49 protein-coding genes (2 of these 49 running past the window's edge) are annotated in these 56610 nt (G+C 69.0%); 17 read left to right on the plus strand and 32 right to left on the minus strand.

Features of this window, described 5'->3' with window-relative positions; genetic code table 11:
* Positions 1 to 1175, minus strand: partial view of an MFS transporter gene (locus PSQ40_RS12230; RefSeq protein WP_273952041.1) — the 5' portion only. The gene continues 22 nt to the left of window position 1, outside the view; only the first 1175 of its 1197 coding nucleotides appear in the window; its start codon is at positions 1173 to 1175; its stop codon lies off the left edge, out of view.
* A 155-nt stretch (positions 1176 to 1330) separates the two neighbouring features.
* Between PSQ40_RS12230 and uvrA the strand changes: the two genes are divergently transcribed.
* From uvrA to PSQ40_RS12245, 3 genes are all read left to right on the plus strand, one after another.
* Positions 1331 to 4252 (plus strand): excinuclease ABC subunit UvrA, encoded by a 2922-nt coding sequence (gene uvrA / locus PSQ40_RS12235; RefSeq protein WP_273951795.1) that lies wholly within the window; start codon positions 1331 to 1333, stop codon positions 4250 to 4252.
* 77 nt (positions 4253 to 4329) lie between these two features.
* On the plus strand, positions 4330 to 4782 hold the full coding sequence (locus PSQ40_RS12240; RefSeq protein ID WP_273951796.1) for an acyl-CoA thioesterase: 453 nt from the start codon (positions 4330 to 4332) through the stop codon (positions 4780 to 4782).
* Complete coding sequence (locus PSQ40_RS12245; protein WP_273951797.1) at positions 4779 to 5720, plus strand: EamA family transporter; 942 nt, start codon at positions 4779 to 4781, stop codon at positions 5718 to 5720. Before PSQ40_RS12240 ends, PSQ40_RS12245 begins: the two co-directional genes overlap by 4 nt.
* 6 nt (positions 5721 to 5726) lie before the next feature.
* Here the strand turns inward: PSQ40_RS12245 and PSQ40_RS12250 are convergent, their stop codons facing one another.
* The 8 genes from PSQ40_RS12250 to PSQ40_RS12285 all read right to left on the minus strand — a co-directional run bounded on the left by PSQ40_RS12250 (position 5727) and on the right by PSQ40_RS12285 (position 12928).
* Positions 5727 to 6713, minus strand: coding sequence for a M14 family metallopeptidase (locus tag PSQ40_RS12250; RefSeq protein WP_273951798.1), 987 nt, complete (start codon positions 6711 to 6713; stop codon positions 5727 to 5729).
* A gap of 74 nt (positions 6714 to 6787) precedes the next feature.
* The gene (locus PSQ40_RS12255) at positions 6788 to 7777 is read right to left on the minus strand and encodes a Bug family tripartite tricarboxylate transporter substrate binding protein (protein WP_273951799.1); all 990 of its coding nucleotides are present in this window, start codon (positions 7775 to 7777) and stop codon (positions 6788 to 6790) included.
* Between the two features lie 269 nt (positions 7778 to 8046).
* Complete coding sequence (locus tag PSQ40_RS12260; protein ID WP_273952042.1) at positions 8047 to 8943, minus strand: LysR substrate-binding domain-containing protein; 897 nt, start codon at positions 8941 to 8943, stop codon at positions 8047 to 8049.
* A gap of 49 nt (positions 8944 to 8992) precedes the next feature.
* Complete coding sequence (gene pyrF, locus PSQ40_RS12265) at positions 8993 to 9817, minus strand: orotidine-5'-phosphate decarboxylase (protein WP_273951800.1); 825 nt, start codon at positions 9815 to 9817, stop codon at positions 8993 to 8995.
* Between the two features lie 87 nt (positions 9818 to 9904).
* Positions 9905 to 10774 carry a uracil-DNA glycosylase family protein gene (locus PSQ40_RS12270; protein ID WP_273951801.1) on the minus strand — a complete coding sequence of 290 codons (870 nt, stop codon included), beginning with the start codon at positions 10772 to 10774 and terminating at the stop codon, positions 9905 to 9907.
* The gene (rimI, locus tag PSQ40_RS12275) at positions 10771 to 11235 is read right to left on the minus strand and encodes a ribosomal protein S18-alanine N-acetyltransferase (RefSeq protein ID WP_273951802.1); all 465 of its coding nucleotides are present in this window, start codon (positions 11233 to 11235) and stop codon (positions 10771 to 10773) included. The genes PSQ40_RS12270 and rimI overlap by 4 nt, the downstream gene beginning before the upstream one ends.
* 2 nt (positions 11236 to 11237) lie before the next feature.
* Complete coding sequence (gene tsaB, locus PSQ40_RS12280) at positions 11238 to 11939, minus strand: tRNA (adenosine(37)-N6)-threonylcarbamoyltransferase complex dimerization subunit type 1 TsaB (protein ID WP_273951803.1); 702 nt, start codon at positions 11937 to 11939, stop codon at positions 11238 to 11240.
* Positions 11940 to 11944: 5 nt separating this feature from the next.
* Positions 11945 to 12928 (minus strand): DMT family transporter, encoded by a 984-nt coding sequence (locus PSQ40_RS12285; protein WP_273951804.1) that lies wholly within the window; start codon positions 12926 to 12928, stop codon positions 11945 to 11947.
* A 105-nt stretch (positions 12929 to 13033) separates the two neighbouring features.
* On the opposite strand from PSQ40_RS12285, the gene dacB reads away from it, so the two are divergent.
* From dacB to PSQ40_RS12305, 4 genes are all read left to right on the plus strand, one after another.
* Entirely contained in the window at positions 13034 to 14599 is a 1566-nt protein-coding gene (gene dacB / locus PSQ40_RS12290) for a D-alanyl-D-alanine carboxypeptidase/D-alanyl-D-alanine endopeptidase (protein ID WP_273951805.1), read from the plus strand.
* Positions 14600 to 14647: 48 nt separating this feature from the next.
* Positions 14648 to 14911, plus strand: coding sequence for a SemiSWEET transporter (locus tag PSQ40_RS12295; protein ID WP_273951806.1), 264 nt, complete (start codon positions 14648 to 14650; stop codon positions 14909 to 14911).
* A gap of 144 nt (positions 14912 to 15055) precedes the next feature.
* A complete protein-coding gene (locus PSQ40_RS12300) occupies positions 15056 to 16681 on the plus strand; it encodes an alpha/beta hydrolase family protein (RefSeq protein WP_273951807.1) in 1626 nt (541 codons plus the stop codon).
* Between the two features lie 22 nt (positions 16682 to 16703).
* Positions 16704 to 17423, plus strand: a complete 720-nt coding sequence (locus tag PSQ40_RS12305; protein ID WP_273951808.1) for an OmpW/AlkL family protein — start codon at positions 16704 to 16706, stop codon at positions 17421 to 17423.
* Between the two features lie 216 nt (positions 17424 to 17639).
* On the opposite strand, the gene PSQ40_RS12310 is transcribed toward PSQ40_RS12305, so the two are convergent.
* The 4 genes from PSQ40_RS12310 to purE are packed head-to-tail and all read right to left on the minus strand — an operon-like array spanning position 17640 to position 21308.
* On the minus strand, positions 17640 to 18578 hold the full coding sequence (locus tag PSQ40_RS12310) for an SGNH/GDSL hydrolase family protein (protein ID WP_273951809.1): 939 nt from the start codon (positions 18576 to 18578) through the stop codon (positions 17640 to 17642).
* Positions 18579 to 18631: 53 nt separating this feature from the next.
* The gene (locus PSQ40_RS12315; RefSeq protein WP_273951810.1) at positions 18632 to 19621 is read right to left on the minus strand and encodes an L-threonylcarbamoyladenylate synthase; all 990 of its coding nucleotides are present in this window, start codon (positions 19619 to 19621) and stop codon (positions 18632 to 18634) included.
* 17 nt (positions 19622 to 19638) lie between these two features.
* Positions 19639 to 20817: a 5-(carboxyamino)imidazole ribonucleotide synthase gene (locus PSQ40_RS12320; RefSeq protein WP_273951811.1), complete on the minus strand. Its 1179-nt coding sequence runs from the start codon at positions 20815 to 20817 to the stop codon at positions 19639 to 19641.
* Positions 20814 to 21308: a 5-(carboxyamino)imidazole ribonucleotide mutase gene (purE, locus tag PSQ40_RS12325; protein ID WP_273951812.1), complete on the minus strand. Its 495-nt coding sequence runs from the start codon at positions 21306 to 21308 to the stop codon at positions 20814 to 20816. Before purE ends, PSQ40_RS12320 begins: the two co-directional genes overlap by 4 nt.
* A gap of 107 nt (positions 21309 to 21415) precedes the next feature.
* On the opposite strand from purE, the gene trxA reads away from it, so the two are divergent.
* Positions 21416 to 22372: a thioredoxin gene (gene trxA / locus PSQ40_RS12330; protein WP_273951813.1), complete on the plus strand. Its 957-nt coding sequence runs from the start codon at positions 21416 to 21418 to the stop codon at positions 22370 to 22372.
* Positions 22373 to 22701: 329 nt separating this feature from the next.
* Here trxA and PSQ40_RS12335 read toward each other — a convergent pair whose 3' ends face one another.
* The 3 genes from PSQ40_RS12335 to pyk all read right to left on the minus strand — a co-directional run bounded on the left by PSQ40_RS12335 (position 22702) and on the right by pyk (position 26402).
* Positions 22702 to 23613 (minus strand): phosphoribosylaminoimidazolesuccinocarboxamide synthase, encoded by a 912-nt coding sequence (locus tag PSQ40_RS12335; RefSeq protein WP_273951815.1) that lies wholly within the window; start codon positions 23611 to 23613, stop codon positions 22702 to 22704.
* A 92-nt stretch (positions 23614 to 23705) separates the two neighbouring features.
* Positions 23706 to 24770: a class II fructose-bisphosphate aldolase gene (gene fba, locus PSQ40_RS12340; protein WP_273951816.1), complete on the minus strand. Its 1065-nt coding sequence runs from the start codon at positions 24768 to 24770 to the stop codon at positions 23706 to 23708.
* A gap of 195 nt (positions 24771 to 24965) precedes the next feature.
* Entirely contained in the window at positions 24966 to 26402 is a 1437-nt protein-coding gene (pyk, locus tag PSQ40_RS12345) for a pyruvate kinase (protein ID WP_273951817.1), read from the minus strand.
* Positions 26403 to 26643: 241 nt separating this feature from the next.
* Here pyk and PSQ40_RS12350 point away from each other — a divergent pair, with 241 nt between their 5' ends.
* A complete protein-coding gene (locus PSQ40_RS12350; RefSeq protein ID WP_273951818.1) occupies positions 26644 to 27756 on the plus strand; it encodes a fatty acid desaturase in 1113 nt (370 codons plus the stop codon).
* Between the two features lie 111 nt (positions 27757 to 27867).
* Here PSQ40_RS12350 and PSQ40_RS12355 read toward each other — a convergent pair whose 3' ends face one another.
* From PSQ40_RS12355 to def, 6 genes are all read right to left on the minus strand, one after another.
* Positions 27868 to 29061, minus strand: coding sequence for a phosphoglycerate kinase (locus tag PSQ40_RS12355; protein WP_273951819.1), 1194 nt, complete (start codon positions 29059 to 29061; stop codon positions 27868 to 27870).
* Positions 29062 to 29203: 142 nt separating this feature from the next.
* Entirely contained in the window at positions 29204 to 29539 is a 336-nt protein-coding gene (locus PSQ40_RS12360; RefSeq protein WP_273951820.1) for an AzlD domain-containing protein, read from the minus strand.
* Between the two features lie 25 nt (positions 29540 to 29564).
* Positions 29565 to 30302 carry an AzlC family ABC transporter permease gene (locus PSQ40_RS12365; protein WP_273951821.1) on the minus strand — a complete coding sequence of 246 codons (738 nt, stop codon included), beginning with the start codon at positions 30300 to 30302 and terminating at the stop codon, positions 29565 to 29567.
* Positions 30303 to 30315: 13 nt separating this feature from the next.
* Positions 30316 to 31293: a methionyl-tRNA formyltransferase gene (gene fmt, locus PSQ40_RS12370; RefSeq protein ID WP_273951822.1), complete on the minus strand. Its 978-nt coding sequence runs from the start codon at positions 31291 to 31293 to the stop codon at positions 30316 to 30318.
* A gap of 27 nt (positions 31294 to 31320) precedes the next feature.
* Positions 31321 to 31851, minus strand: coding sequence for a hypothetical protein (locus tag PSQ40_RS12375; protein ID WP_273951823.1), 531 nt, complete (start codon positions 31849 to 31851; stop codon positions 31321 to 31323).
* Positions 31848 to 32357 (minus strand): peptide deformylase, encoded by a 510-nt coding sequence (gene def, locus PSQ40_RS12380; protein WP_273951824.1) that lies wholly within the window; start codon positions 32355 to 32357, stop codon positions 31848 to 31850. The genes PSQ40_RS12375 and def overlap by 4 nt, the downstream gene beginning before the upstream one ends.
* Positions 32358 to 32526: 169 nt before the next feature.
* Between def and PSQ40_RS12385 the strand changes: the two genes are divergently transcribed.
* From PSQ40_RS12385 to PSQ40_RS12400, 4 genes are read left to right on the plus strand one after another with little or no spacing between them, the layout of a single operon-like run.
* A complete protein-coding gene (locus PSQ40_RS12385) occupies positions 32527 to 33813 on the plus strand; it encodes a LysM peptidoglycan-binding domain-containing protein (RefSeq protein WP_273951825.1) in 1287 nt (428 codons plus the stop codon).
* A gap of 42 nt (positions 33814 to 33855) precedes the next feature.
* On the plus strand, positions 33856 to 35022 hold the full coding sequence (dprA, locus tag PSQ40_RS12390) for a DNA-processing protein DprA (RefSeq protein ID WP_273951826.1): 1167 nt from the start codon (positions 33856 to 33858) through the stop codon (positions 35020 to 35022).
* Positions 35019 to 35216 carry a DprA-like winged helix domain-containing protein gene (locus tag PSQ40_RS21385; RefSeq protein ID WP_457851494.1) on the plus strand — a complete coding sequence of 66 codons (198 nt, stop codon included), beginning with the start codon at positions 35019 to 35021 and terminating at the stop codon, positions 35214 to 35216. The genes dprA and PSQ40_RS21385 overlap by 4 nt, the downstream gene beginning before the upstream one ends.
* Positions 35217 to 35255: 39 nt before the next feature.
* Positions 35256 to 35747, plus strand: coding sequence for a DUF494 family protein (locus PSQ40_RS12400; protein WP_337961829.1), 492 nt, complete (start codon positions 35256 to 35258; stop codon positions 35745 to 35747).
* 140 nt (positions 35748 to 35887) lie between these two features.
* On the opposite strand, the gene PSQ40_RS12405 is transcribed toward PSQ40_RS12400, so the two are convergent.
* The 5 genes from PSQ40_RS12405 to PSQ40_RS12425 form a co-directional block, all read right to left on the minus strand.
* Entirely contained in the window at positions 35888 to 38317 is a 2430-nt protein-coding gene (locus PSQ40_RS12405; RefSeq protein WP_273951829.1) for a DUF1631 family protein, read from the minus strand.
* 29 nt (positions 38318 to 38346) lie between these two features.
* Positions 38347 to 39300: a protein translocase subunit SecF gene (secF, locus tag PSQ40_RS12410; protein WP_273951830.1), complete on the minus strand. Its 954-nt coding sequence runs from the start codon at positions 39298 to 39300 to the stop codon at positions 38347 to 38349.
* Positions 39301 to 39374: 74 nt separating this feature from the next.
* Positions 39375 to 41258, minus strand: a complete 1884-nt coding sequence (gene secD, locus PSQ40_RS12415) for a protein translocase subunit SecD (RefSeq protein WP_273951831.1) — start codon at positions 41256 to 41258, stop codon at positions 39375 to 39377.
* Between the two features lie 126 nt (positions 41259 to 41384).
* A complete protein-coding gene (yajC, locus tag PSQ40_RS12420; protein ID WP_273951832.1) occupies positions 41385 to 41720 on the minus strand; it encodes a preprotein translocase subunit YajC in 336 nt (111 codons plus the stop codon).
* Positions 41721 to 42014: 294 nt separating this feature from the next.
* Positions 42015 to 45608, minus strand: coding sequence for an indolepyruvate ferredoxin oxidoreductase family protein (locus tag PSQ40_RS12425; RefSeq protein ID WP_273951834.1), 3594 nt, complete (start codon positions 45606 to 45608; stop codon positions 42015 to 42017).
* 306 nt (positions 45609 to 45914) lie between these two features.
* Here PSQ40_RS12425 and PSQ40_RS12430 point away from each other — a divergent pair, with 306 nt between their 5' ends.
* A complete protein-coding gene (locus PSQ40_RS12430; protein WP_273951835.1) occupies positions 45915 to 46415 on the plus strand; it encodes an Lrp/AsnC family transcriptional regulator in 501 nt (166 codons plus the stop codon).
* Between the two features lie 63 nt (positions 46416 to 46478).
* On the opposite strand, the gene mltA is transcribed toward PSQ40_RS12430, so the two are convergent.
* Positions 46479 to 47648 (minus strand): murein transglycosylase A, encoded by a 1170-nt coding sequence (gene mltA, locus PSQ40_RS12435; protein WP_273951837.1) that lies wholly within the window; start codon positions 47646 to 47648, stop codon positions 46479 to 46481.
* Position 47649: 1 nt separating this feature from the next.
* Here mltA and PSQ40_RS12440 point away from each other — a divergent pair, with 1 nt between their 5' ends.
* Together PSQ40_RS12440 and PSQ40_RS12445 are read left to right on the plus strand one after the other, a co-directional pair.
* Entirely contained in the window at positions 47650 to 47787 is a 138-nt protein-coding gene (locus PSQ40_RS12440; protein ID WP_273951838.1) for a hypothetical protein, read from the plus strand.
* Positions 47788 to 47876: 89 nt separating this feature from the next.
* A complete protein-coding gene (locus tag PSQ40_RS12445) occupies positions 47877 to 48518 on the plus strand; it encodes an OmpA family protein (RefSeq protein WP_273951839.1) in 642 nt (213 codons plus the stop codon).
* Between the two features lie 77 nt (positions 48519 to 48595).
* Here the strand turns inward: PSQ40_RS12445 and PSQ40_RS12450 are convergent, their stop codons facing one another.
* From PSQ40_RS12450 to PSQ40_RS12465, 4 genes are read right to left on the minus strand one after another with little or no spacing between them, the layout of a single operon-like run.
* A complete protein-coding gene (locus tag PSQ40_RS12450) occupies positions 48596 to 49225 on the minus strand; it encodes a response regulator transcription factor (protein ID WP_273951840.1) in 630 nt (209 codons plus the stop codon).
* Between the two features lie 37 nt (positions 49226 to 49262).
* Entirely contained in the window at positions 49263 to 51305 is a 2043-nt protein-coding gene (locus tag PSQ40_RS12455; protein WP_409338589.1) for a two-component system sensor histidine kinase NtrB, read from the minus strand.
* 2 nt (positions 51306 to 51307) lie between these two features.
* Positions 51308 to 52123 carry a carbon-nitrogen hydrolase family protein gene (locus tag PSQ40_RS12460; protein ID WP_273951841.1) on the minus strand — a complete coding sequence of 272 codons (816 nt, stop codon included), beginning with the start codon at positions 52121 to 52123 and terminating at the stop codon, positions 51308 to 51310.
* A complete protein-coding gene (locus tag PSQ40_RS12465) occupies positions 52120 to 56199 on the minus strand; it encodes a YhdP family protein (protein ID WP_273951842.1) in 4080 nt (1359 codons plus the stop codon). The genes PSQ40_RS12460 and PSQ40_RS12465 overlap by 4 nt, the downstream gene beginning before the upstream one ends.
* Before the next feature lie 130 nt (positions 56200 to 56329).
* Here PSQ40_RS12465 and glnE point away from each other — a divergent pair, with 130 nt between their 5' ends.
* Positions 56330 to 56610 carry the 5' end (the start) of a bifunctional [glutamate--ammonia ligase]-adenylyl-L-tyrosine phosphorylase/[glutamate--ammonia-ligase] adenylyltransferase gene (gene glnE / locus PSQ40_RS12470; RefSeq protein ID WP_273951843.1) on the plus strand. The gene runs 2431 nt beyond the window's last position, so only the first 281 of its 2712 coding nucleotides appear in the window; it begins with the start codon at positions 56330 to 56332; its stop codon lies beyond the right edge, outside the window.

Below are 56610 nucleotides of genomic sequence, written 5' to 3' on the forward strand. Positions count from 1 at the left end.
GCCAAGCCGGAGCGGCCCGGGGTGCTCATGGGCCAGGCCACCAGCAGCCACGCCAGCATGGCCAAAGCGCAGACCGTGAACAAGCCCGTCGGCCCCACCGAGCGCGCCAGCCACCCCCCCACGGCGCCGCCCACAAACAGCCCCAGCGATTGCAGGGTGTTGTAGACGCCCAGCGCGGTGCCGCGCAGGTGGGGCGGGGCGATGCGCGAGGCCAGGCTGGGCTGGCTGGCCTCCAGCACGTTGAAGGCGCAAAAGAAGCCAAACAGCAGCCCACCGAGCAGCCAGAGGCTGGGCTGGGCCCCGGCCACCAGGCCAAAACCGACCTGCACCAGGGCGATCAGGGCGATGGCGCCCAAGAACACGGCCTTCAGGTGCCCGCGGCGCTCCAAGGGGAACAGCACCCCGCCCATGACCCCAAAAGACGCCAGCACCGCAGGCAGGTACACCTGCCAGTGCTGTGCCTTGTCCAGGCCCGCGCCCACCAGCAGGGTCGGCACGGCCACCCACATCGACAACTGCACCGCGTGCAGCATGAAGACCCCAAAATCCAGCCGCAGCAGGGGTTTGAAGCGCAGCACCTCGAGCAGGCTGCCGCGCCGCGCGTCCGCCGGCAAGGGCGGCGCCGCCGGCACACGCCACAGCACCACGGCCACGCCGGCCAGGGCCAGGCCACCAATCAGCGCAAACAGGCCCGCCAGGCCCAGCCAGGCCGTCAGCAGGGGCGCCAGCACCAGCGACAGCGCGAACACCAGGCCAATGCTGGCCCCGATCACGGCCATCGCCTTGGTGCGCACCTCGTCGCGGGTCTGGTCGGCCAGCAGGGCGGTGACGGCGGCCGAAATGGCGCCCGCGCCCTGCACCGCGCGCGCCACGGTCAGGCCCAGCAGGGTGTCGGCGGTCGCCGCCAGCGCACTGCCCAGCGCAAACAGCAACAGGCCCGCCACGATCACCGGCTTGCGGCCGAGGCGGTCCGAGGCCATGCCGAACGGGATCTGCAACACCCCTTGGGTCAGACCGTAAATGCCCAGGGCCAGACCGACCAGGGCCGGGTCATCACCGCCGGGGTACTTGCGGGCCTCCAGCGCGAACACCGGGAGCACCAGGAACAGGCCCAGCATGCGCAGGGCAAAAATGAAGGCCAGCGACACGGTGGAGCGTCGCTCCAGCGCGGTCATGGCGGTAGAGGCGGTCATGAATGGGAAGAATCAATCTGGCGCCCAAGGCGCCGCACAGCAGAAAAACCGTATTGTCGGTGAAGCCTGCGCCCAGGCCCTGGCGCAAACCGCGCCGGCATCTCTATCATGGAGGGTTTTCCTCAGTTCGGAACCCCGTGAACCCCACCGCCCCTGACAGCGCTTCTTCCAACGGTCGCTACCTGGCCAGCCTGGTGCAGCAGCAGCGCATCAGCGTCCGCGGGGCCCGCACGCACAACCTGAAGAACATCGACCTCGACATCCCGCGCAACCAGCTGGTGGTGATCACCGGGCTGTCGGGCTCAGGCAAGTCCAGCCTGGCCTTCGACACCCTGTACGCCGAAGGCCAGCGCCGCTATGTGGAGAGCCTGTCGGCCTATGCGCGCCAGTTCCTGCAGCTGATGGACAAACCCGATGTGGACGTGATCGAGGGCCTGTCGCCCGCCATCAGCATCGAGCAAAAGGCCACCAGCCACAACCCGCGCTCCACCGTGGGCACGGTGACCGAGATCCACGACTACCTGCGCCTGCTGTTCGCCCGCGCCGGCACGCCGCACTGCCCCACCCACGGCCTGCCGCTGCAGGCCCAGACCGTCAGCCAGATGGTGGACACGGTGCTGGCCCTGCCCGCCGACACCAAGGTCATGGTGCTGGCCCCGGTGGCGCGCGATCGCAAGGGCGAGTTCCTGGAGCTGTTCGCCGACATGCAGGCGCAGGGCTATGTGCGCTTCCGCGTCGATGGGCAAGCCTTTGAGTTCGACCAGCTGCCAGCGCTGAAGAAGAACGAAAAGCACGACATCGACGTGGTGATCGACCGGCTCAAGGTGCGCCCCGACATGCAGCAGCGCCTGGCCGAGAGCTTCGAGGCCGCGCTGCGCCTGGCCGACGGCCGCGCCCTCGCGCTCGAGATGGAACCAGTGCCCGAGCGCCCCGCCGAGCTGCTGTTCAACGCGCGCTTTGCCTGCCCGGTGTGCAGCTACTCGCTCAGCGAGCTGGAGCCGCGGCTGTTCTCCTTCAACTCGCCGGTGGGCGCCTGCCCGTCTTGCGACGGGCTGGGCGTGACCGAGGTGTTCGACCCGCTGCGCGTGGCGAGCTTCCCCTCGCTGAGCCTGGCCAGCGGTGCCATCAAGGGCTGGGACCGGCGCAATGCCCATTACTTCTCGATGCTGGAGAGCCTGGCCAAGCACTACGGCTTTGACATCGAGAGCCCCTTCGAGTCGCTGCCCGAGGCGACCCGCCAGGCCATCCTGTACGGCTCGGGCAGCGAGGAGATCCGCTTCCAGTACAGCCTGGACGGCGCCGAAGGCCGCAAGGTGGCCAAGAAGCACCCCTTCGAGGGCATCATCCCCAACATGCAGCGGCGCTACCGCGAGACCGACTCGCCGATCGTGCGCGAAGAACTCGCGCGCTACCGCAGCACCCAGGCCTGCCCCGACTGCGGTGGTGCGCGCCTGCGCACCGAAGCGCGCCATGTGCGCCTGGGCGAAGGCCCCGAAGCCCGCGCCATCTACCAGATCAGCCACCTGACGCTGCGCGAGTCCTACGACTACTTTTTGCAGCTGCGCCTGCCCGGGGCCAAGGGCGAGATCGCCGACAAGGTGGTGCGCGAAATCGCCTCGCGGCTGAAGTTCCTCAACGACGTCGGCCTGAGCTACCTGAGCCTGGACCGCAGCGCCGAGACCCTGTCGGGCGGCGAATCGCAACGCATCCGGCTGGCCAGCCAGATCGGCTCGGGCCTGACCGGCGTGATGTACGTGCTCGACGAGCCCAGCATCGGCCTGCACCAGCGCGACAATGACCGCCTGATCGGCACGCTGGCGCACCTGCGCGACATCGGCAACAGCGTGCTGGTGGTCGAGCACGATGAGGACATGATGCGTGCGGCCGACCACGTCATCGACATGGGGCCGGGCGCGGGCATCCACGGTGGGCGGGTCATGGCCCAGGGCAGCTTCGAGGCCATCCGCGACAACCCGGCCTCGCTGACCGGCCAGTACCTGAGCGGCGCCAAGAAGATCGAGGTGCCGCGCCAGCGCCACACCCTCAAAGACCCCAAGCAGGTGATCCGCATCGAAGGGGCGCGGGGCAACAACCTGAAGCACGTGACGGTCGAGTTTCCGGTCGGTCTGATGACCTGCGTGACCGGGGTCTCGGGCTCGGGCAAGTCGACCCTGGTCAACGAAACCCTCTACACCGCGGCCGCGCAGCAAATCCACCGTGCGCACGCCGAACCGGCCGAACACGACGCCATCGAAGGGCTGGACCAGTTCGACAAGGTCATCAACGTCGACCAGTCGCCGATTGGCCGCACGCCGCGCAGCAACCCGGCCACCTACACCGGCCTGTTCACCCCCATCCGCGAGCTGATGGCCGAGGTGCCCACCGCACGCGAGCGCGGCTACGGCCCGGGGCGCTTCAGCTTCAACGTGGCCGGTGGCCGCTGCGAGGCCTGCCAGGGCGATGGCGTGGTCAAGGTCGAGATGCACTTCCTGCCCGACGTCTACGTGCCCTGCGACGTCTGCCAGGGCCAGCGCTACAACCGCGAGACCCTCGAGGTGCAGTACAAGGGCCGCAACATCGCCCAGGTGCTGGACATGACCGTGGAGGCCGCGGCCGAGTTCTTCAAGGCCGTGCCCACGCTGTCGCGCAAGCTGCAAACGCTGCTCGAAGTGGGCCTGTCCTACATCAAGCTGGGGCAGTCGGCCACCACCCTGTCGGGCGGTGAGGCGCAGCGCATCAAGCTGGCGCTGGAGCTGTCCAAACGCGACACCGGGCGCACGCTCTACATCCTGGACGAGCCCACCACCGGCCTGCACTTTGCCGACATCGACCTGCTGCTCAAGGTGATCCACCAGCTGCGCGATGCGGGCAACACCATCGTGGTGATCGAGCACAACCTGGACGTCATCAAGACCGCCGACTGGCTGATCGACATGGGCCCCGAAGGCGGCGCCGGCGGCGGCACCGTGGTGGGCTGTGGCACGCCCGAGGCGCTGGCGGCACTGCCGGGCAGCCACACCGGCCACTACCTGGCGCGCCTGCTGACGCCGCCGCACTGAGCGCGGGCCGCACGCGCGGCCAGCCAAAATCCGGCTGGTCGGGAATAATGCGGCTTTTCAGCTCTCAGCCCCTGTTCATGCACTCGATCGTTCTTCGTTTCCTTGCCGAGCCCAGCACCGTCAACTTCGGGGGCAAAGTCCACGGCGGCACCGTCATGAAGTGGATTGACGAAGCGGGCTACGCCTGCGCCACCAGCTGGTCCAAGCGCTACTGCGTGACGGTCTTTGTGGGCGGCATCCGCTTTCACCGCCCGATCATGATCGGCGACCTGGTCGAGGTGGAAGCCCGCCTGGCCTACACCGGCAAGACCAGCATGAACATCTCGGTCGAGGTGCGCAGCGGCGACATGAAGAGCGGCCAGATGGCCAAGACCACCGAATGCCTGATCGTGTTCGTGTCGGTGGACTCGCACGGCCAGCCGATCCCGGTGGACCACTTCACCCCCGAAACCCCCGGCGACATCGCCCTGGCCCAGCGCGCCCAGGCCCACATCGAGGCGGCCAAGGCCAACCCCCAGGCGCCCCATTGAGCGACGCTGCGCCACCCCTTCGCTTCAGCGGCACGGAACTGCTCTCGGCGCTGTGCGTGGTGGTGGTCTGGGGCCTGAACTTTGTGGCCATGAAGATCGGGCTGCGGGATTTCACCCCGTTCCAGCTCGGCGCGGCGCGCTACCTGGTGGCGGCCTTCCCGCTGGTGTTGCTGGTACCGCGCCCGCAACTGGCCTGGAAATGGCTGGTGCTCTATGGCCTGACCCAGGGGGTGGGGCAGTTCGGTTTCTTGTTCTTTGCGCTCCAGGTGGGCATGACCGCAGGCCTGGCCTCGGTGCTGCTGCAGACGCAGGTCTTCATCACCGCCGTGCTGGGCTTTTGGCTGCTGCATGAAAAAGCCGGCCGGGCGCTGCAGATCGGCCTGCTGCTGGCCTGCCTGGGCCTGCTGTGCTTCGGCCTCAACTACCTGGGCCCGGCCGAGGCCGCGGGACACACCACGTTCTGGGGCTTTGCGCTCAACCTGTGCGCAGCCGCCCTGTGGGCCAGCTCGAACATCGTGATCCGCAAGGCCCGCGAGGACAGCCCGGCCCTGGACCCCCTGGGCTTCGTGGTCTGGAGCTGCCTGGTGCCCATCCTGCCGTTTGCCGCCCTGTCGTGGCTGGTGGACCCGCCCGCGCTGCGCTGGCACTGGGTGCAGGCGCCGTGGCAGGCCTGGCTGTCGCTGGCCTACCTGGCCTGGATGGCCAGCGTGCTGGGCTACATGCTCTGGACCCGGCTGATGCAGCGCCACCCGGCGAACCGGGTCGCCCCCTTCAGCCTGGGCGTGCCCGTGGTGGGCCTGAGCGCGGGCTACGTGCTGCTGGGCGAGGTCATCACCGCCTGGCAGTGGGCTGGCATCACGCTGGTGGTGCTGGCACTGGCCTGTGTGCTGGGCGGCGAGCGCTGGCTCGCCTGGTGGCAGCGCCCGCGCGCGCCTTGAGCGGCCTCACAGGCGACGGCGGCGCGCGAAACGCACCACCGTCACGCCGGCCCGCGCCTGGCGCACCGACGGCATGACCAGCACGCAGTCGTCGTAAGGCGTGGTGACGGGCTCGCCGTCGTTGTCGCCGATCACGGTGCCCGCCTGGGCGATCACCTCCAGCCCCACAAAGGGCTGGGTGAAGGCAAAGCGCTCGCTGCGCGCCACCACCGGCCCCGTGACCTCCAGCGCCCACTGCTGGGCGGCGTCGGCCTGGCGCCAGCCTGGCAAGGCGGCGTCCAGGGTGGCGGCGTCGCACACGCCCGAGGCGGCCAGGAAGCGCAGGCTGGCGTCCTGGGCCACGCGGCGGCTGGCGGGGTCGCCATGGAAGCCGCACTCGATCAACAGCGAATGGGTGCCGTTGTCGGCCAGCTCGCCGAAGCGGCCGAAGTCGCGCATGCGCACGCCGTCCTGGTGGCCCGCATCGACCACGATGTGCTCGGGCGTGGCCAGGCGGCGCGCCAGGGCCAGGTTGCGCGGCTGCACCCCGGTCAGCAGCAGGGGCTGGCCGGGTTCGTGCATCGAGTGCAGGTCCAGCAACCAGTCGGCCTGCTCGACAAAGGGCCGCAGGGCGGCGGCGCGTTGGCGCTCCTGGCTGCCCCCGGCGGCCATGCGGTCCAGCAGCCATTGGCGGTTCAGGTCTTCGTCGACAAAGCGCGAGGCATCGGGCTGGGCCGGGTCAAACCGGTCGAAGGCGGCCAGGTTGCAAAAGGCCAGCGTCAGGCGGCCGCGCTGCGGGCGCAGCCCGGCTTGCAACAGGCCCAGCACGGCCCAGGCGCCACACAGTTCATTGCCATGCACCAGGGCGCTGACCAGGACCTGGCGACCCGGCTGCCCGCTGTCGAACTGCCAGACGCCCTCGACCCCCGTGTTGCCGGCACGCCAGGGGCCCAGCTCGGGGCGGGGCAGGTCAAAGGGCAGGGCTTGCACCTGGGCGCGGGAATAGGACGTCATGGCAGCGGGCATGGGTTGGGGCGTGGACAGGGTGTGGCTTGGGGAGCAATGGAAGAGACGGCTCAGGGGACGGCTCATTCCTCGATGCGGGCAAATTCAACAATGCGCTTGTACTTGGCGGTTTCCTCGGCCATGAACTTGCCCAGGTCGTGCTGGGGCGGCGCGATGGCCGAGCCGGTCTCCTCCAGCTTCTTGCGCAATTCCGGCGCTTGCAGCGACTCGGCCAGCGCCTTCTTGAGCTTGCTGACCACGGGCTCGGGCAAGCGGGCCGGGCCCAGCAGCGCGAACCAGGAGCTGATGTCGATGCCCTTGAGCGCGGGCGTCTCGGCCAGGGCCGGTACCTCGGGCGTGGCCTGGGAGCGGCGCCGCTCGGTGGTGCCCAGGGCGTTGAGCTTGCCGCTCTTGATCAGGGGCAGGCCGCTGGACAGCACGAACACGCCGAAGTCCACGTTGCTGCCCAGCAGGTCGGTGGTCAGCGGCGCCACGCCGCGGTAGGGGATGTGGGTCATGAACAGGCCGCCCTGGTCCTTCACCATCTCGCCCGCCAGGTGCAGGGCCGTGCCCACACCCGAGCTGCCGTAGGTGAACTTGCCCGGGTTGGCCTTGACCAGCTTGAGGAAGTCCGCCACGGACTTCACGCCCATCTTGGGGGACGCCACCAGCACCATGGGCTGCGAGGCGATCAGGCCCAGCGGGGTGAAGTCGCGCTGTTCGTACTTGACGCTGGTCGGCGCGACCAGGCGCTTGATGGCGATCTCGTTGTTGGCCGCCACCAGCAGGGTGTAGCCGTCGGCGCTGGCACTGGCGACCTTCTGGGCCCCGATCGCGCCCCCCGCACCGCCGAGGTTCTCGATCACCACCGCCGTGCCCAGGCGCTTGGCCAGTTCGGGCGCCAGGGTGCGCGCCATCAGGTCGGTGCTGCCCCCCGGCGGGTAGCCGACCACCAGGGTGATCGGCTTGTCGGGGTAGCTGTCGGCCTGCGCCAGGCCAGCCCCCAGGGCCAGGGCCCCGAACAGGGGCCAGAGGGCGCGGCGGCGCCAGGAGGGGGTCTGAGCAGGGGTCATGGGCGGCTCCAGTCGGTCAAGGACAAGGTGGGAGGATCGGACGCACGGGGCCCGATGCGCTGATTGTGCGGCAGCCCGCACGCCCAGGTGGTGCTGAATGCGCACCAGACGGTGCCGATTGCGCACACCATGCCCCACCGGGTGATGACAGCACCCGCGGCGCATGGGCCGGCGGTCGGCGCGGTGGGGGGGTGGGGGGGTGGCCCAGGCGGTGTGGCGGTCCCCGGGGTCGTCCCTGGGATCGTCCTTTGGCAACCCCGGCGGCGGTCTCAGTGCCGCGCCTCGGTGGCTTGCCAGACCTGCTCGGCCAGCGGCGAAAGGCGGCGCTTGGGGCGGTACAGGCGCACCTCGAAACGCACCGCCAGGCGGGCCGAGCCGACCCGGCACAGGGTGCCGTTCTGGCACGCCCCGGCCACCAGCGAGGCCGGCAGCCAGGCCACGCCCAGGCCTTGCAGCGCGTACTCGAGCAAGGCGTCGGCGGAGTCGCATTCGATCACCCGGCGCAAGGCGGGGGCCTGCGGGTGGTTGGCCAGGTGGTCCTGCACCAGGCGTCCCAGGGCCAGGCTGTCGGCGTAGGCCAGGTAGGGCCAGGCGGGCCCGCCGTGCTGTGGCAGCTGGGGCACGCCATGGGCGTCCGAGCGGCAGACCGGGATCAGCTCGTCGTGGGCCAGGGTCAGGTGGCTGTACTGGCGGGCCTGGATGGGCCAGGCCAGCAAGGGGTGGTGGTAGGTCAGCATGAAGTCGACCTCCCCGCGCTCGAGCATGCGCACCGTGTCGGCCAGGGAGCGGGTGCGGATCAGCACCTCGGCCTGCGCCAGCCAGGGCTGCAGTTGGCGCAGCCAGTCGGCCACCAAGGTGCGCGCCAGCGTGCGACCGGTGGCCAGGGTCAGGGTTTGCTGGGTGCGACCGGCGGCGCCCAGCAGGGATTCGTGGGCCTGGCTCAGGCTTTGCAGCAGGCCCCGCGCGTCCTGCAACAGGCTGTCACCCGCGGCGGTCAGGGCCACCGGGCCGGCGCCGCGCGTCACCAGCGGGGTGCCGGCCCAGTCTTCCAGCGCGCGGATGCGGCGCCCGAAGGCCGGGTGGGTGACATGCCGCAGCGCCGCCGCCTGCGTGAAGCTGCGGGTTTGCGCCAGCGCCACCAGGTCCTCCAGCCACTGCCATTGCAGCGGGGGACGGCGCGGCGGGGCAGCGCTCACGGCGGCGCTCGCTGCGGGCTCAGCCGCGGGCGGCCTGCAGCAGGTCGCGGGTGCGCAGGGCCTCGCGGCGCGCGGCTTCCTGGAAGTCGTCGCCCGACGACGCGTACAGGATGGCGCGCGAGGAGTTGACCACGATCGGTGCGCCCGGCTTCCAGCCCGCCCGCACGGTGGCAACGGCGTCGCCGCCCTGGGCCCCGACGCCGGGGATCAGCAGCGGCAGGGTCGGGGCCAGCGCACGCACGCGCTCGATCTCGGCCGGGTAGGTGGCGCCCACCACCAGGCCCAGCTGGCCGTTGAGGTTCCAGGGGCCTTGGGCCAGGCGGGCCACGTGTTCGTACAGCAGGGGCTGGCCGTCCACCGACGCGAGGCGCTGGTTCTGCAGGTCGTCACCGCCCGGGTTGGAGGTGCGGCACAGCAGGAAGGCACCTTTGCCTTCGTACTTGAGATAGGGCATCACCGAGTCGAAGCCCATGAAGGGCGACAGGGTGACCGCGTCGGCACCGTAGCGGTCGAACGCTTCTTTGGCGTACTGCTCGGCGGTGGAGCCGATGTCGCCGCGCTTGGCGTCCAGGATGATCGGCACCTGCGGGGCCACCCGGCGCATGTGCTCCATCAGCCGCTCCAGCTGGCCTTCGGCGCGGTGGGCCGCGAAGTAGGCGATCTGCGGCTTGAAGGCGATGGCCAGATCGGCGGTGGCGTCCACGATGCGGGCGCAGAAGTCGTAGATCTTGTTGGCGTCGCCCTTGAGGTGGGCCGGGAAGCGGGTGGGTTCGGGGTCCAGGCCCACACAGAGCATGGAGCCGTTTTGTTGCTCGGCGGCGCGGAGCATGTCGAGGAAGGTCATGGCCGCCATTTTAAGAGCCCGCTGGGAGAGCGCCGCCACGCCCCCTTCCGCCGGCCCCCGGGCGGCGCCGCGCCCAGCCCCTTGGGCTCAGGGCAAGGCCACGCCGGGCTGGCTCAGCGCGAGGCACAAATCGGCCCAGGCCCGGGCCTTGTCGGCCTGGGTGCGCAGCAGGTAAGACGCGTCGTAGGTGACGATGGCGGGCACACCGTGCAGGTCGTGCACCTGGCCGCGCAAGCGCCCCAGGGGCTCGTCGCGGCCCAGCGCCTCGCGCGCGGCGGTGCGGCCCATGAGCAGCACCAGGCCGGGGCGCTGGGCTTGCAGCAGTTCGTGCCAGGGCAGGGGCTCGGGGGTGTCGCCAGTGGGGCGGCGGCTCAGGCCCGCCAGCCAGGCGCGCGCCGGCTGGTGCAGGCGCATGGCGCGCAGCATGTTGTGCAGCAACTGCCCCGCCGGGCCTGCCCCGTCGGCCAAGGGGTCGTCGCCGGGCCACACGGCCTCGGTGACCAGCAAAAAGCCGCCCGGGGCCGCCGGTGCATTGAACAGGGCCTGGGCCGGGTGCAGCTGCCACAGGCTGGGGGTGGCGGTGGCGTCGGCGACGCCCTGCGCCGGGTCGTGGCGCAGCGGGGCCGCGGGGCTGGGCGCGGCGCGCACCACGGCCGGGGCCTGCGGCGCGTCGACGGGCGCCACCGCAGGGGCCGGGCGGGGCACCACGGGCGGGGCGGCGGGCGCGTGAGCCGCCTGGTGGGCCTGGTGGACCTGGTGGGTGTCATGGCTGGCGGGCCAATCCGCCGCCGGGGCTGGGCGTTGGGCGGCGGCCCGTTCAGGCGATGCGCTGGCCACACCCGTGTCGGCGCCGGCGGGCGCCAGCAACTCGCCGGCCAGTGGCGGTTCGGGCCACCAGAACGGGATGTGCATTTCGTCCAGCATGGCGCGCTGGCGCGCATCAAGGTTCAGGGTCATAGTTTGAAGCTCATCACCAAGGCGTCCTCGCGCCCGTCGAATGCCGGGTAATAGGCCTTGCGCACGCCCATGCGCTGGTAGCCGTGCTGTTCGTAAACCGATCGGGCGCGCGGGTTGGACAGGCGCACCTCGAGCCAGACCCACTGGGCGCCCTGGCCGCGCGACCAGGTGTCCAGCGCGTCCAGCATCACACGCGACCAGCCTTGGCGCTGGAACGCCGGGGCCACCGTGATGTTGAGCAGGTGCACCTCGTCGACGCCCTTCATGGCCACGAAATAGCCGATCAGCTGGTCCTCGCCGACCAGCACCTGCGCCTGGTAACCGGCCTTCACCGAGTCCAAAAAGTTGCCCCGCGACCAGGGGTGGGTGTAGGCCACCTGCTCGACGGCCATGACCTGGTCCAGCCAGGCCTCGGTCAGGGCTTCAAAACGGGCTTCGCGCACAGGCATGGCGGCATTCATGGTCAGGGGGTGGTCGTCTTGGCGGCCTTTTCGGCCTCGCGTTCGAGGGTGGTCTTGGCGACTTTATCGCGGATGTAAAGCGGCAAGGCCTCATCGGCCCGCACCGCGTGGCCGGCCCGCCACAGCGCTGGGGCCAGGCGCAGCAGGGCGCTGGCGGTGGGCAGCACGTTCAGCGCCGAATCGCCCCCCGCCACCCGGCCCGGGTAGGCCTGGGCCGCGGTGCCCGCCAGGACCCAGCCGGCGGGCAGTTGCAGCGACTCGGGCGCGCCCAGGCTGAAATCAGCCGGGGCCTGCCAGGCTGGATCGGCCCCGCCGGTCCACTCGAAGGCAGCGTGGTAGACCTCGTCCATGCGCGCGTCCAGCGCCGCCAGCACACGGGTGGCGCCATGCTGGTGGCGGGCCTCTTCGGCCACCGCCAGCAGGGTGCTGACCGGCAGCACCGGCAGGTTGGCCCCCAGGGCCAGGCCCTGGGCCACCGAGCACGCGGTGCGCAGGCCCGTGAAGGAACCCGGGCCGCTGCCAAACACGATCGCGTCGAGCTGGTCCAGGCGCAGATTGGCCTGCTGCAACAAGGCCAGCAGGGCCGGGATCAGGGTCGCCGACGACTGGGCCCCGCCCGGGGCCGACTCGGCCCAGACGGCCTCGCCGTGGCCCACGGCCAGCGACAGGCGTTCGGTGCTGGTGTCAAAAGCCAGGAATTTCATGGGGTTCATTTCACAGTCAAAGGGGAGGTCGGCGCCAGAGGCTGGGGCCGCGCGCGCACGCCGCAGGCGATGCCCAGGGTCACCAGCGACAGGCCGGCCATCAGGTTCCACAGCAGGGGTTCACCGAGCAAGGCCACCGCGCCCAGGGCCGACAGGCCGGGCACCAGGGCCGTGATCATGGTCGAACGCACCGGACCAAAGTGCTGGATCATGCGCGTGAACGTGATGCCCGAAATCACCACCGAGCCCCAGCCCTGGAACATGAACTGGAACACCAGCTCGCCCAGCGGCGCCTGCAGCAGGTGGCTGGGAATCCGTGCCAGGCTGGCCAGCACGGCGTACACCGGCACATAGGTCAGCAGCGCAAAGGCCGTGATCGCCATGGTGGCGCGCACCGCATCCACCCCCTCACGGCGCACCAGCACGCTGTAGGTGGCCCAGCAGCTGCTGGCGGCCATGAACAGCAAATCGCCCTTCCAGACCTCGCCACCGCCCTGGCCGCTGAGCGCGGCCCACAGGCTGGCGCCACCGACCATCAGGTCCCCCAGCACGATCAGGCCCAGGCCCAGCAGGCGTGCGCCCGCGAAGCGCTCACCCAACAAGACCACGCTGAGCAGGGCAGCCCACAGCGGCAGGCTGCCCGGCATCAGCACCGACCCATGGGCGGCCGGGGCAAAAAAGAAGCCGCCATAGGCCAACACTGCATAGGCCAGGCCGCCAAACACGCCCAGCAGGGCGGTCTGTCCCAGGCTCAACGGCGACAAACCACCCAGGCTGCCGGCAAAGCGGCCTTCGGCGCGCGCCTGGCGGGCCCGCCACAGCGCCCAAGGCATGAGCACGACCGCGGCACCGACGATGCGCAGGAAGGCGATGTCAAAGGGGCTGAGGGTGTGCTGCGCCGAGGCACGGGCGATGACGATGAAGGCGGTCCAGATCAGGACCGTGACGACGGCGGCGGCCAGGCCCACCGTGCGGGAAGAAAAGCGCATGGGGGGATTATCCTGAAATGCACCGGCCCCGTTCAGCCCCGGGCCATGCCCCAGGCCACGGCGGCTTCGTGCGACACTGCAACGCGCTGTCCACGTGCTGAGTCCATGCCTTCATTTCACGCCTTGTTCCACGCCTTGTTTCGCCCTTTGGCCGCGCGCCGCCTTGACCGCTCGGGCCCGCGGGGCCGCGGCCCCCGTGCCACGCCCAGCGCCCCTCGGCGCCCTGTCGCTTGGCCCCCTGTCGCGCACGCCCTGCTGGCCGGCGCCTTGCTGTGCAGCACGGGGCTGGCCGCCGCCCAGGCGGCGCTGCCGCCCGAGATCGACGCCGCGCTGACCCGCTCCCGCCTGCCGCGCGAGTCGGTCAGCCTGCTGGTCACCGAACTGGGCCCTGGCAAGCGCCCCCCGCGGCTGGCGCTGCGGGCCAACGCCCCCATGAACCCGGCCTCGGTCATGAAGCTGCTGACCACCCAGGCCGCACTCGACCTGCTGGGGCCGGCCTACAGCTGGACCACCCCGGTGTACCTGGACGGCAGCGTGCGCGACGGCACCCTGCAAGGCAGCCTGATCATCAAGGGCCAAGGCGACCCCAAGCTCGTGATGGAGCGCCTGTGGCTGCTGCTGCGGCGGGTGCAAGGGCTGGGCATCCGACAGATCAGCGGCGACATCATCCTCGACCGCAGCGCCTTTGAGCTGCCCCCCAGCAACCCGGCCGACTTCGACGGCGAACCGCTCAAGCCCTACAACGCGGCACCGGACGCGCTGCTCATCAACTACCGCTCGTTGGTGCTGACCCTGGTGCCCGACGCCAGCGCGGGCGTGGCCCATGTGCAGCTGGACCCGCCGCTGGCCGGCCTGTCGTGGACACCCAGCGTGCCCCTGATCGCTGGCGAGTGCGGCGACTGGCGCACCGGCCTCAAGGCCCAGGTGAGCGACCCCAACCGCATCAGCCTGATGGGGGGCTACCCCCTGAGCTGTGGCGAAAAAGCCTGGCCCCAGGCCTATGCCGACCCCACCAGTTACAGCGCGCGCGCCATCGCCGGCCTGTGGCAGGACGTGGGCGGGCGCCTCGGGGGACAGGTGCGCGAGGGCCGCGTGCCCGCCGGCCTGAAGCCGGCCTTCAGCCTGGCCTCGCCACCGCTGGCCGAGGTGATCCGCGACATCAACAAGTTCAGCAACAACGTCATGGCGCAGCAGCTCTTCCTGACGCTGAGCCTGCAGCAAAAGGGCGTCGGCACCCCCGACGGCGCGCGCGAGGTGATGGGCCAGTGGTGGCGCAGCCGCTTCGGCGACGCCGACGCGCCCCTGATCGACAACGGCTCGGGCCTGAGCCGCGACACCCGCGTCAGCGCCCAGGCCCTGGCCCGGGTGCTGCAAGCGGCCTGGGCGGGCGGCACCATGCCCGAGTTGCTGGCCTCGCTGCCCTTGAGTGGCGTCGACGGCACGATGCGGCGCTGGGGCCAGGGGCAGGGCAATGTGGTGGGGGCCGCCCACCTGAAAACCGGCAGCCTGCGCGATGTGACCGCCGTGGCCGGGGTGGTGCATGGCGCCAGCGGTCGCCGCTACGCCCTGGTGGCGCTGGCCAACCACCCCCAGGCCGGTGCGCTGCGCCCGGTCATCGAAGCCCTGATCGACTGGACCGCACGCGACCAGCACCTCAGCACCGCCCCCTGAGCCCGCGCCCCAACCTGGCCCCTGCGGCCCCACCGACCCGACTGCACCATGTCCCTGTTTGACCTGATTGGCTACCTCGCCGCCTGCCTGACCACCTGCAGCTTTGTGCCGCAAGCCTGGCTGACCTTCAAAACCCGCGATGTGCGCGGCATCTCGCTGGGCATGTACAGCGTGTTCACGGCCGGCGTGGCGCTGTGGCTGGTGTACGGGCTGGCCCTGGGCGCCTGGCCCATCGTGGCGGCCAATGCGGTCACCCTGGCGCTGGCCGCCAGCATCCTGACCATGAAACTGCGCTACCGCGAGCCTGATTGACGCGCGCGGTGCGGCGGCAAGCCGGCACCGCCCGAAAGCCACCGAGCTGGCCACTGGTACTTTCCCGCTGACCCTTCGACTGGGCCGGCTCTACCATGGATCCTACAAAAAAGAACGGTCGTTCTATTTTAACAGGAGACATCCATGCGCCCTCATTCCGGCCCTGCCGCGGTCCTCGCCCCGGTCCTTGCTGCTGTGCTGCTCGCCGCCTGCGGCGGCGGCTCTGACACCGGTGGCAACACCAGCACCGACAACAGCGGGGCCCGTGGCTCGCTGCAGTTCAACCCGCCGCTGCGGGTCACCGGCCTGACGGCGGCAGTGCTGCAAAGCCAGCTCAGTGCCAGCAGCAGCGGTCGCAGCCTGCTGGCCGTGGCCGGCACCCCCAAGTGCGGCGTGGACTTCCGCTACCTGCAATACGGCACCGTGGGCGGCGCTGGCGAGGCCACCAACGCGACGGGGGCCCTGATGGTGCCCACCGGCACCGACGCGGCCTGCTCGGGGGCGCGCCCGATCGTGCTGTACGCGCACGGCACCACCACCGACAAGGCCTACAACCTGGCCAACGTGCTCGACGCCACGGGCTCCGCCTACACCGAAAGCCTGCTGGTGGCGGCCACCTTTGCGGCGCAAGGCTTCATCGTGGTGGCCCCCAACTACGCGGGCTACGACACCTCCAAGCTCAGCTACCACCCCTACCTCAACGCCGATCAACAGTCCAAGGACATGATCGACGCGCTGACCGCCGCGCGCACCGCGCTGCCCAATGTGGGCAGCAGCGACTCGGGCAAGCTGTTCATCAGCGGCTATTCGCAAGGCGGCCATGTGGCCATGGCCACCCACCGGGCGCTGCAGGCCGCGGGCCAGACCGTCACCGCGTCGGCCCCGCTGTCCGGCCCTTACGCGCTTGCCGCGCTGGTGGACACGGTCTACTACGGCAATGTGAACCTGGGTTCGACGATCTTCACGCCGATGCTGACCACCAGCTTCCAGAAGGCCTACGGCAACCTCTACAGCGCCACCACCGACATCTACAGCCCCGCTTACGCCACCGGCATCGAATCGCTGCTGCCCAGCACCAGCTCGGTGACCACCCTGGTGCAACAGGGCAAGCTGCCGCTGACCGCGCTGTTCAGCAGCACCCCGCCGACCGCCCCGGCCGGCTCGCCCGCCAGCCTGCAAGCCACGCTCAATGCGATCACCCCGCCCACCACCCCGGCGGCCCAGGCCCCGCTGTTCGCGCTGGGTTTTGGCAGCAGCCCGCTGGTGACCAACGCAACCCGCCTGAGCTACCTGCTCGACGCCTTGGCCAACCCCGATGGCGCCGTGCCCGCGGCCACCACCGGCCTGCCCGCCAGCGCGCCGACCAACCCGCTGCGCCAGGCCTTCAAGCGCAATGACCTGCGCAACTGGACGCCCACCCGCCCGGTGCTGCTGTGCGGCGGCAACAGCGACCCGACGGTGTACTTCAGCGTCAACACGCAGCTGATGCAAAAGCTGTGGACCGCGCCGTCGGCCATGGCCGCCGGCACGGGCCTGCTGTCGGTGCTCGACGTGGATTCGGCCGTGACCAGCGCCAGCGACCCGTTTGCCGCCGCCAAGGTGGGCTTTGCCACCGCCAAGGCCGCCACCGCGGCAGCGGCCGTGGCAGCCGGGGCCAGCGATGGCGGCGCCAGCGCCGTGATCCAGGCCTACCACGGCGGTCTGGTGCCGCCGTTCTGCACCGTGGCGGCCCGCGGCTTCTTCCAACAAGTGCTGGCGGCCGGCGTTTGACCCCTGCCCAGGAGACACGATCATGACCCTTCGACACCCCCTGGGCGCAGTGGCCGCCCTGACCTTGGCCCTGACCGGCCTGTCCACCACCGCCCAGGCCCAGACGCAGGACTACACGGTGCGCGTGGGTTACACCCACATTGCGCCCCACTCCTCGGCCACCGATGCCACCGGCCCCTTCCTGTTCAAGCCCAACTCGGGCATCAGCCTGGAAGTGCAGAAAGAAAGCACGCTGTTCTTCTCGGTGGCACGCCGACTGGATGACCGCTTTGAGGTCGAACTGGCGCTGGGCCTGCCGCCCACCCACGACGTGACGGCCAAGCTCAACCCCAGCATCGTGCCGGGCTATGTGGTGTCGGCCTACCAGGGCCAGACCATTGCCCGCATCCGGCAGATGGCGCCGACGGTGTTCCTGAACTACAGCTTTGGCGAGAGCAGCAGCGCGTTGCGGCCTTTCGTGGGCGTGGGTTTGAACTACACCCGCTTTGACGACCGCCGCTCCACCCCGACGGGCAACTCGCTCAACGGCGGGCCGACCGACATCCGCCTGACCGACTCGTGGGGCCTGGCGGCCCAAGTCGGTCTGGATTACCGCATCAACGACCAATGGTCGATCCATGGCTCGGTGGCCACCGCGCGCGTCAAGACCACGCTGACCGCCACCACGGCGGGTGCGGCGCGCACCATGGACATCCATTTCCGCCCCGTGGTGCTGACCATCGCGGCGGGCTACCGCTTCTGAACGGGCCAGGGGCCCCCGCGTTTCGCTTCTGAGGCCGGGGGCCCACCCCTTGGCTTGGCCGACCCCCAGGGGTCGGCTTTTTTTTGACCGGCCGGCGTGGCCCGGGCGAAAAAAAACCAGCGTCCGCAGACGCTGGTTGTCGGGCTTGGGCCCCGGTGCGGCGGCGGGGGGCCGCCGACCTGAAAACGCTCAGCGAGCGTCTGATGAAGGGTGGGCTTACCAGCGCGACTTCATGCGGCCGTAGGCGTAGGTGCCGTACAGGTTTTGGGCGGCCGGGCTGAAGTACACCTTGTCTGCGAAGGTGTAGGTGGTGTAGTTGATGCCGCTGGCCAGGGTGCTGGTGGTGCACAGGCTGGAGTTGACCTGGCCGCTGCCAATGCCGATGCCCTTGCCGCTGTCCACCGAGGTGCAGGCGATGTTGGTCGAGTCGGTCAGGCCGTAGCCGCTGGGGCTGGCGATGACCAGGTTGTAGTAGTAGGCCGCATCGATGTAGAGCACGTTGTTGCCCAGGTCATTGATGCTCAGCAGCAGGGCGCTGTTGAACTTCAACACCGCGGCGCTGATGTTGCTGGCCTGGCCCGAAGCCACGCCCCAAGGCGACTTGCTGGCGTCGTACAGACCCGACACCACCACGTACTTGGCACCGGCGTTGACCAGGCGGCGCACTTGAGTGCCCAGGTCGGTGCCGGCTTGGGCCATGACGTTGCTCAGGGTCGTGGCGTCGGTGCTGCTGGCGTACTGGGCCAGCAAGTCCCCCAGGCCACCGTTGATGAAGGCCACATCGTTGCTGCCAAACTTGTCGGCGGCCAGGAAGGTGTCGATCTGCTGCTTGACCGACATCGCGCTGCCCCCCACGTCATCGGTGGCGCTGAGCAGGCGCGCGTGGCCGCGGGCGTAGCTGGTGCCACCGGCCGACACCGCGGTCAGGCTGCGGCCATAGCTGGCGGCCACTTGCTGGGTCCAGACGTTGATGCTGCCGTCGTTGACGGTGTAGCGGGTGCCCGTTTGGCCCACGTCACTCAGACCGTCACCGAAGGCGATGAAACGCGAAGGGGCCAAAGCCGATTCGATGGTGCTGGAGCCGCAAGCGGTGAGCACGGCAGCCGATGCACAAGCCGCCAGCAACACAGCGCGGCGCAACCATTTTCCAGTCATTGAAATCTCCAAAAGATGGCGCGTAGTTTAACGAGCACCAGAAGGCCTTGCCCTCAGGCAGCGGCCGCGCGTTGTAAACGATCGCGCACGCCTTCCCAATCCGAACCCGGTGGGGGGGTCTCGACCCAGATCAGCTTGACGCCGGCTTCGTCAAAGCCCCGCAAGGCCGCGAACAGCTGGCGCGCCGTGGTTTCGGCGTCGTCGGGCATGCGCCGCAGCAACAACTGTGGGCTGGCCGGGCGTAAAGCGCTGCGTGCGTAGACCGCAATGCCGCTGGCCTGCGGCCCCAGCACGTCCAGCGCGGTCTGCAGCGCCTGGGCGTCCATCAGACGCACCTTGGCCTGGGGCGCGTAATGCGCCTCCAGCGTGCCGGACGCCCGCGGATCGGGACTGGCCAGCTCCTCGCGGGTGCGCAGTGGCTGGCCGCACGCGGCTTCCACCTGGTCACGGGTGATGCCCCCGGGTCGCAACAGCACCGGGGCGCCCCGGGTGCAGTCGACGATGGTGGACTCGATGCCCACCTCGCAGGCCCCGCCGTCCAGCACCAGCAGCGAGGGACCGAATTCGCCCTGCACATGGGCGGCGGTGGTCGGGCTGACACGGCCAAACAGGTTGGCGCTGGGCGCCGCCAGCCCATGCACCCCAAGGGCCGCACAGGCGCGCAGCAGCGCGGTGGCCACCGGGTGCGCGGGGCAACGCATGCCCACCGAGTCCTGGCCCGCGGCCGCCGCCGCGCCCGCTTCGGGGCGGCGCGGCAGGATCAGGGTCAAGGGCCCGGGCCAGTAGGCCTGCATCAGGGCCCGCGCAAAGTCCGGCACCGCCTGGGCAAAGTGGTCCACCCCCGCCGCATCGGCGACGTGCACGATCAACGGGTGGTCACTGGGCCGGCCCTTGGCCTCAAAGATCTTGGCCACCGCCGAGTCGCGGCCCGCGTCGGCCGCCAGACCGTACACGGTCTCGGTCGGCAGGCCCACCAGGTCGCCTGCGGCCAGGGCCTGCGCGGCGGCTTGCACCGCAGTGCTGTCTTGCCCGTCAAGGATCATGCTGCGTTCTCCCGGCCTCAAAACGGCTCGAGGCCCAGCAGCGCGGCGGCCTGCAGGGCCACGGCACGCACCGCTTCGGGCGTCGCGCCGGTGATGTTGAGGTGGCCCATCTTGCGGGCGCGCTTGGCTTCCAGCTTGCCGTACAGGTGCAGGTGGGTGCCTGGCAAGGCCAGCACCTGGTCCCAGGGCGGCGTCACGGCCTCGTCCGAGCCCGGCGCAAACCACAGGTCACCCAGCAGGTTGAGCAGGATGGAGGGGCTGTGCAGGCGCGGCTGCACCAGCGGCAGACCGACCATGGCGCGCACCTGCAGGTCGAACTGCGACAGGTCGCAACCGTCCAGGGTGTAGTGACCGCTGTTGTGCGGACGCGGGGCGATCTCGTTGACCACCAGGCTGCCATCGGTGAGCACAAAGAACTCAACGCACAGCACACCCACGTAGCCGAGGCCGGTGGCCACCGACTTGGCAGCGGCCACGGCCTGCTCGGCCACGGCCGCGGGCAGGTTGCCCTCGTACACCTCGGTCACGGCCAGGATGCCCTCGCGGTGCAGGTTGCGCTGCACCGGGAAATTGACCATCGCACCGTCGGCGCCACGCGCCACGATGACCGAGCACTCGCTGGCCAGGGGCAGCATTTTTTCGAGCACGCAGGGCACTTGCTTGAGCCCGGCCCAGGCGGCGTTGAGCTCCTCACGCGTCTTGACGCGGACCTGCCCCTTGCCGTCGTAGCCGAGGCGCGCGGTCTTGAGGATGCCGGGCAGCAGGGCCTCGTCCACGGCCGCCAACTGCTCGGCGGTGTCGATCACCGCGTAGGGCGCGCAGGGCACGCCACAGGCCACGAAGTGGGCCTTCTCGCGGGCACGGTCCTGGGCAATCGCCACCGCCGACGCGGCGGGCGCCACCGGTCGGGTGGCGGCCAGCTGCGCCAGGGCCTGGGCGGGCACGTTTTCGAACTCGGTGGTCACGGCCACGCACAGGCGGGCCAGCTCGGCCAGGCCCTGAGGGTCCAGGTAGTCGGTCTGGATGTGGTGGTGGCTGACGCGGCCGGCCGGGCTGCTGGGATCGGGGTCCAGCACCGCGGTGAAATAGCCCATCTGCTGCGCGGCATGCACGAACATGCGGCCCAACTGGCCCCCGCCGAGCACGCCGAGGGTGGTTTCCGCCTTCACGGCGGGGAGCAGGGGGGCGCGGCTCATGCGACGGGCGGCAGGGTCATGGCCCGGGCCACTTCGGTCTGCTCGGCGCGGAAAGCCACGAGGCGCTGGCGCAGCTCGGGGCTTTCGTTGGCCAGCAGGGCCACCGCGAACAGCGCCGCGTTGGCGGCCCCGGCCGCGCCGATGGCGAAGGTGGCCACCGGAATGCCCTTGGGCATCTGCACGATGCTGTGCAGCGAATCCACGCCTTGCAGGTGGCGGCTGGCCACCGGCACGCCGAGCACCGGCACCGGGGTCTTGGCCGCGATCATGCCGGGCAGGTGGGCGGCCCCACCAGCGCCGGCGATGATGGCCTTGAGGCCACGACCGGCCGCCGATTCGGCGTAGGCGAACATGTCGTCCGGCATGCGGTGGGCCGAGACCACGCGGGCTTCGTGGGCGATGCCGAATTGCTGGAGAATCTGGACTGCATGCTGCATGGTGTCCCAGTCACTGCTGGAACCCATGACCACGCCAATTTGAATGCTTGTCATAGGGCTGTTGGGTTCGGCGCGGGTTGGCAGGCCGATCTTGGTCCGCCACAACCGGGTGCGCCGGGTTGCAACCCTGAATTTTACTTTTAGGCCCAGAAGGCTACGAAATGATTGACGTCACGATCCAAAACTTTGAAACCGAAGTCATCGCCGCTTCGATGCACACCCCCGTGCTGGTGGACTTCTGGGCCGACTGGTGCGGGCCCTGCAAACAGCTCGGCCCGATGCTGGAAAAGCTCGAAGAAGAGTACGCGGGCCGCTTCATCCTGGTGAAGATCAACGCCGACGAAGAACAGCAACTGGCCGGGGCTTTTGGCATCCGCAGCCTGCCGACCTGCATCCTGCTCAAGGGCGGCAAGCCGGTGGACGGCTTCATGGGCGCGGTGCCGCCCGCTGAACTGCGGGCCTTCCTCGACAAGCACCTGCCCTCGGAAGAAGCGTTGCAAGCCGAAGCGGAAACCGAAGAAGCCGAAGCCCTGCTCGAAGCCGGTGACACCGAAGCCGCGATGGCCAAGCTGGCCGACGCGCTGGCCGCCGACCCCAGCAACGACGACGCGCGCTACGACTACGCGCGCCTGCTGATCGGCAGCGGCATTTTTGAAGAAGCCCGCGCCCTGATCGCCGAGCCGCTCACGCGCATCCCCAAGCCCCTGCGCTTTGAGGCCCTGCTGCACTGGATGGCGGCCCTGGAGTTCGTCAGCACCGACGAGCGGGGCCAATGGGAACTGGCCGCCTTTGACGCCAAGATCGCCGAGAACAAACGCGATTTCGACACCCGCTTTGCCAAAGCCCGCGTGCTGATCGCGGCCGGCGACTCGACCGGCGCGATGGACGAACTGCTGGAAATCATCATGCGCGACAAGACCTGGAACGAGGAAGCCGCGCGCAAGACCTATGTGGCCCTGCTGGAGCTGCTGACCCCGCCCAAGCCCAAGGCCAGCGCGGACGCCAGCGGCAAATCGGCCGGCGGCATTGAATTGGCGGGCAAGAGCGTGACCGCCCTGGACCCGCAAGCCGAGTTGGTGGCGCGTTACCGCCGCAAGCTGAGCATGGCCTTGAATTGAGGCCCCCACGCTCCCCCACTGCGTGTGGGTCGCTGCCCCCCGAGGGGGCCGCAGGCCGCCTTGGGGCGGCCCGGCGCCGGCCTGGGGTGAGGCCCCCACGGTCACGCACTGCGTGTCGCTCCCTGCCCCCCGAGGGGGCCGCAGGCCGCCTTGGGGCGGCCCGGCGCCGGCCTGATCTCCACTCAAGACCACCTCGCTTGAACGGAGAGGGGGCTGATTCACACGCTGGGTTGAATGCCTCTGGGGGGCAGGACGCCAAGGCGTGTGGGGCATTGCCTCCGAGGGGATGGCCCGGGGGCAAACTGGGTGACGCGACGCTCAGTCGACGCTCAGGCGGCGGTCAGGCGCTCCAGGGCTTCGCGGTACTTGGCGGCGGTTTTTTCGATCACCTCGCGCGGCAGGCGCGGCGAGGGGGCGGTCTTGTTCCACGGGGCGCCGTTGATGCGCACGGCTTCGAGCCAGTCGCGCACGAACTGCTTGTCGTAGCTGGGCGGGTTTTCGCCGGCGGCAAAGGCGGCGTCGTAGCCTTCGACGGGCCAGTAGCGCGAGCTGTCGGGGGTCAGGACTTCGTCCATCAGCACCAGGGTGCCATCGGTGTCGAGGCCAAATTCAAACTTGGTGTCGGCAATGATCATGCCCTTGGTCAGCGCGATCTCGGCGGCGGCCTGGTAGATGGCGATGCTGAGGTCGCGGATGCGGGTGGCCAGGTCCAGGCCGATCATCTCGACGGTGCGCTCGAACGTGATGTTCTCGTCGTGCTCACCGACTTCGGCCTTGGCGGCCGGCGTGTAGATGGGCTGGGGCAGGCGCGAAGCGTTCTTCAGGCCTTCGGGCAGGGGCACGCCACAGACCGAACGGCTCTCTTGGTATTCCTTCCAGCCGCTGCCCGCCAGGTAGCCGCGCACCACGGCCTCGACCGGGATCGGCTTCAAGCGCTTGACCAGCATCGAACGACCGGTCACTTGGGCCACCTCGCTGGGGCTGACCACGCTCTCGGGGGCGTCACCGGTCAGGTGGTTGGGGCACAGGTGGCCCAGCTTGTCGAACCAGAACAGGGCCATCTGGGTCAGCAACTCGCCCTTGCCCGGGATGGGCTCGCCCATGATGACGTCAAAGGCCGACAGGCGGTCGCTGGCCACCATCAGGATGCGGTCGGTGCCCACGGCGTAGTTGTCACGCACCTTGCCTCGGGCGAGCAGGGGCAGGGAGGTCAGAGCGGAAGTGTGCAGGGCGGTGGACATGGCTTTGGCGTGAGAAATATTCGGCAACCCAGAAATGAAAAAGCCCGTTGAACAGTCAACGGGCTCGCGCTATTCAGCGTGATTATCGCAAATCAGTTCACGACCTGGGCCAGAGCGCCTTGGGCGTACTGAGCGGCCATGACCTGCAGGCTGTGGCCCTTGATCTTGCCGCCTTGGCCTTCGCAACCGAATTCCAGGTAACGCTGCTTGCAGATTTGCTTGGCGGCTTCGCGGGCCGGCTTGAGCCATTCGCGGGCGTCAAACTTGTCGGGGTTCTCGAACAGGAACTTGCGCACCGCGCCGGTCATGGCCAGGCGAATGTCGGTGTCGATGTTGATCTTGCGCACGCCGTACTTGATGGCTTGCTGGATTTCCTCGACGGGCACGCCGTAGGTTTCCTTCATCTTGCCGCCGTACTGGTTGATGATGGCCAGCAGTTCTTGCGGCACCGAGGACGAGCCGTGCATCACCAGGTGGGTGTTGGGGATGCGGGCGTTGATTTCCTTGACGCGGCTGATGGCCAGGATGTCGCCGGTGGGCTTGCGGCTGAACTTGTAGGCGCCGTGGCTGGTGCCGATGGCAATCGCCAGCGCGTCCAGCTGGGTGGCCTTGACGAAGGTGGCGGCTTCTTCGGGGTCGGTCAGCATCTGGCTGTGGTCCAGCTTGCCGACGGCGCCGATGCCGTCTTCTTCGCCGGCGTCGCCGGTTTCGAGGTTGCCCAGGCAGCCGAGTTCGCCTTCGACGGTGACGCCGGTCTTGTGCGCCATGTCGACGACCTTGCGGGTCACTTCGACGTTGTAGTCAAAGCTCGACGGGGTCTTGCCGTCTTCCATCAGCGAGCCGTCCATCATGACCGAGCCAAAGCCCAGGTCGATCGCGCCCTGGCAGACCTTGGGGCTGGTGCCGTGGTCTTGGTGCATCACCAGGGGGATGTGGGGGTAGGCTTCGCAGGCGGCCTGGATCAGGTGCTTGATGAAGCTCTCGCCCGCGTACTTGCGAGCCCCTGCGCTGGCTTGCAGGATGACCGGCGCGCCCACTTCGTCGGCGGCCGCCATCACGGCCTGGACTTGCTCCAGATTGTTGACGTTGAAGGCCGGGATGCCATAGCCGTTGACAGCGGCATGGTCCAGCAGTTCGCGCATGGAAACGAGAGGCATGGTGATGATCCGTGGGAAGTGATGAAAGCTGACCGGAGCGGCTAAATTGACTGGTAACCGCGCCGTAACTCCTGCGATTTTAGCCGCAGGCAGGCCGAAGCCCGTCACACCAAGCATCAAGTGGGCCAGACAACCCGCGCCGACGCGGCGCCAGCCCGGCCCGGGCCCGCCTCAGGGCCCGGCCACCAGCGGGCCTCAAGCCACGCAGCAGATCTTCAGCATGTTGGTGCCGCCGGGCGCGCCCATGGGCTCGCCGCAGGTGATGGCGTAGACGTCACCGCTGCTCACAATGCCCCGCTTCTTGAGGTGGGCCTCGGCCTGCACCAGGGCGGTGTCGCGGTCGCCACTGGTGTCCATCAGCAGCGGGCGCACGTTGCGGAACAGGGCCATGCGGCGCTGGGTGGCCACCTTCGGGGTCAGCGCGTAGATCGGCACATGGATGCGGTGGCGGCTCATCCACAGAGCGGTGGAGCCGCTGTCGGTCATGGCAACGATCGCCTTGGCGCCCAGGTGGTGGGCGGTGAACAGCGCGCCCATGGCGATCGACTGGTCGATGCGGGTGAAGGACTTGCCCAGGAAGTCGGCGTCCAGCTCGACTTGCTCGGCCGACTCGGCGGCGCTGCAGATCTTGGCCATTTCTTCGACGGTTTCGAGCGGGTACTTGCCGGCTGCGGTCTCGGCCGACAGCATCACCGCGTCGGTGCCGTCGAGCACGGCGTTGGCCACGTCACTGACCTCGGCGCGGGTCGGCACCGGGTTGGTGATCATGCTTTCCATCATCTGGGTGGCGGTGATGACCACCTTGTCGCTCTCACGCGCGAGCTTGATCATGCGCTTTTGCAGCGCGGGCACGACGGCGTTGCCGACTTCGACGGCCAGGTCGCCGCGCGCCACCATGATGCCGTCGCTGGCGGCCAGGATTTCCTCCAGGCGCGGGATGGCTTCAGCGCGCTCGATCTTGGCGATCAGGCCCGGCTTGTGGCGGTACTCGGCCGCGGCCACATTGCACAGCTGGCGCGCCATTTCCATGTCGGTCGCGTTCTTGGGGAAGCTCACGGCCACGTAATCGGCCTGGAAGCTCATCGCGGTGCGGATGTCTTCCATGTCCTTGCCGGTCAGCGCCGGCGCGGTCAGGCCGCCGCCCTGCTTGTTGATGCCCTTGTTGTTGGACAGTTCGCCACCGAGCTTGACCACCGTGTGGACCTGCTCGCCGCGCACGGCGGTGACGGTCAGCACGATCAGGCCGTCGTTGAGCAACAGCAGGTCGCCGGCCTTGACGTCGCGCGGCAGCTCTTTGTAGTCGAGGCCCACACCGTGCAGGTCACCGGGCTCGGTGCGCGAGGCGTCGAGCACAAAGGCAGCCCCGGCTTCGAGCATGACCTTGCCTTCGGCGAACTTGCCGACGCGGATCTTGGGGCCTTGCAGGTCGGCCATGATGGCCACTTCACGGCCCGCGCGCTGGGCCGCGGCACGCACCAGGGCGGCGCGGTCGATGTGGTCCTGGGCCTTGCCATGGCTGAAATTGAGGCGCACGACGTTGACCCCGGCGCGGATCATCTTCTCCAGCAGGTCCGGGTCGCTGGAAGCAGGACCGAGGGTGGCAACGATTTTGGTGGCGCGGCGGGTGCTCATGGGCAAAGGTCTCCTGTAACTTAATTTCCATTTTCACATGGAACCGGTTACCAACCCGGTACGAAAAACCCGGGCCCGGGTTTATCCCAGCCCCGACAAGGCGCGGCGCCCGCTCTAAAACCCGGCCTGCGTCAGGGGTATCGACCTGGCGGCGGAAAGTGCAGCGCATTTGAGCCCGGTCAACGGCCCGACTTGCCAAACGCCTACCATCCGGGCCTTGCCGCAGAACCTATAGGCGACCATGACCGCAATTCAGACCCCTTCCCAAGAGCTTCCCGCGCCGCTGGCCCCGGACGCGCCGCTGCCCCACCGCAAGATCATCCGGTCCTGGCTGATCCCGCTGTCCGAACGCACCACCTGGTGGGCCTTTGTGCTGCTGGCTTTCGACTACGCGCTGCTGGCAGCCACGCTGTACGGCGTGGTGACGCTGGACAGCATCGCGCTCAAGCTGCTGTGTGGCCTGGCCGCCGGCTTTGTGCTGGGTCGCCTGTTCATCATCGGCCACGACGCCTGCCACCAGAGCCTGACGCCGCACCGCCAACTCAACAAATGGCTCGGGCGCATCGCGTTCCTGCCCTCGATCACCCCCTACAGCCTGTGGGACGTGGGCCACAACGTGGTGCACCACGGCTTCACCAACCTCAAGGGCGTGGACTTTGTGTGGGAGCCCAAGACCCAGGCCGAATTCGACGCCATGACGCCGGGCCGCCGCTTCATGGAACGCCTCTACCGCAGCGGTTGGGCACCGGGCCTGTACTACATGATCGAAATCTGGTGGAAGAAGATGTTCTTCCCCAGCAAGTCGAGCATGGGCACGCGCCGCCCGCTGTTCTTCTGGGACTGCATGGCCGTGTCGGCCTACGGCCTGGTCTGGATGGGCGGCCTGGTGGCCGCCGCGCTGAGCACCGGGCAATCGGTGGCTCTGCTGCTGGGCCTGGGGTTTGTGGTGCCGATGCTGTTCTGGTTCGCGATGATCGGCTTTGTGGTGTACGTGCACCACACCCACGTGAAGGTGTCCTGGCATGACAACAAGGCCGCCTGGACGCGCGCGCAACCGTTTGTGTCGACCACCGTGCACCTGACCTTCCCGTTCCAGATCGGCGCCGTGTTGCACCACATCATGGAGCACACGGCCCACCACGTCGACATGAGCATCCCGCTGTACCGCCTCAAGGACGCCCAGAAGATGCTCGAAGACCTGCTGCCGGGCCGCATCATCGTGCAACCGTTCTCGTGGGCCTGGTACTTCCGCACCGCGCGCGCCTGCAAGCTGTACGACTTCTCGCGCCGCTGCTGGACCGACTTCAAGGGCCGCGCCACCAGCGAGCCGCAAGCCCTGCCCGTGGCCGCCTGACCACCCCGTCACCCCCTTCAGCGCAAAACAAAAGCCACAGGCCCTCGCGGGCACTGTGGCTTTTTTCATGGGCGCTGCCGGCGCCAGGCCGACAGCCCAGGCGCGGGGCGATCAGCCCGCGGCGCGCTTGGCCAGGATCTCGAAAGCCGGCAGGGTCTTGCCCTCAAGCACCTCCAGGAAGGCGCCGCCGCCGGTGGAGATGTAGCCCACCTGCTGCTCGATGCCGTACTTGGCGATCGCGGCCAGGGTGTCGCCACCGCCAGCGATGCTGAAGGCGCTGGAGTCGGCAATCGCCTGCGCGATGGCCTTGGTGCCGTTTTCAAACGCAGCGAACTCGAACACGCCCACCGGGCCGTTCCAGACGATGGTGCCGGCGGCCTTGAGTTGCGTGGCCAGGCGGGCCGCGGTGTCGGGACCGATGTCGAGGATCAGGTCGTCGTCGGCCACGTCAGCGGCCGACTTGACGGTGGCCTCGGCGTCGGCCGAGAAGGTCTTGGCGACCACCACGTCGGTGGGGATCGGCACCTCGGCGCCACGCGCCTTCATGGCGTCGATCACGGCCTTGGCTTCGCCCAGCAGATCGGGCTCGGCCAGGCTCTTGCCGATCTTCAGGCCGGCGGCCAGCATGAAGGTGTTGGCAATGCCACCGCCCACGATCAGCTGGTCGACCTTGTCGGCCAGGCTCTTCAGGATGGTCAGCTTGGTGCTCACCTTGGAGCCCGCCACGATGGCCACCAGCGGGCGCTGCGGGTGGGCCAGGGCCTTGGTGATGGCGTCGATCTCAGCGGCCAGCAGCGGGCCGGCGCAGGCCACGGGGGCGAACTGGGCGATGCCGTACGTGGTGCCTTCGGCGCGGTGGGCGGTGCCAAACGCGTCGTTGACGAAGATGTCGCACAGCGCGGCCAGCTTCTGGGCCAGCTCGGGCTTGTTCTTCTTTTCACCCACGTTGAGGCGGCAGTTCTCCAGCAGCACCACCTGGCCCGGGGCCACGCTCACGCCGTCGACCCAGTTGGCCACCAGCGCCACGTCACGGCCCAGCAGCTCGGACAGGCGCTTGGCCACCGGGGCCAGCGAGTCTTCGGGCTTGAACTCGCCCTCGGTCGGGCGGCCCAGGTGGGAGGTGACCATCACGGCCGCGCCGGCGTCCAGGGCCATCTGGATGCAGGGCACGCTGGCGCGGATGCGGGTGTCTTCGGTGATGTTGCCAGCGTCGTCCTGCGGCACGTTCAGGTCGGCACGGATGAAAACGCGCTGGTCACGGACTTTGCCGGCGGCGCACAGGTCGGAGAAACGGATGACGTTCATGGCTTCTTAGGTTGAGTTCTGGACAAACCCGACCATTTTAGAAGCTTGTCCTTCAGGGCCCTGACAGGTGGGCCGTGCAAGGCCGCAGGCCGCGCACCGCCGCCCGCCAATGCCGCCCGCCAATGCCGCCCTCCGGCGCCCCTCACCAGCCCAGGCCCAGGTGCAGCGGCAGGAACACCGCCATGCCCACGAGGATGGTGATCAGCACGTTCTTACGCCAAAAATACACCGCCGCGCCCGCCAGCGCCGCGTACAGGCGCGCGTCCTGCAGCGTGGGCGTGAGCTGGCCCTGCACCATCACCACCTCGGGCACCACCACCGCGGCCAGCGCAGCGATGGGAGCGTACTGCAGGCCGCGCTGGGCCCAGTGCGGCAGGCTCCAGGGCTTGCTGGAGATGAAAAAGAAACTGCGCGCGATCACGGTCACGCAGGCCAGGCCGATGATGACGGCCACGGTCCAGGCGTCGGTTTGTCCCATGGTTCAGGTCTTTCTGGCCGCAGCCTCAGTGGCTCGGGGCCGGCGGCCGCTGGCCCGGCAGGCGTTCCAGCCCGAGGCACAGCAACACGGCCACGGCGATCGCCACCACGATGTTGAGCTTGAGCGGCAAGGCATAGGCCACCACCGCCGCCACCCCGGCCACCGCCGCCGCCACGCCCCGCAGCCGCGTGCTGCCGAGCGAGCACAGGATGCCAATCAGGCACAGGATGCCGGCAAAGCCCAGCCCCCATTGGGTGGGAATGAAGTTGGCCAGCACCACGCCGATCAGGCTCGACACCATCCAGCTGCCCCAATTGACCACGCAGTTGCCCGCCAGGTAGGCCGTCTGGGCCAGTTGCTGCTCGGGCGTGGAGGCCGGTTGGGGGTAATGGCGCGTGAACAGCACATAGGTCAGGTCGGCCGTCAGGTAGCCATGCATGAGGCGCTCCCAGCGCGGCAGGTGCATCAGGTAGGGGCGCAGGTGCAGGCTGAACACCACAAAGCGCAGGTTGACGCAAAAGCCCGTGGCCAGGATCACCCAGGCCGGCGCGTTGGCCACCAGCAGGGGAATGGCCGCCAGCTGCGAGCTGCCCGCGAACACCAGCAGGGTCATGAGCACCGACTCGAACACGCTCATGCCCGACTTGACCATGGCCACGCCGGTCATCAAACCCCAGGCCGCGATGCCTGGCGCCTGCGGCCACATGCCCTTCACCCCCAGGGCGAAGTCGGGATGGCGGTAATGCGCCGCACGCAAAAACATGGCTCGACTCCGATCAGGCCGTGGCCTGGCCCAGCACGGCGCCCGGGCTGAGGGCAAAGCCACGCAGGAAATCAGCCACCGGCAGGCGCTTGCCACCCGCGCGCTGCAGCACGCGCAGGCGCAGCACGCCCTGGCCGCATTGCACGGTCACCGCATCGGTCTCCAGCGCCAGCACCTGACCGGCCACGCGGTCGGGGGCCGGGGCGGCGCTGGCGTCGGCCACCTCGGCACGCCAGACCTTGATGACCTCGCCGCCGCAGGTCGTCTGCGCGCCGGGGAAGGGGTCAAATGCCCGCACCCGGCGGTCAATCTGCGCGGCCGGCAGGGCCCAATCGATCTGCGCCTCGGCTTTCTCGATCTTGTGGGCGTAAGTGATGCCTTCGGCGGGCTGCGGCGTGCGCGTCAGGCCACCCTGCGGTGCGCGCTGCAGCGCCTCGACCACCAGGCGACCGCCTTGCTCGGCCAGGCGGTCGTGCAGCGTGCCGGTGCTGTCGTCGGAGGCGATCGGCAGGCGCTCGATCAGCAGCATGTCGCCGGTGTCCAGGCCTGCGTCCATCTGCATGATGGTGACGCCGGTCTCGGCGTCGCCCGCTTCGATGGCGCGGTGGATCGGGGCCGCACCCCGCCAGCGCGGCAGCAGCGACGCGTGGATGTTGAGGCAGCCCAGCGGCGGGGTGTCGAGCACCCACTGCGGCAGGATCAGGCCGTAAGCGGCCACCACCATCACGTCGGCCTGCGCGGCCAGGAGGGCGTCACGGGCCGCGGCGGCTTCGTCAGGGTACTTGCCGTCGAGGCGCAGGCTGCGCGGCTGGGCCACGGGCACACCGTGGGCCAACGCCCACTGCTTGACGGGCGAGGGCTGCAGCTTCATGCCGCGCCCGGCAGGGCGGTCCGGCTGGGTCATCACCAGGGCGATCTCAAAGCCCGCCTGGTGCAGGCGCTCCAGCGCCACCCGTGCAAATTCCGGCGTACCGGCAAAAATCACTCTCATGGTCTCGGGCCCCTCCAGGGGGCCATGTCAACGTGACAGCCGCTCGGCTGGGTCCCGCACCTGTTGGTACACCACCCGGCGCAACACGCCGTCGGGGTCCAGGTGCAGGTAGGCGTAAAAGGCCTCGTTCAGGTCGAGGAACTGGTAGACCCAGACCTGACCCTCAAAACGGGCCACCCGGTCGATCCGGGCCGGGGCCCCATAGGCCAGGCGCAGGTCGTCGGCCCGGGTCTGCCCCAGCTGCAACTCGGCATCGAGGCGCTGCTTGCGCAGCGGCTGGTCGACGCGCTGCAGCCGACCCTGCGCATCGAGGTCGAGGTTGTAGACCGCGGTACCGGCCGGCAGGTACGAGTACTGCAGGCGTTCACCCGAGGGCAGGGGGTAGCGGGCCGTCGGTGGGCCCAGGCGCGCCAGCAACTCGGCGCGGGTCGAGCCCAGGGGCTGCGCCGAGGGGAAATTGAACACCGGCGAACCGGCACAGGCCGCCAACAGACCGGCCAGCACCACGGTCGCGGCGAGGCGTCCGGTGCGGGCCGGTGCGGCGGCGCGGGCCCTCATGCGCGGGCCTCGCGCTGGGCCTTGACCAGCTTGGTCTTGATGCGGTTGCGCTTGAGCGGCGACAGGTACTCGACAAACACCTTGCCCATCAAGTGGTCCATCTCGTGCTGGATGCACACCGCCAGCAGGCCGTCGGCGCTGATCTCGCGCGACTCGCCCTGGGCGTCCAGGGCCTTGACGCGCACCGCGTCGGCGCGCTCGACACCGTCGTAGATGCCCGGCACCGAGAGGCAGCCTTCCTCGTTGAGGTGGCGCTCGGGGCTGGACCAGACGATCTCGGGGTTGATCAGCACCAGGGGCTGGTCGTGGTCCTCGGACACGTCGATGACGATCAGGCGTTCGTGGTAGTCGACCTGGGTCGCGGCCAGGCCGATGCCCTTGGCGTCGTACATGGTCTCGAACATGTCTTGGATGCGCGTTTGAAGGCGCTCGTCAAAAACCGTGACGGGCTTGGCCACCTTGGTCAGGCGGGGGTCGGGATAGCAGAGAATGGGTAAAAGAGCCATGGCGTTTCGCAGCAGTTGTCGCTATTTTCGCCACTTTTGTCTTGGACGGCTGAGGCGCACCGATTTTTCATTGCCCAATCAAGGGCTTGGGCGCAAAATCTGAGCCGATTTGTGACGATTCCGCCGGGTTGACGCCCACCTTCGAAGGCGGATCCCGGGAGCGACAGGAATGCCAAACCAACTCAAGCAAGCAGCGGTGCAAGGCCAGCGGCGGCGGATGACCTTCTCCGCCCTGTCGCTGCTGGGCCTGATGAGCACGCCCGGCTGGGCCCAACGCTACCCCATCACGGCCGACCAAAAAGCCACCGCCGAGCGCGTGGCCCAGAACGGCGTGCCGGTCAGCGAACTGGCCGCCAACGCCCCCGACAGCTACACCGTCAAGCCCGGCGACACCCTGTGGGGCATTTCGGGCCTGTACCTCACCAAGCCCTGGCGCTGGCCCGAACTGTGGGGCATGAACCGCCAGGACGTCAGCAACCCCCACCTGATCTACCCCGGTCAGACCCTCTACCTGATCCGCCAGGGTGGCCTGGCACGCCTGAGCCTGCGCAACGGCGACAGCAGCGAGATCCCCACCGTCAAGGTGGTGCCCCGCACCCGCACCGAGGCGCTGTCGGCCAATGCCCTGCCCACGCTGCGCACCCAGCTGATCGAGCCCTTCCTGGCCGAACCCGTGGTGGTCGACGAACGCACCCTGCTCGAGGCCCCGCACATCGTGGCGGGCCAGGACGACCGCGTGCTGATCAGCCGCGGTGACCGCGCCTATGCGCGCGGCGAAGCCAACACCCCGCTGGTGATTGGCCCCGGCCTGCCGCGCGACTTCCGCGTCTTCCGCAGCGCCAAACCGATCAAGAACCCGAACAACGGCGAGATCCTCGGCTACGAAGCCCAGTACCTGGGCCGGGCCCGGCTGGAGCGCAGCGAAACCACCCAGGCCGCACCCGAGACCAGCCCGCCGATGCGGCCGTTCCCGGAGAGCCGGGTCAGTGACCAAGGCTACCCCGCCGACGCCCCCCAGCCCGTGCCCGGCGATGTGGTGCCCGCGACCATCGACATCGTGTCGATCAAGGAAGAAATCCGCGCCGGTGACCGCCTGTTGCCCGAGCCCCCGCGCCAGCTGGTGAACTACGTGCCGCGTGCCCCCGAAGTCCCGATCCAGGGCGGGCGCATTGCCTCGGTCTACGGCAGCGCCGTGGCCAACGCCGCACAGAACCAGGTGGTGGCCATCAACCTGGGCCGGCGCGACGGCATCGAGTCCGGCCATGTGCTGGCGATCCTGACCGAAGGCGCGCGCATGATCGACAAAACCGACGACCAGCGCACCCGCATCAAGCTGCCCGACGAGCGCAACGGCCTGCTGATGGTGTTCCGCACCTTCGACCGCGTGTCTTACGCGCTGATCCTCGAGATCAAACAGGCGGTGCGCGTGGGCGACCGCCTGATCCACCCGCTCTGAGGGTTGCCCATGCCGGCGCCCCGCCATCCCCGACGAGGCTGAATGAGCCCGCCCCCGCCCGGCCGCGATGAACTCACGGCCTGGCTGCGGCTCAGCCTGGTGCCGGGGCTCGGCCAACTCAGCGCCTGTCGTTTGCTGCGTGCCTTCGGTCCGCCTGAGGGCCTGTTTGAACAACCCACCGCCGCGTTGGCGCCCTGGCTCAGCCCCAGCCAGATCCAGGCCCTGCGCCGCCCGCCCACCGGCCTGGCCGAGCTGCTGGCACGCACCGTCCGCTGGCTGGACGAGCCCACCCCCGGCCTGCGCCACCAGGTCGTGAGCCTGGCCGACGCCGCCTACCCACCGGCCTTGCTGCAACTGGAAGACCCGCCGCTGCTGGTCTACCTGATCGACGCCGCGCCCGAGGCCACCCCCACCACCCCCACCACCGCGGGCGCACCGTGGTCGCGCTGTGCCAACGCACTCGCCATGGTCGGCAGCCGGGTGGCCAGCCCCCAGGGCCTGGAAACCGCCCACGCCTTTGCCCAGGCGCTGGCCGAACGCGGGGTGACCATCGTCTCGGGGCTGGCGCTGGGCATCGACGGTGCCGCGCACCAGGGGGCCCTGGCCGCGCACGGGCCGGCCGCGTGTTGCCCCACGCTGGCCGTGGTGGGCACCGGGCTGGACCGCGTCTACCCACGCCAGCACCAGGCCCTGGCCCATGCGGTGGCCCGGCGCGGCCTGCTGCTCAGCGAGTACCCCTTGGGCACGCCGCCCTTGCCGGGCAACTTCCCCAAACGCAACCGACTGATCGCGGCCTTGTCCCAGGGCACGCTGGTGGTCGAGGCCGCGCTGGCCTCGGGCTCGCTGGTCACCGCGCGGCTGGCGGCCGAGCAGGGCAAGGAGGTGTTTGCGATCCCGGGCTCGATCCACGCCCCGCAGGCGCGCGGCTGCCACGCGCTGATCCGGCAAGGCGCCAAACTGGTCGAAACCCTCGACGACATCCTCGAAGAGTTGGCGTTTGAACTGCCAACGCCCCCCCTCGACACCGCACCGGGGGCCCCCACCACCGCGCCGCCGCCGCCCCCGAAACCCAAGCCCGCCGCGCGCCCTCCAAGCACGCGGGTCCGCGCGCAGGCCCAGGCCCCGTCAGCGCCACCGGCCCGATCCGAAGGGGCCGCGCCTGAGCCGCCCCCCATCACCCAAGCCCCCCCACCGCACCGCCGGCCATGACCACTGCCACCCCCGCCCCTCCGACCGACGCCTTGCTGACCGCCCTGGGCTACGAAGCCAGCTCACTGGACGCGCTGCAGGCCCGCACCGGCCTGCCCACGCCCCAACTGCAGGCCGCCTTGCTGACGCTGGAACTCGCTGGCCAGGTGGCCCGGCTGCCGGGGGGGCTGTTCCAGCGCATCGGTCTGGCCTGAACCGGTCGCCCCGGGCAAGTCGGCTATATTGCGCGGATGATGGAAGTTCTGGTCTTTGTGTACGAAAACTATGGGCATGGCGACAACTGCCCTGAGCTCAAACAACTGGGCGACAAGCTGAATTCGGAGGGGTTTGACGAGTCCGACATTGAACAGGCCCTGGACTGGCTGGAGGGCCTGCAAGAGGCCGCCGCCACCTTGCGCCGCCAGCGCCCCGCGGCCAACGCGCCGCACCCCCACGCCCTGCTCGCGCCGCAAGCCACCAGCCTGCGCGCCTACACCCCGCACGAGCTCGATCACCTGGGGGCCGAAGGCCTGGGCTTCATTCACTTCCTGCAGTCGGTGGGGGCCTTGCCCCCGGCGCTGCACGAGGTGGTGATGGAACACGCGGTCGCCACCTCGGGGCGGCCGCTCAGCCTGGAGGCCCTGAAGGTCATCATCCTGATGGTGTTCTGGCAGTTCAACCACCAGCCCAATGCGCTGGTGCTCGACGAGTTGTGCAGCGCCCGCGGCGAGCGCACCCTGCACTGACCGGGGGGCGGGCGCGGCCAGAGCGCCGATCACCCCCCTTCACAGCCCCGTCACCCCCAACAACCCCCCACCACAACCTGCGGTGCCCGGCGTTCAACGTCGGCGCAGGCCAAGGCGCCGCGACCTGCCACCGCCTCGACTCAGTTGAGCAGGCGTTCGGGGTTGGCGTCGAGCTTGGCCAGGGCCTCGCGCGTGGCGCGCAGCGTCAGGGTTTCCTCTTCCTGCGGTACCAGCAGGCCAGCCTGCAGGTAAGCCGCCAGGCGGCGCAGCTGGATCAGGTAACTGCCGCCGTCGAGCGAGGCGAACAGGTGCAGCTGGCGGCGGTCGCTGCGCCAGGCGTACTGGACCTGGGTGGTCGACCCGTTGTGGTCCAGGGTGAACCACAGGCCTGGCTGCAGTTCGAGCGCCCAGGCCAGCATGTCTTCACTGGGCTGGCTGCCGCCACCGGCCACCACGGTGAGCGAGGTGGAGTCCACGCCCAGCATGACCTCGAGGCTTTCAGCGTCCAGCGGCAGCTCGTCCAGGCCCTCTTCGGTGACATAGTCTTCGAGGTGGGTCAGGCGTTTGGCCATGGCGTCGATCGTGGCCTGCGGGATGGCCTCGGTCTTGGACAGGAAGGCATCGGCCAGCGTCTCGCTGAGGATCTTGATGTGCGCTTCTTGCGCACTGCCGTTCACGCCCAGCAGGCTCAGCCCCTGGCGCAGGCGCTGCAGCAGCATGGGCAGGTCGTGGATCACGCGGGCGCGGTCGGCGCGGTTGGGCTTGGCACTGGCCGCCCACACCAGGTCGGCAGCGGTTTTCTTGAACAGCACCGTGGTGTCGTGCTGCGGCCCGCTGCGCACCGCCGACAGGGCCAGCACCTCGGACCACACCTTGAACAGGAAGTCGCGCACCTCGTCGCGCACCGGCATGTCCTTGAGCATGTTGCGCAGCTCGATGGTGTACTGGATGCCCAGCGCTTCTTTTTGCTCCACCTGCTGGGCCACCGACACCAGGCGCGAGGTCTTGCTCTTTTCGGTCAGGAAGCGGTCCAGGAAGCGCTGAAACTCGTCATGCACCAGCTGGAACACGCGGCGCCCGGTCTCCGGGTACTGCTCGATCACCTGCACCACGCGGCGGATCTCTGCTTCCAGCGCCGAGTCCGCGATGGCGTTGTCGTCAAAGCCCAGCACACAGGAGCCCATGCGGTCGATCAGCAGGCGCGCCGGGTGGCTGAGGTTCTCAAAGAACTCCGGCTCGGCCAGCGCCACGCGCAGCACCGGCACCTGCAGGCGCGCAAACCAGACCCGGATGGTGGGCGGCAGGCGCTCCTCGGACAGGATGCTCTGGAACATCAGCGCCACGATCTCGATCGTGGCTTTCTCGGCCGGGTTGGCGGTCTTCTTTTTGAGTTCGGCTGACTTCTCACGCACGGCCCCCACCGCCGCCGCGACGCCCGCCGCCGAGGCGTCGAGCACCAGCACCCCCGACAGCGGCGCGCCGTCCTGGCGCTGGTGCTGCAAGGGGGCGGCGGCCAGGGCCTGGGCCAAGGCCTCGCTGGCCGGGGCCGAAAACTGCAAGCCACTCAGGCCCAAACCACCGGCCACGCCGGTCGGCGTGCCGGCGGCGATCGGGGCACCGCCCGACAAGCCAGCGCGTGCCGAAGGCGACGCCACCGGGCTGCGCACGGTGCTGTCGCCCGCCAGGCTGCCCCCCACCTCGCCCACCGAACGCAACAGCAAACGCTGCAACTGCCCGATCAGGCCATGGGCACGGGCGCGGGCGCGCAACAGGGGGGTGGTGGCGGTGAGCAGTCGGGTGTCCTCGGCCCGCGCACTGCGGCTGCTGAGGCCCGAACGGGTGGATGCCAGGTCTTGCCCGGTGGACTGCAGCGTGGCCGACTGGGAGCCGCTGTCAAAGCCCAGCGAGGAGGGCGCTCGCTTGACGCGGGCGCGCAGGTCATCGTTGGCCACCACACCGCGCTGCGTGAGCCAGTCGCTGGCGCCGCGGTAGGCCTCGCGCAACTGGGCCGCCATCAGGCCCTTGAGGCGCTCAAACAGGACCAGCAGGCTGTCGCGCGACAGCTCGCACTGCACCCACTGCTCGACCAGCAGCTGGGTCAGGGTCTCCACCCGCAGCACATCGTTGGCGGGCAGGTCCTCACCCGCCTGCAACTCCTGCAAGCGGCCGCGCAGCTCACCCCATTCGAGGGCCACGCGCTCGGACAGGGCCGAGGCCATGCGCGAGGACATGATCTTGTTCTCGACCACGTCGTCACCCACCAGCTCCAGGCTCAGCACATCGAGCTGGCCGGCGCGGGGCGCCGGGCTCGCGGCGGCGGGCTTCAGGGCCCCCTGCCAGGCGTGGCGCAACTGGGTCAGAAACACGCCGCGCTTCTGCTGCCAGGCCAGCCAGGCGTCGCGGTGCGCCTGCATTTCGCGTGCGGTGCCGGTCTGGGAGGCCAGCGCCAGCATTTGGGTGTCGCTGGCTTCGGCCAGCGCGGGCAGGCCCTTGAGCAGCACATCGACAAAACGCTGACGCACCTGCAGCCCCAGTTCATGGGGCGGCGTGGGGGCAGCGTAAGTGGCCATGGGGGCTCAGCAGCAGGTCAGCGTGACGCTCAGACGGTGGCCCCGGCGTTGGGGTCGGAGGGGTCTTCGTCCTTGCGCACCGGGCCCTTGACCAGGTCTTCGCGCTGGATGCCGAGCCACATCGCGATCGCCGCGGCCACGAAGACCGAGGAGTAGATGCCGAACAAAATGCCGATGGTCAGGGCCATGGCGAAATAATGCAGCGTCTGGCCCCCAAACAGCAACATGGACAACACCATGATCTGGGTCGAACCGTGGGTGATGATGGTGCGGCTGATGGTGGAGGTGATCGCGTTGTCGATGATCTCGACCGTGTTCATCTTGCGGAAGCGGCGGAAGTTTTCGCGGATCCGGTCAAAGATCACCACCGATTCGTTCACCGAGTAGCCCAGCACGGCCAGGATCGCCGCCAGCACAGCGAGCGAGAACTCCCACTGGAAGAAGGCAAAGAAGCCCAGGATGATGATCACGTCGTGCAGGTTGGCGATGATGGCGGCGACCGCGAACTTCCATTCAAAACGGATCGCCAAGTACACCATGATGCCCAGCACCACCACCCCGAGGGCCTTCAGGCCGTCGTGGGCCAGTTCTTCACCGACCTGGGGACCGACAAACTCGGTGCGGCGCAGCGTGGCCTCGGCGTCGAGTGCCTTGAGGGCGCCCATCACCTGCTCGCTTTGCTGCGCCGAGCTGACCCCTTTTTGCGCCGGCAGGCGGATCATCACGTCCTTGGAGCTGCCGAAGTTCTGCACCTGCACATCGCTGAAGCCCAGGCCCGCGACCGAGGTCCGCACCTTCTCGAGTTCGGCCGCCTGCGCGTAGCTGACGTGCATCACCGTGCCGCCCGTGAACTCCACCGACAGGTGCAGGCCGCGCGTGAGCAGGAAGAACACCGCTGCAGCAAAGGTGAGAAAGGAAATCACATTGAACACCAGCGCGTTCTTCATGAACGGGATGTCTTTGCGGATCTTGAAAAATTCCATCGCTTTGTCCTTGCTAGGCCGCGCCCCCCGGGGGCGTCGACCAGATTCAGTCTGCCAGTTTCAGTCGCGCCGCGTCATTCGGAGCGGGTCAGGGCGGTGCCCTCGTCGGGGCGCCACACCGTGCCAATGGCCACGGACTTGAGCTTCTTCTGGCGGCCATACCAAAGGTTGACCAGGCCACGCGAGAAGAACACGGCCGAGAACATCGAGGTCAAGATGCCAATGCAGTGCACCACGGCAAAACCACGCACCGGACCGGAGCCAAACGCCAGCAAGGCCAGGCCGACGATCAGGGTGGAGATGTTGGAGTCCAGGATGGTGGCCCAGGCGCGGTCGTAACCGGCGTGGATGGCCGCCTGCGGCGAAGCACCGGCGCGCAGTTCTTCGCGCACCCGCTCGTTGATCAGCACGTTGGAGTCGATCGCCATGCCCAGGGCCAGCGCCATGGCGGCGATGCCAGGCAGCGTCAGGGTGGCTTGCAGCATGGACAGCGCGGCCATCAACAGCAGCAGGTTCAGGCCCAGTGCCAGGCTCGAGAAAACGCCGAACACCATGTAGTAGATGCACATGAAGATGCAGATCACCACAAAGCCCCAGGTCACGCTGTGCAGGCCCTTGGAGATGTTCTCGGCGCCCAGCGTGGGGCCAATGGTCAGTTCTTCGATGATCTCCATCGGCGCGGCCAGCGAACCGGCGCGCAGCAGCAGCGAGGTGTCGGTGGCTTCCATGGCCGTCATGCGGCCCGAAATCTGCACCCGGCCACCGCTGATCTCCGAGCGGATCACCGGCGCGGTCACGACCTCGCCCTTGCCCTTTTCGAACAGGATGATGGCCATGCGCTTGCCGACGTTCTCACGCGTGACGTCGCGGAAGATGCGCGAACCCTTGGCGTCCAGCGTCAGGTTGACGGTGGGTTCCTGGGTCTGGCTGTCGAAGCCCGGCTGGGCATCGGTGAGGTTTTCGCCGGTCAGGATGAATTGCTTCTTGACCACCAGGGACTGGCCATTGCGGTCGGGGTAGCGTTCGCTGCCAAAGGGCACCGGGGCGCGGCCGGTCTCAGCCGAACGGGCGTCCGAGCTTTCGTCGACCATGCGCACTTCCAGCGTGGCGGTGCGGCCCAGGATGTCCTTGGCCTTGGCGGTGTCCTGCACGCCCGGCAGCTGGACCACGATGCGGTCCACGCCCTGCTGCTGGATCACGGGCTCGGAGACGCCGAGTTCGTTGATCCGGTTGTGCAGGGTGGTGATGTTTTGCTTCAGCGCCATTTCCTGCACCTTGCGGGCGGCCTCGGGCTTGAGGGTGGCGCGCAGCACGAACTCGGCGCCGTCGGGGGCGTCGGTCAGCAGCAGGTCGGGGAACTGGTCGGCGATCGCGTTGCGGGCGGCTTGCAGGGTCTGGCTGTCACGGGCCTTGACCTCGACCACCAGGCCGTTGCGGGCGATGCCGCCGTGGCGCACGGTCTTCTCGCGCAGCAGCGAGCGGATGTCACCGGTCAGCGAATCGGCCTTCTTGGTCAGGGCCGCGGCCATGTCGACCTGCAGCATGAAGTGCACACCGCCGCGCAGGTCCAGCCCCAGGTACATGGGTGCCGCGTGCAGGGCGCTGAGCCAGGACGGGGTGCTGGAGAGCAGGTTCAGGGCCACCACGTAAGACGGGTCGCTGGCGTCCGGCACCAGCGCGTGCTGCAGGGCGTCCTTGGCCTTGAGCTGGTCGTCCGGGGTGAGGAAACGCGCCTTGATGGAATTGCCGTCAAAGGCCAGCGCGTCGGCCTTGAGGTCGGCCGCACTCAGCACGTCCTTGACCCGCTGCACGGTGGCGGTGTCGATCTTGATCGTCGCCTTGCCCGAAGACACCTGCACGGCGGGAGATTCGCCGAAGAAATTGGGCAGGGTGTAGAGCACCCCAACGAGCAACACGACCAAGATGATCGCGTATTTCCAGACCGGGTAACGGTTCATGATCGCGCTGATACCTGACTAATGAAAAAGAAACTGGTCTGACCACCCCGGGCTGATGCAGTCCAAGGGCGGGCCGGCCAGACAGGCAAGCGCAGAGGGCGGTTTGCCTGGTGGGCCATGGCCGGTTTACTTCACCGTGCCCTTGGGCAGCACTTGAACCACAGCGCTGCGCTGGATCTGCACTTCAACGCCGTTGGCCACTTCGAGGCCCAGGTGGGTTTCGCCCATCTTGGACACCTTGCCCAGCAGGCCACCCGAGGTGACCACTTCGTCGCCCTTGGCCAGCGCGTCAATCATGGCGCGGTGTTCTTTTTGGCGCTTCATCTGGGGGCGGATCATGACGAAGTACAAGACCACGAACATGAGCACCAGGGGCAGCATGCTGGTCAGCGACGACATGATGTCGCCACCAGCGGCGGCGGCGGCCGGGGCCGTTTGGGCAAAAGCGGAAGAAATGAACACAAAAGACTCCACAAGGGGTGACAAAAGACAAGGCGGACCCTCGCACCAGCGCCAAAGCGCAGGCGGGCGGGTGCTGGCAGATTGTAAGCCGGGACCATCCCCCTGCCCGACCAGGGATTTGAGCGCCGAACAGGCCTTTTTCAAGCCCTCGGGCGGCTGGGGCCCGGCCCGCTGCGCCCCGGGCCGCCTCGGGCCACGGCGCAGCGGGGCGCCCAAGCAAAACGGCCGGGTGTTGCCACCCGGCCGCTGAGGTCCCAGTCCAGTTGCCCCCGGGCGCGGCCGGGGGCTGCCCGTTCAGGCGGCCTGGCGGCGGACGGCGCCGTCCCGCCATTGGGCCAGCAGGGATTGCCAGCGTTGGCGCGCGGCATGCAGGTTGCGCTCCTTGACGTGGCCATAGCCCTTGATCTGCTCGGGCAGGCGCGCCAACTCCAGCGCCAGGGCGTGGTTGTCGGCGCTCAGGCCTCGGCACAGTTCTTCCATCAGGGCCTGGTACTCGCCGATCAGGGCGCGCTCGGTGCGGCGCTCCTCGGTGCGACCAAACACGTCGAAGGCGGTGCCGCGCAGGCCCTTGAGGCGCGCCAGCCAGCGGAAGCCGGTCAGCATCGACGGGCCGTACTTCTTCTTGAGCAACTGGCCCTTGTCGTTCTTCTGAGCGGTCAGCGGAGGCGCCAAGTGGTAGTTGATCGTGAAATCGCCCTCGAACATGCCGTTGACGCGCGCCAGGAAGGCCGGGTCGCTGTGCAGGCGGGCCACTTCGTACTCGTCCTTGTACGCCATCAGCTTGAACAGGTAGCGCGCCACCGCTTCGGTGAGCGTGGTCTTGCCGACTGCGCTCTCGGCCTGCTGCACCTGGGCCACGAAGTCCTGGTAGCGCTTGGCGTAGGCGGCGTTCTGGTAAGCGGTGAGGAACTCGACCCGGCGCGCCACCAGCGAGGCCACGGTTTCGCGCGGCTTGAACTGCAGCACCTGGGTGGGCGCCAGCAGGCCCTGCACCGCGGCTGGGTTGTGCGCCGCCTGACGCCCCCAGTGGAAGGCGGCCTTGTTGGCATCGACTGCCACCCCATTGAGCTCGATGGCGCGCGTCAGCGAGGCCAGACCCAGCGGGATCCAGCCCTTTTGCCAAGCGTAGCCCAGGATCATGGGGTTGACGTAAATGCTGTCGCCCATCAGGCGCGAGGCCACGCCGTCGGCGTCAAACGCGCCCAAGCCGGCGCCCACGGCTTGCTGGACCTGGGCCAGGCAGGCTTCGGCCGGGTTTTGCCACTCGGCGTTGCGCACAAAGGCCGCGGTCGGCGTGCTGTGCGAATTCAGGGCCACAAAGGTGCGGCCTTCACGCATGCGGGCCAGGGTTTCCTTGCCCGCCGTGACCAGCGGGTCGCACCCCAGCACCAGGTCGGCCGCGGCCACGCTGACGCGCGTGGTGCGGATGTCGTCCTGGCGCTCGGCGATCAGCACATGGCTCCAGGTGGCGCCGCCCTTCTGGGCCAGGCCCGCCGCGTCCTGCGTGACGATGCCCTTGCCCTCCAGGTGGGCGGCCACGCCGAGCAGTTGGCCGATCGTGATGACCCCGGTGCCGCCGACGCCAGCCACCACAATGCCCCACACCCCGCCGTGGGTGGCCGGGATGCCGCGCGGCAGCGGGTCGGGCACGGCGCCGAGCTCGAACGGCGACACCGCCTGGCCCTTGGCCTTCTTCTTGAGCTGGCCGCCTTCGACGGTGATGAAGCTCGGGCAGAAGCCCTTGAGGCACGAGGTGTCCTTGTTGCAGCTGCTCTGGTTGATGGTGCGCTTGCGACCGAACTCGGTCTCCAGCGGCTCCACGCTGAGGCAGTTGGACTGCACACCGCAGTCGCCACAGCCCTCGCAGACCAGCTCGTTGATCAGCACGCGCTGGGCCGGGTCGACCATCGTGCCGCGCTTGCGGCGGCGGCGCTTCTCGGTGGCACAGGTCTGGTCGTAGATGATGACCGTGGTGCCCTTGATCTCCCGGAACTCGCGCTGCACCGCGTCCAGGGTGTCACGGTGCTGGATCGCGATGCCCGCGGGCAGGCCTCGCACGCCGGCGTACTTCTCGGGCTCGTCGGTGACGATGGTGATCTTTTGCGCCCCTTCGGCGCGCATGCTCTGCGCGATCTGCAGCACCGAGTGGCCCTCGGGGCGCTCACCGACCTGCTGGCCACCGGTCATGGCCACGGCGTCGTTGTAGAGGATCTTGTAGGTGATGTTGACCCCCGCGGCAATGCTTTGGCGCACCGCCAGCAAGCCGCTGTGGAAGTAGGTGCCGTCACCGAGGTTGGCAAACACATGCTGCTCGGTGCTGAAGGGCTGCTGGCCCGTCCACGGCACGCCTTCGCCGCCCATCTGGGTGAAGCCGACCGTGCTGCGGTCCATCCAGGTGGCCATGAAGTGGCAACCGATGCCGGCCATGGCACGCGAGCCCTCGGGCACCACGGTGCTGGTGTTGTGCGGGCAACCCGAGCAGAACCAGGGCTGGCGGTCCGCCCCTTGCACGCCATTGACCTCGATCACCTGCATCGAACGTTGCTTGGCCTCCAGCAGGGCCAGTTGGGTCTGCACCCGCTGCGCCAGGTCACTGCCCGCGGGCAGCATGCCCAGGCGCTGCAGGCGCTTGGCGATGGCGCTGGCGATCAGCGCCGGCGACAGGTCGGCATTGGCGCGCAGCAAGGTGTTGGCCGTGGGGTTGGGGCGGGCCCATTCGCCACCGCTGAAGTCGCCCTCGCCCTCGTCGAACTTGCCCACCACATTGGGGCGCACGTCGGGACGCCAGTTGTAGAGCTCTTCCTTGAGCTGGTATTCGATGACCTGGCGCTTCTCTTCGACCACCAGGATCTCTTGCAGGCCGGTGGCGAACTCCCGCGTCAGCTGCGCCTCGAGCGGCCAGACCACGCCCACTTTGTGCAGGCGGATGCCCAGGGCGCGGCACGCGTCTTCGTCGAGGCCAAGGTCGACCAGCGCCTGGCGCATGTCGTTCCAGGCCTTGCCGCTGGCCATGATGCCGAGGCGGTCGTTCGGGCCCTGCACCGCGGTGTAGTTGAGGCGGTTGGCGCGGATGTAGGCCAGCGCGGCGTACCACTTGGTGTCGAACAGACGCGCTTCCTGGTCCAGCGCATGGTCGGGCCAGCGGATGTGCACGCCGCCCGGCGGGATCTCGAAGTCGGTCGGGATCTGGATCTGCACCCGGTCGGGGTCGATCATGGCGGTGGCGCTGGACTCGACGATCTCCTGGATGGTCTTCATGCCCGACCAGACGCCGGCGTAGCGGCTCAGTGCAAAGGCGTGCAGGCCCAGGTCCAGGATCTCCTGCACCGTGGACGGGAAGAACACCGGGAAGCCGCAGGCCTTGAAGATGTGGTCGCTCTGGTGCGCCGCGGTGGAGCTTTTGGAGATGTGGTCGTCACCGGCCACCGCGATCACCCCACCCCAGGGCGTGGTGCCGGCCATGTTGGCGTGCTTGAAGACGTCGGAGCAGCGGTCCACGCCCGGGCCCTTGCCGTACCAGATGCCGAACACACCATCGAACTTCTGCGTGCCCTGGGGCGCAAAGCCCAGTTGCTGCGTGCCCCACAGCGCGGTGGCGGCCAGCTCTTCGTTGACGCCCGGCTGGAACACGATGTTCTGCGCCTTGAGGAAGGGGCTGGCCTTCCACAGCGCCTGGTCGTAGCCGCCGAGCGGCGAGCCCCGGTAGCCGCTGATGAAGCCCGCGGTGTTCTTGCCCTGCTGGGCGTCGCGCAGGCGCTGCAGCATGGGCAGCTTGACCAGGGCCTGCACCCCGCTCATGAAGGCGCGACCGTAGTCCAGACTGTATTTGTCGTCCAGGGTCACCGTCTCCAGCGCGCGGCGAATGTGGTCGGGTAGGGGGGCGTTCATCGTTGTCTCCTGCGCGGCATCGGGGGTCGCCGCTTGTTGCTTTTCTGACGTCGGTCCAGGCGGTCTGGCCCGACGTGGCGAAGTTCAAATGAGTGTATGCGGGGCGCCCGGATATGTCTTTGCGTTCTATTCCCTCAAAACGGCATTAAAAGATCAAATCTTTCTCGTTCTGCAAATTGAAGAAAGATTCATCCAACTCAAGGGTTTTCACGGCAATGCAACTTTGTATGATGCGGGCCTGGACGAGCCCGCTGGCGCGCCCTGACCGCCCCCTCGCCCCCGCCAACCCCGAAGCTGCCGCACACCATGGACACCCTGGACAAATTCGACATCGCCATCCTCAGCGAACTGCAGGCCGACGCGCGCCTGACCAACGCCGAACTGGCCCAGCGCGTGGGCCTGTCGGCGGCACCGTGCTGGCGCCGCGTGCGGGCGCTGGAAGAAGCGGGTTTCATCAAGGGCTACCGCGCCGAGATCGACCGCCACAAGATCGGACTCGGGGTGCTGGCCTTTGTGCGGCTGGACGCCGAGCGCAACACCGGAGACGCCACCAAGCGACTGGAGGACGCGGTGCGCGAGCTGCCCGAGGTGATCTCCTGCCACTACATCAGCGGCACCGGCACCTTCGAGCTGCAGGTGGTGGCACAGGACCTGGACAGCTTCTCGCGCTTCGCGCTCAAGAGCCTGATCAACCTGCCCAATGTGAAGGACCTGCACACCAGCTTTTCACTCGGCGAGGTCAAGGCCAGCAGCGCCCTGCCGCTGGGCCACCTGCGGCCGCAGGGCAAGGCCCACCCGCCGCGCTGAGGGCGCCGCCGCCGTGCAGGCGGGCGGGCAGGGCACGCCCTGGCCCCGAAAGGGTCGACCGGGTCAGCGCGGCCAGAGCGCCCACAGGCGCAGCGGCTGCTTGAGGCGACCGGCCAGCTCGCCCGCGTCAGCGCCCCAACCCGCGAAGTAGTCGGCCCGCACCGGCCCGATGATGGCGCTGCCCGTGTCCTGGGCCATCACCAGGCGCTGCAGCTGCGCCGTCGGGCCGCTGGACACCAGCCAGACCGGCGTGCCATAGGGGATGTTCTGGCGCTCCACCGCGATCGAACGCCCGGGCGTCAGCTCCACCCCCTGGGCGCCGCGCGGGCCCTGCGTGGGGTCGGTGCCGGACAAGGCTTCTTCCTTGAAGAACACATAGCGCGGGTTGCTCCACAGCAACTCGGTGCTGCGCTGCGGGTTCTGCGACAGCCACTGGCGGATGCCGGGCCAGGTGGCGTCACGGGTCAGGTTCTGGTCCAGCAGCCAGCGACCGATGCTCTTGTAGGGCTGGTCGTTGGTGGCGGCAAAAGCCAGCCGCACCATGCGCTGGCTGCCGTCGGGCTCGGTGATGCGCAGGCGCCCCGAGCCCTGGATGTGCAGCACCATGGCCTCGACCGGGTCGGCGATCCAGGCGATCTCGCGCCCGCGCAGGGCGGCCTGGGCCTCGGGCAGGGACTCGATCTCCTGCCGCGTGTACCAGGGGCGGCGCTGGCCCAGGCTGGCCGGGGCGCGGTACAGGGGCACGCCGAAGCCCTTGGTGGGCAGGCGGCTGGCCGGAATCACCGGTTCGTAATAGCTGGTCAGCAAGCCTTCGGCCTGGCCCTCCAGCGACTCGACCCGGTGCGGTTGCAGGCGGCGCACCATCCAGGCGCGTTGCTCGGCCGCACTGGCGATGCTGAGTTGGCGCACCTCGGCGCACAGGGGGGCAAACACCGGCCCGGGGCGCTCGCAGCTCTTGATCCAGGCGGTCCAGGCCTCGAACAGGTTGTCTTCGTTGAAGCCCGGCAACTCGGCCCAGCGCACCGGGACCCAGCGGCTGTTGCCCTGCACCCGGGGGGCGGGCAAGGGCTGGGTGTCTTGCCAGGGGTCCGTCCCTGCCACCTCGGGAGCGGGCGCGGTGGGCGTGGCTTCACCCGGGCGGGCCGGGCTGTCGGCTTCGGGCAGGCGGCTGGCACACGAGGCCAACATTCCTACAATGAGCGCCATCACGGCGTGCCACAGGAGTCTTTTCATCATGGGTCTGATTTTGCTTGAAGCCCTGCTGGCCTTGCTGGTGCTGGTGCTGATTGTGTGGTGGACCATGTTCTCGGGTCGCCAGAAGGGCGAACTGCCACCGCCCACCGACGACGACACAGATTCTCACAAAAAGTAAAGCCCCGCGACATCGACAAGCCGGGGCTTCTGGCTTACAAGGACAGTCTCAACCTGGCGGCACAAGCCGCCCACTACGGGAGACTGACCATGAAAAGGACTTTGCTTGCTGCCCTGGCGGCGGCCACCCTGCTTGGCGCCTGCGCCGACATGAGCGAAACCCAGCGCCGCACTGGCACCGGGGCAGGCGTCGGGGCCCTGGCGGGCGCCGTGCTGAGCTCGGCCACGGGCGGCAGCGCGGGCACCGGAGCGGTGATCGGCGCGGGCATTGGCGCCCTCGGCACCTACATCTGGTCGCGCCACATGGACGAACAGAAGAAGGCCATGGAGCAAGCCACCCAAGGCAGCGGTGTGACGGTGACGCAAACCGCCGACAACCAGCTGCAGCTGAACATCCCCAGCGACATCTCCTTTGACACCGGCAGCGCCGCCATCAAGGCCGATCTGCGCCCCATCCTCGACCAGTTTGCGACCAGCCTGCGCAACAACCCACGGGCCGAAGTGCGCATCGTGGGCCACACCGACAGCTCGGGCAGCGACGCCGTGAACCGGCCGCTGTCCGAGGACCGCGCGGCCAGCACGCGCGACTACCTCGCCGCGCGCGGTGTGGCATTTGAGCGCATCCAAATCGAAGGCCGTGGCGCCAGCCAACCCGTGGCGAGCAACGACACCGCCGCCGGGCGGGCGCGCAACCGGCGGGTGGAGATTTTTGTCGGCGAACGCGCCAGCTGAGCCCCCCGGGAGCGGCCAAGGTGGCCGCGGGCTGAGCCCCCCAGTGGGGACTGACGGCCGCCGGCGGCAGCGCGCCCTCAGTCCAAGCTGCGCAGCAGGTTGGCGAGTTCCACCGCCGACTTGACGCTCATCTTGTCGAACACACGCGAGCGGTGCACCTCGACCGTGCGCACGCTGATGTCTAGCTGATCGGCGATCAGCTTGTTGGGCAGACCCTCGACCACCAGGCGCATCACATCGCGCTCGCGCTCGGTCAGCTCGGTGAGCCGGGTTTGCAGGCCCACGCGTTGCCGCCGCATGGCCAGCACCTCGGCCGAGCGCCGCAAGGCCTGCTCGATGCGGTCCACCAGCGCGTTGTCGGAAAACGGCTTCTCACAGAAGTCAAACGCCCCGCGCTTGACCGAATCCACCGCCGTCGGCACGTCGGCATGACCGGTCAAGAAAATCACCGGCATCGCGTCCTGCAAGCCGCGCTCGATGAGCTGCTCAAACAAGGCCAGCCCACTCATGCCGGGCATGCGAACGTCCAGCAACAGGCAGCAGGGCTGGGTCGGCGCGGGCCGCGACTGCAGCACCCGGTCAAAGGCCTCGGCGCTGTCAAACACCTCGCTGAGCAATCGGCGTGAGCGCAGCAGCCAGGCCAGCGCGTCACGCACGCCAGCGTCGTCATCCACGATGTAAACAGTTGCGTCGAGCGAGGGTTCCATGGGCTTTGAGCGGTTGGGCAGTGCGTTGGCGCCGTGGTCAGGGCGCCGGGTTTTTCTTGACGGGCAGGGTGAACCTGAAGATCGTACCGTTTGGCGACAGGCGCTCGAAACCCAGGTAGCCACCGTGCTGCTCCACCACGGTGCGGCACAGGCTCAGCCCCAGGCCCATGCCCTCGGCCTTGGTGGTGAAGAACGGCGTGAACAGCTGCTGCCCGACCTCCTCGGAGATGCCCGCGCCCTGGTCGGCCACCGACCATTCCAGCCAGCCGTTGGCCTCGTTGGAGGCGGCCTTGCGGGCCTGAATGCGCAGCACCCGCTCGCGGATGTCGGGCTGGTCCATGGCCTGCATGCCGTTGCGCGCCAGGTTCAGCAGCACCTGCTCGACCATGGTGCGGTCGCACATCACCTCGGGCAGGTTCGGTTCGATGTCGGTCACCACGCGCACCCCGAGCTTGCGGGCCTGCAAGGTCACCAGCGGCATGATGGCCTCCAGCAGGCGGCGCGCCGGCACGGCCTCGCGCGCCTGGTCGCGGCGGCGCACAAAGTCGTGCACGCTCTTGATCACGCGGCCCGCGCGTTCGGCCTGCTCGGCGATGCGGCGCAGCGCCATCTCGATGTCGGGCGTGACCGTGCTGTCGCCCTGGCGCAGCAGGTTCATGGAACCGGTGGCGTAGCTCGAAATGGCCGCCAGCGGTTGGTTGAGTTCGTGGCTCAGCAGGGACGCCATCTCGCCCACCGTGGCAAGGCGGGCGGTGGCCTGCAGGCGCTCTTGCGAGGCGCGCGACAGCTCCTCGATGCGGCGTTGCTCGCTGATGTCGAGGAAGGCGCTCATCCAGCCGGTCTGCAGGCCCTGCGCGTTGATCAGCGGGGCCTCGATCACCAGCACCGGGAAGCGGCTGCCGTCCTTGCGCATGAAGACCGATTCAAACCCCTCGCGCGGCGGCACGTTGCCAGCCAGGCGAATGGCCTGGCGCTGCTCGTACTCGCTGACCAGGTCGGGCGGCCAGTACGGCGCGGGCATGCCATGGCCCAACAGCTCCTCGAGCTCAAAACCCACCATCTGGCAGAAGGCCGGGTTGACGTAGGTGATGTGCCCCTGCAGGTCGCGCGCGCGCAGGCCGGTGACCAGCGAGTCCTCCATGGCCTTGCGGAAGGCCAGCGCATCGGCCAGGTCGCGCTCGGCGGCCAGGCGGCGGCGGGTGTCCTTGGCCAGCAGCACCAGCACCGACACCAGCGCAATCGCCATCGCGGTGACCAGCGCGGTCATGACGTTGGGGAACAGGCTCGGGGCGCTGTGCCAGCTGTCCAGGCGCAGCACCAGGGTGTTGCCGGGCAGGTCCAGCAGCTGCTGGGCGGTGAACATGCGCGTGCCGCGGCGCGCCGACCCGTGCAGCGCCAGGCGCGTGCCATCGGCCTCGGTGAACGAAATCTCCTGGCTGCGCGCCAGCTGACGGCCCACCAGGTTGGCCAGCACCTCCTGCAAGGCGTAGGTGGCCAGCACATAGCCCGACACCCGGCCTGCGTTGATCAGGGGCATGCACAGCTCGACCACTTCAAGCCCCAGGCCATCGAGGCGCGGCACAAAGTAGGAGCTCGAATACGCCGGCCCATTGAAGCGCCGCGCCGTGGCACAGGCCAGGGACACATCGGTCTGCGCGCTCTCGCGCCCGCTGCGGTCAAACAGCTTGCTGCGGTAGGGGGTGTCGACCTGGGACAGCACCTGCAGGTGGCTGTCACGCCACTCGATGCGCACGATCTCGCGGTGCTCGCGCAACAGCTCCCCCGCCTCGATGGCCCAGGACGCCGGGGTCGGGTTGCTGGCCTGCAGCGCCTGCAGGCTTTGCACATTGCGGGTCAGGCCGCCCCGGATGTCGCCCAGCGCGTCCGAGGTGTCGCGGTCGATGCGGGCCTGCACCTGGCTGGCCTCGTAGCGCCCGGCCAGGTAGACCATCACCCCCAGCATCAACAACACCAGCACGGCCAGCAGCAGCCAAAGGGTCCAGCGGCGCCAGCCCAAGGGCAGCAGGCGGGCCAGGCCGGTTTCCGGGGGACGACTGGGCAACAGGGTCGAGTTCGGCACGGTCACAGCACGCGGTGGGACAAGGCGGGCAACTGCGCCCGGCAACGTTGCAAGGTGGCCCAGTCCAGCTCGGCCAGCACCACGCCCGGGCCCTGGGCTTGCTCGGCCAGCACCTCACCCCAGGGGTCGACCACCAGGCTGTGGCCCCAGGTGTGGCGCCCGTTCTCGTGCACACCCCCCTGGGCGGGGGCCACCACAAAGGCCAGGTTCTCGACCGCGCGGGCCCGCAACAGCAGCGACCAGTGCGCCTCGCCCGTGGTGTAGGTGAAGGCGCTGGGCACCAGCATCAGGTGGGCGCCGTCACGGGCGTAGGCACGGTACAGCTCAGGGAACCGCAGGTCATAGCAGACCGAGAGGCCGATGCGCCAGGTGTGGCCGTCGCGCGAGGGCAGGTCAAAGCAGGCGGGCTGCCGCCCCGCCTCGAGCACGCGCGACTCGTCATAGCGCTCGCGCCCGTTGTCGAAGCAAAACAGGTGGATCTTGTCGTAGCGGCTCACCCAGTCGCCTGCGGGCGACCAGACCAGGCTGCTGTTGGTCACGCGGTCGGCTTGGGCAGTGCTCAGCGGCAGGGTGCCGCCAACGATCCACAGGCCCAACTCGCGCGCACAGGCGGCCAGGTGGTCCTGGATGGGCCCGTGGCCCGGGGCCTCTTGCACCGCCAGCTTGTCGGTGTCGCGCTGGCCCAGCAGGCAGAAGTACTCGGGCAGCACGGCCAGCTCGGCGCCCTGTTCGGCGGCCTGGGTCAGCAGGGCGCGGGCGGCTTGGAGGTTGGCGTCGACCGAGGGGGACGACACCATCTGGAGGGCGGCAACTTTCATGGGTGCAAGGCTCCGGCAGCAGGCGGGGTGGCCTCGCGCGCCGGGCGCTCGACCTTGACGATGCGCGGCTCGGTCCAGCTGCCATCGATGTGGAACTCCTGGGTCGCGGCCTCCATCAGGGGGCGGCGCAGGAACATCTGCGCCAGGAAGGTGCCCAGCCCGATCGCCGGGTTGATGGCGGTGGCCACCAGGGACGCCGTGCCGGCGTTCACCTCGGGCACCACCACGACCTTGAGGTCCTGGGTCTCGCGCGCCAGGTCGGCCGAGCCCTCCATGAAAACCGCCGCGTTGACGCCCTTCATCTGCAGGTTGTTGGTGCTGGCCCGGCCCTGGTCGATGCGCGCGTCGCCCCGCACCAGGTCGAACGAGAAGCCCTGGCTGAACACATCGCGGAAGTCCAGCGTGAGGCGCCGCGGCAGCGCCTGCAGGCTCAGCACCCCAAGCAACTTGGCCAGGCCCGGGTCGGCCTTCAGGAACTGGCCCGACTCCAGCTGGATGTTGATCTGGCCCGCCAGCGTCGGGTAATCCAGCGACAGCGGCGAGCCCAGCCACGCCACCTGCCCCTCCATCGAGCCGTGGCCCTGGCGCACCACGCCCGGCATGCCCAGGCGCGTGAGCAGGTCGCCCGCGTCACGCACCTCCAGGCGGAAGTTCATCACCGTGCGCCGGTGCTCCTGCAAGGACCGGCTCAGGCGCGACACGCCGACCTGGGCCCAGTTGCCGGTGGCGGTGAGGGTGGCTTCGGGGGTGATCAGGTTGAACTTGCTGAGCCGCCATTCGCGCTGGGCGGTGTCACCGCCGCGGTTGACGGCTTCGATCTCGACCCGGCCCAGTCGCTTGCCACGCAACTCGAAGTCATCGACCACGATGTCCAGCGCGGGGATGGTCGACGGCTGCTCGTCGAGCAGGGCCTCGACCTCGCTCTGGGTGCTTTGCGCCAGCTTCAGCCGCGACAGGCGCGCAAACAGGCGCCCCGCCCCGGTACCGCCGGGCGGGCGGTACTCCAGGTAGCCATTGAGCTCCTGGGCGTCGAGGTTGGCGCGCCACATGGCGCCGTCGCGCGTGCCCCCCAGCACCACGTTGTGCAACTGACGCCCGTCGGCCTTGAGCTCACCGGCCCGCACGGCCATGGCGGTGGGCAGGTAGCTTTGCGCCGCCGCCTCGGCGGCGCTGCTGGCGGGGGCGACCGGGTTGGGGCGGACAGGTCCCCCCGCGCGGGTCAGCACATGCTCCCAGGCGTCGAGGTCGAGCTGAGGCAGTTGCACGCTGGCCATCACCCCATGGGCCGGCAGCGGCGCCGATTCGCCCGCGGCCAGACCGATGGCCAGGCTGCCCTGCAGCACGCGGGCCTGCGGCCCCGAGATGTCACGCACGTAATGCACCGCGACCAGGCGGCCCAGCTCGACCAACAACTGGTCCCGCTGGGGCGTGTTGGCAGCGCTGTCGCGCAGCAGGCTGTTGTCAAAGCGCAGCGGCAAGACCGTGTCGGCAGCCTTGGCCAAAGGGGCCGGCAGGTTCAGCGCCAAGCCTTGCAGGCTGCTCTGCACCTGGATCTCGGGTTGCCCCTGGTAGAAGCCCAGCGCCAAGGTGTAAGGCGCGCTGCCCGTCGCGTGTTCGGCCAGCTTGGCGACAAATCCCAGCTCAGCCGCCTGGCGCAGGCCCTCGGCCGAGGCCACCCCAGTGGCGCGGATCTGCACCTGAGGTTCACCCGCGGCGCCGGGACCGGCCGACGGTGCGGGCCGCATGCCGCCGTCAAGCCGGAGGTCGCCGCCCAGCGCGCGGCCTTGCACATTGTTGAGCTGGAAACCGGTCTCCGAGAACGCCAGCTGGCCGCGCAGGCGCGACAAGGCCGGGGCCTGCGGCGAGATGCGCAGGTCGTTGTTGCCGGTGAAGGTCAGGATGCCCTGCACCTTGCTGCGGTCGATCTGGCTGATCGGCAGCGACAGCTTGAGCTTGACCTCGCTGCCCCCCGTGGCGGTGGCCTGGCTCAGGGCCTGGTGGGTCAAACGGCTCAGCGGCGAGCCGTTGATCAGGGCCACCACCTCGGGCAGCGGGCCTTTGACATTCGCGTCGACCCCCACCACGGTGCGCATCAGGTTGGGGATGTCGGCTTCGACGCGGGTGATCTGCAGCTCAGGGTGGCCGGCGAAGCGCGCGCTGGCCCCTTTGACGTACATGCCCAGGCGGTCAAACACCAGTTCGCCTTGCAGGTCGCTGAGCGCGGGCCAGGGGGCCGACCCCGCCGGCAAGACCGACTTGGGCACGTAGTTGAGGGCGGCCTCACGCACGCGGGCGCTGATGCGGAACTCGCCCTGCTTGGGGTTGGCATAGGGCAGGTCATGCAGGTCGCCCTTGATGCGGAACTGGGCGTTGCTGATGCGGCCTGCCGTCACCGCGTCCTGCACATAGTGGCGCACGTCCGCGTCCAGGTGCAGGGGCAGGTAGCGGTGGATGCGGGTGCCATCGGCCTCGCTGACATTCGCGTTCAGGTCGAGCACGCCCGGAAAGCGGCTGCGCGAGGGCGACTGCGCTGGGTCCGAGGTGCGCCATTGAAAGCGGGCCTCGCCACGCAGGTCGGGGTTGGCAAAGCGCAGCTCGTCGACCTTCAGCGCCAGGCGATCGCCCTCGCGTTGCCACTGCAACTGCGCGTCCAACTGATCAACGGGCAGCACCGGGTCCTCGAACACGCCGGGCAGGTCGAGGCGACCGCCCGCCATCTGCAAGCCCGCGCGGCCGCCGGACTGGTTGAGGTCGAAATCCAGGTCCAGCCCCCTGACGCCCGGCAGCCCATCGCGGGCCGTGAGCGACAGCCCGACCACCCGCCCCTTGACGCTGTAGTGCTCGGGGCCGTCCGCCGGCCCTTGCCAGCGGGCCTGCATCGACTGCACCAGACCCTGGGGCGCATGGCGGGCCAGCGCCTGGTGTGTGGCCTCGCCCAGCGGCACGCGGTGGGCAATCTGGCTCAGGGCGGCCAAATCCATGCGGTCGGCCCGGAATTCACCCTGCCCCGGCTGCTTGGGCTGGGGCTGGGTGTAGCTGACAAACACATTGCCCCCAGGCCAACGCAGGCCATCGGCGGTCAGGAACTGCAAACCGCTGGTCGAAAAATCAAACCCGCCCGGCAGGCGGTGGCCGCCCAAGCGGCCCTGCACCGACGTCAGGGCCAGCGGGTCCAAGCCCGGCGCCAGCTGCACATTGACCGAGGCCAGGGCCACGTCGGCCACCGCGCCTGTGAGCTGCCCCTTGGCCACATCGGCCCACAGGCGCAACGCGCCCTGGCCCTGGCTGACTTCAAAGCCCGGGTCGATCTGCTGGCGCAGCCGGGCCACATCCACCCGGGTGAAATGGGCATAGATCTGCCCCGTCCAGTCTTGCCAACGCCCCCGGTGGACGCTGATCAAGGGCTGTCGGAACTGCGCCACCAGGCTGAAGCGGTCGCCCCACAGCGGGGGCGGCGTGGCGTCCAGGCGCGCGATGTGGCGCCGCGGGCTGTTGCGCATGACCAGGTTCAGGTCGGTCAGGGACAGGGTGTCGAGCCCGCGTTGCTCGTCGGTCCAGTGGATGATGCCGCCCGCGATGACCAGCTCCACCTGCGAGAACACCCAGTCGGCGATCCGCCCCCCGTCGCCAGGCGCCCCTTCGACCGCCAGCCCGGCCACGTGCAGGCGCCCGTCGCGGCTGCGCCGCACCTCCAACTCGGGGCGTTCAACGTAGAGCTGCTGGAAACCCAGGTGCCACAGCGAGCGCGGCGACAGCGCCGCCACCACATGCGGCAGGATCAGCGCGTCGCGCCCTTCGGCGTCGGACAGGGTGATGTCCTCGAGCTCGAAAGTGGGGATCAAGCCCTCGCTGCGGGCACTGATTTGACCGATGTGCACCGGTAGCCCTAGAACCCGGCTGGCCTGCCGCTCCAGCAAAGGACGGAACTCGGCAATCCGGGGCACAATCCAGCCGTGCAGCGCACCCCAGGACAGCGCCAGCACCAACCAGAAGGCCAGCAGCACCCGCAAAGTCCACCGCGCCAGGGCTGAGGCGAACTTCAGTCCTCGGGTAGGGATGGGCAGGGTGTCGTTCATGTGGCTGGTTGAATGTGGCAGGAATTATGACCCGCAGCGAAAGCGGGGTCGGCAGCGACCCCATGAAGATATGTGAATCAAAGCAGCGACCCGCGGGTCGCTTGCTGGCGTGCCCTGAAGGCCTTTGACCATGCAGCCCTTAGCCGAAAAATCCCGACTGGTGCAACGCCTGCGCCGCCGCTACGAGAACCTGTTGCATCTGTTGCCGCCGGGGCCGCCCACCCGGGCCACGATGGCGGAGGCCCTGAGCGCCCTGCGCGAACGCCAATACGACACCAGCGCCGCCCTGCGCGTGCTGCGCCAGCTGGTGATGGAACGCCTGGTGGTGCTGGACTGCGAGCAACAGGCCGCACTGAGCACCGTGACCCGCGCGGTCACCGAACTCGCCGAACTGGCACTGGACGTGGCCTG

The sequence above is a fragment of the Curvibacter cyanobacteriorum genome (genome assembly GCF_028649475.1).
Taxonomy (GTDB): domain Bacteria; phylum Pseudomonadota; class Gammaproteobacteria; order Burkholderiales; family Burkholderiaceae_C; genus Curvibacter; species Curvibacter cyanobacteriorum.

Coding starts and splice junctions, on each gene's coding strand:
- dacB (WP_273951805.1), top strand. CDS start 13,034: ATGCCTTCATTTCACGCCTTGTTCCACGCCTTGTTTCGCCCTTTGGCC.
- PSQ40_RS12240 (WP_273951796.1), top strand. CDS start 4,330: ATGCACTCGATCGTTCTTCGTTTCCTTGCCGAGCCCAGCACCGTCAAC.
- secF (WP_273951830.1), bottom strand. CDS start 39,300: ATGGAATTTTTCAAGATCCGCAAAGACATCCCGTTCATGAAGAACGCG.
- pyrF (WP_273951800.1), bottom strand. CDS start 9,817: ATGACCTTCCTCGACATGCTCCGCGCCGCCGAGCAACAAAACGGCTCC.
- dprA (WP_273951826.1), top strand. CDS start 33,856: ATGAGCCCGCCCCCGCCCGGCCGCGATGAACTCACGGCCTGGCTGCGG.
- rimI (WP_273951802.1), bottom strand. CDS start 11,235: ATGAATGCCGCCATGCCTGTGCGCGAAGCCCGTTTTGAAGCCCTGACC.
- pyk (WP_273951817.1), bottom strand. CDS start 26,402: ATGAGCACCCGCCGCGCCACCAAAATCGTTGCCACCCTCGGTCCTGCT.
- PSQ40_RS12270 (WP_273951801.1), bottom strand. CDS start 10,774: ATGACCCTGAACCTTGATGCGCGCCAGCGCGCCATGCTGGACGAAATG.
- PSQ40_RS12355 (WP_273951819.1), bottom strand. CDS start 29,061: ATGAACGTCATCCGTTTCTCCGACCTGTGCGCCGCCGGCAAAGTCCGT.
- PSQ40_RS12300 (WP_273951807.1), top strand. CDS start 15,056: ATGCGCCCTCATTCCGGCCCTGCCGCGGTCCTCGCCCCGGTCCTTGCT.
- PSQ40_RS12440 (WP_273951838.1), top strand. CDS start 47,650: ATGGGTCTGATTTTGCTTGAAGCCCTGCTGGCCTTGCTGGTGCTGGTG.
- PSQ40_RS12430 (WP_273951835.1), top strand. CDS start 45,915: ATGGACACCCTGGACAAATTCGACATCGCCATCCTCAGCGAACTGCAG.
- PSQ40_RS12320 (WP_273951811.1), bottom strand. CDS start 20,817: ATGAGCCGCGCCCCCCTGCTCCCCGCCGTGAAGGCGGAAACCACCCTC.
- PSQ40_RS12255 (WP_273951799.1), bottom strand. CDS start 7,777: ATGACCCCTGCTCAGACCCCCTCCTGGCGCCGCCGCGCCCTCTGGCCC.
- PSQ40_RS21385 (WP_457851494.1), top strand. CDS start 35,019: ATGACCACTGCCACCCCCGCCCCTCCGACCGACGCCTTGCTGACCGCC.
- PSQ40_RS12350 (WP_273951818.1), top strand. CDS start 26,644: ATGACCGCAATTCAGACCCCTTCCCAAGAGCTTCCCGCGCCGCTGGCC.
- PSQ40_RS12305 (WP_273951808.1), top strand. CDS start 16,704: ATGACCCTTCGACACCCCCTGGGCGCAGTGGCCGCCCTGACCTTGGCC.
- def (WP_273951824.1), bottom strand. CDS start 32,357: ATGGCTCTTTTACCCATTCTCTGCTATCCCGACCCCCGCCTGACCAAG.
- purE (WP_273951812.1), bottom strand. CDS start 21,308: ATGACAAGCATTCAAATTGGCGTGGTCATGGGTTCCAGCAGTGACTGG.
- PSQ40_RS12315 (WP_273951810.1), bottom strand. CDS start 19,621: ATGATCCTTGACGGGCAAGACAGCACTGCGGTGCAAGCCGCCGCGCAG.
- PSQ40_RS12250 (WP_273951798.1), bottom strand. CDS start 6,713: ATGACGTCCTATTCCCGCGCCCAGGTGCAAGCCCTGCCCTTTGACCTG.
- PSQ40_RS12425 (WP_273951834.1), bottom strand. CDS start 45,608: ATGAACGCCCCCCTACCCGACCACATTCGCCGCGCGCTGGAGACGGTG.
- PSQ40_RS12375 (WP_273951823.1), bottom strand. CDS start 31,851: ATGAGGGCCCGCGCCGCCGCACCGGCCCGCACCGGACGCCTCGCCGCG.
- fba (WP_273951816.1), bottom strand. CDS start 24,770: ATGCCTCTCGTTTCCATGCGCGAACTGCTGGACCATGCCGCTGTCAAC.
- PSQ40_RS12335 (WP_273951815.1), bottom strand. CDS start 23,613: ATGTCCACCGCCCTGCACACTTCCGCTCTGACCTCCCTGCCCCTGCTC.
- PSQ40_RS12445 (WP_273951839.1), top strand. CDS start 47,877: ATGAAAAGGACTTTGCTTGCTGCCCTGGCGGCGGCCACCCTGCTTGGC.
- trxA (WP_273951813.1), top strand. CDS start 21,416: ATGATTGACGTCACGATCCAAAACTTTGAAACCGAAGTCATCGCCGCT.
- PSQ40_RS12365 (WP_273951821.1), bottom strand. CDS start 30,302: ATGTTTTTGCGTGCGGCGCATTACCGCCATCCCGACTTCGCCCTGGGG.
- PSQ40_RS12285 (WP_273951804.1), bottom strand. CDS start 12,928: ATGCGCTTTTCTTCCCGCACGGTGGGCCTGGCCGCCGCCGTCGTCACG.
- secD (WP_273951831.1), bottom strand. CDS start 41,258: ATGAACCGTTACCCGGTCTGGAAATACGCGATCATCTTGGTCGTGTTG.
- PSQ40_RS12450 (WP_273951840.1), bottom strand. CDS start 49,225: ATGGAACCCTCGCTCGACGCAACTGTTTACATCGTGGATGACGACGCT.
- tsaB (WP_273951803.1), bottom strand. CDS start 11,939: ATGAAATTCCTGGCTTTTGACACCAGCACCGAACGCCTGTCGCTGGCC.
- PSQ40_RS12460 (WP_273951841.1), bottom strand. CDS start 52,123: ATGAAAGTTGCCGCCCTCCAGATGGTGTCGTCCCCCTCGGTCGACGCC.
- fmt (WP_273951822.1), bottom strand. CDS start 31,293: ATGAGAGTGATTTTTGCCGGTACGCCGGAATTTGCACGGGTGGCGCTG.
- PSQ40_RS12465 (WP_273951842.1), bottom strand. CDS start 56,199: ATGAACGACACCCTGCCCATCCCTACCCGAGGACTGAAGTTCGCCTCA.
- PSQ40_RS12385 (WP_273951825.1), top strand. CDS start 32,527: ATGCCAAACCAACTCAAGCAAGCAGCGGTGCAAGGCCAGCGGCGGCGG.
- PSQ40_RS12405 (WP_273951829.1), bottom strand. CDS start 38,317: ATGGCCACTTACGCTGCCCCCACGCCGCCCCATGAACTGGGGCTGCAG.
- PSQ40_RS12295 (WP_273951806.1), top strand. CDS start 14,648: ATGTCCCTGTTTGACCTGATTGGCTACCTCGCCGCCTGCCTGACCACC.
- mltA (WP_273951837.1), bottom strand. CDS start 47,648: ATGAAAAGACTCCTGTGGCACGCCGTGATGGCGCTCATTGTAGGAATG.
- PSQ40_RS12400 (WP_337961829.1), top strand. CDS start 35,256: ATGGAAGTTCTGGTCTTTGTGTACGAAAACTATGGGCATGGCGACAAC.
- PSQ40_RS12310 (WP_273951809.1), bottom strand. CDS start 18,578: ATGACTGGAAAATGGTTGCGCCGCGCTGTGTTGCTGGCGGCTTGTGCA.
- PSQ40_RS12360 (WP_273951820.1), bottom strand. CDS start 29,539: ATGGGACAAACCGACGCCTGGACCGTGGCCGTCATCATCGGCCTGGCC.